Origin of the sequence: Nostoc sp., from assembly GCF_036916735.1 — a bacterium.
Lineage (GTDB): Bacteria > Cyanobacteriota > Cyanobacteriia > Cyanobacteriales > Nostocaceae > Nostoc.
Genome location: NZ_JBALFV010000008.1, coordinates 1 through 57671 on the forward strand (window position 1 = coordinate 1; position 57671 = coordinate 57671).

Consider the following 57671-nt stretch of genomic DNA (forward strand, 5'->3'; position numbering starts at 1 on the left):
CTGAAGTTACTTTTCCATCGAGCGATCGCTTCTTCATTAAAAAAGTGGAAGTGCTGGGAAATACCGTCTTGCATGACGAAATTGCTGCCTTAACCCAGCCCTACGAGAACCGCTTAGTCACCTTTGAAGAGTTGCTCGACCTGCGCTCGGCAATTATTAAACTCTACATTAGAAACGGCTACATCACCTCTGGAGCCTTCTTGCCCAACAATCAAGACCTCAGCACTGGTATAGTCAAAATTCAAGTTGTAGAGGGCAAACTTGAGCAAATTGAAATCGGTGGTTTAAAGCAATTGCAAGAAGGATACGTGCGATCGCGCCTCGAACGTGCCACGTCTACTCCCTTAAACCAGCAACGCCTAGAAGAAGCCTTACAACTGTTGCAACTCGATCCGCTTATTAAACAGGTGAATGCCGAGTTAGCCGCAGGTAGCACTCCGGGGAGCAATATCTTACGGGTCAGTCTCAAAGAAGCACCCGCTTTTCACACTGCGATCGCCGTAGAAAACAACCAATCTCCTAGCATTGGTTCCATTCAAGGCAGCATAGAAGTTAGTCATGATAACGTCTTAGGATTTGGCGATCGCTTCAGTGCGAAATACGGTCGTACTGAGGGACTTAACCTTTATGACATCAATTATACCATTCCTATAAATGCTCGTAATGGTACTCTTAGCTTTCGCTATAACAATGACGATAGCCGCATTATTGAAGAAGATTTTCGGAATATAGGTATCAGAAGTCAGGTTCAAACCTATTCCCTTGGTTTGCGTCAGCCAATCACAAGAACACCAACTAGTGAATTTGCATTTTTGCTATCCTTAGACTTGCGTCGCAGCCAAACATATATACTCGACAATATTCCCTATTCCTTCACAGAAGGTTCGCAAGATAATGGAGAAAGTAAAGTTACAGTGATTCGGTTTTCTCAAGATTGGGTTAATCGCAGCACTAGAAGAGTCTTAGCCGCCCGCTCTCAATTCAGTCTAGGGATAGATGCGTTTGATGCAACCATCAACAACACTGGTACTGACGGGCAATTCTTTTCCTGGTTGGGACAATTTCAGTTGGTGCAACAATTATCACCCAGAAATCTGCTAGTAGCCCGAATTGATGCCCAGCTAACCCCAGATTCTTTATTATCTTTAGAACGCTTCAGTGTAGGTGGAGTCGATACAGTTCGAGGCTACCGACAAAACCAACTCGTTGCCGACAATGGCATTCTGGGTTCAGTGGAGGTTCGTATTCCCGTTACATCAGACCCCAAAGTACTACAGTTAGTGCCTTTTTTTGATATCGGTACTGTTTGGAATAATCGAGAAATTGACCCTGACCCAGCAACAATTAGCAGTTTAGGATTGGGTTTGCGCTGGCTGATTATCCCCAATTTATCGTTGCACCTAGACTACGGCATTCCCTTAATTTCAGTTGGCGATCGGGGCAACTCGCTGCAAGAAAACGGTCTCTACTTTTCAATACGCTATCAGCCGTTTTAAAATGCTTCAAAATTTTTGAATGCATGAATGCGTGACTTCCCCGAAGGCGAGTGCGTCCCGTAGGGAAGGGGCTGACCAACGCACCCAAGCAAAAACCTCTATATAGCAACCGCCAAGGCGGTTATGACATAAACTGGAAGTAGTCCCAAATCCTCCTTTTGCGCGATCGCAATCATGACGTAAGAGCAACCTAGAAGAGGAAACTGAAAGCGAGATAATGAACTCACTATAAAGGTAACTCAATGTATGATTCCACTAATTAAATCTCCCAAAGACTACCAGGTATATCGTATCAGTCCCGATGCCACGAATCGGTTAGCGATCGTGTTCGATAGGGCAAGTGCTGACGTCTCCCCTATAGTTTGTGTAGAAATTTTTGACGTGGGCGGCAAGCAACCCCCGAATCGGCATCAGTCGGCGGTGGAAATGTTTTTCATCCTTAAAGGGGAAGGACTCGCTCACTGTGATGGGAAGGCAGTACCAATTCAGGCGGGGGACAGCTTTTTAGTACCTCCCACCGACATACATTTTATTGAAAATACCGGGTTGGGTCGCTTATATGCCCTAAGTATTATGGTGCCAAATGACCATTTTGCTGAACTGATTCGCAGTGGAATTAAGGTGGAACTGGATGAGGAGGATTTAGCAGTTTTGCGTCGCACTGCTACACCATCTTTGACAAATTAAGGAAATGGCACAAATGTCTTTTTGCTAATATCATGCCACAGAAGTAATGTGGTAATCCAGGTGAGTTTGGATGGAGAAATTAACTAAATCAGTGCAATTTTGGCTTTGTGCAACTATCCTGATTTTTGGTTTGATAGGCTGCAATCGCTTTATCGGTAATTCTGGAGAACCAGTTGAGCGAGTCAGTGATGGCGATACCTTAGTAGTGAAAGATACTAACGGTAAAAATATTACCGTGCGCTTTGCTTGTCTAGATGCGCCAGAAATAGCTCATACTAACAAAGAAAAGCAGAGCAAACGCACTAGCGATCGCAATCAATTTACTTGGGGTGTGAAAGCCCAACAACGGGTGCAAGAACTGGTGCAACAAGGAGGCGATCGCGTGACTTTGAATATTACTGATAATGATCGCTATGGACGCAAAATTGCCGAAGTCCGGTTAAAAAATGGCACTTTTGTACAACAGGTATTGTTGCAAGAAGGTTTAGCAAAAGTGTATCGTCCCTACTTAAACAAATGTCCTAGTAAAGATTTAATTCAACAAGCAGAAGCTAAGGCCAAGGAAGAACGGCTTGGCATTTGGAGTGATACTAAATTTGTAAATCCTTGGGAATATCGCACCCTATATAAGAAGTAAAAACTCTAGCTGTTTCTAATTGAATACATTATATTTTTTGGTATTGCATATTTGCGCGATGATTTAGCAACTTCCAAAATTCCCCCCCTCCGCCTACTTCCCCTGCTCCCCTGCCTTCCCTACTCCTCTCCCCAAGTTTGCAATTGCAAATACACGAGTACCAGTGTTACTGCTAGTAACACTGTCGCTGCGGCGGCTGCATAACCAAAATCAAATTGCCCAAAAGCCTCTTGGTAAATGTAGTAAACCAGTAAATTAGTCGAATTTAGTGGGCCACCGCCAGTCATCACATAAACTTGCTCAAAACTCCGCAATGTAAAAATCGCAGTAGTGATGATTGCAAATATGACAGTAGGGCGCAATCCAGGGAGAGTAATATACCAAAATTGTTGCCAAGCATTTGCTCCATCCAAATCTGCTGCTTCATAACGACTGGGAGGAATTGCTTGCAACCCTGCTAAAAAAACTACCATATTGAAACCGAGTTGTTTCCAAATACTCATTAAAATAATTACTGGCATTGCCCAAAATGTGTCTGCTAGCCAGGATATTGCTGGAATGCCAAAAAAATCTAAAAATCCGTTAACTGGCCCTGATGTTTGAAACAGCCAGCGAAATCCCAACCCGGCTGCTACAAGTGAGATAATTGAAGGCAGAAAATAGGCACTTCGCAGGATGCCCCGCAAAGGAATGGAGCGATTTAATAAAACTGCCAATCCTAAAGAGATAACTAAACTGGGAATGATGGTGGCAACAGTAAAATAAAAGGTGTTACCCAGAACTTGCCAGAAGTCGGGGTCGAGTAGCAAGCGCCAATAGTTTTTTAAACCTATCCAATAAATACCTTTTAATGTGAAACTACCGGCAGTGAAACTGAGATAAAACAAATACGCGATCGGCCAAATGATAAAAACGCCCAGCAAAATGAGTGCTGGTGTGAGAAAAATCCAGGCGGCGGCTGTATCATTATCTAACCACGACTTAGTATATATTTTTTGCATCTATAATTTTCCCTCTTAGCTATTATGACTTTCCGCCCCGATTCTACCCTTATCTTGGTTTCTCTCAGCATTAGTGATGTATGCCGAGTCGCCTCAGTAATTATGGCTTCTGGGAATGGCAGCAATTTTGATGCAATACTGCGTAGGTTTTGCCTAAAAAATAAAAATGTGTAGTGACTGTTTTAAAAGTCAAGCGTAGGTGTAGCCCGCACTTCTGTACTTGATTGCGGTGCGACAAACTTTGAAGTACTTCAACACGACTTCGGAGTACCTCAACACGATTTTCAAGTACTTCAATACGACTTTGAAGTACCTCAAAACGACTTTGAAGTACCTCAACACGATTTTCAAGTACCTCAACACGACTTTGAAGTACCTCAAAACGACTTGTAGGTATCTGTTGCTTATATAGCAGTCTTAAATCATTTGTGAGAATTTGAGATCGTTTTAACGAACTTTGGGGTTTAAGTCCCCCAAAACATAATCTGCATTCAACTGAATCCCTAAAGCGATCGCTTCTGATTCTCCTTTACCCAATCGTTGATTTAAGCTGTTGAGGAGGGTTATAAGGCTGGATGTACGAACTTCAAGTTTACCAACGTTGATTAGCATTTGAATGGATTGGCTAGCTGGATCTGACTTAGCGCTGATTTCCTCAGCAACAGATTGAGGAATGTAGAAATCATCAGGATATTCGATAAATTGATTCAGGTAGCTCAGTTTAGCGAGAAAAATCAGTGGTGATGAATTGAGAAAAATTTGCGTTCAGCAGGTGCGATCGCTCTCACTGTCTATACCGGAGAATATAACCAGCAACTGGCAATTTCAGCAAGCCAGCAGATCCCTTTGGCTAAGTGGCTGTAACTACAATTTGTCGTTACAATCAGGTAAGCGTAGCTGTGTTTCGGTGATGGAGTTTGAATGGGATGAAGTAAAACGTCTTACTAATCTTCGCAAGCACGGAATCGATTTTATCGATATCCCAGCAGTATTTGATGGAGACACGGTAAGGCAGTCGCAGTCCTGGCGGTTTCCGTCGGTTGCGAACTGCCGAACCTGAAGGGTAACAGTTGAAGATGATCGCTACAGCTACGCAGAGCAGCGTTTCGTCACATTTGGCTTTTTGCAAGGGCGAGTTGTTGCTGTTGTCCATACAGAGCGTGATGATTTAACGCGGATTATTTCTGCAAGAAAGGCAACCAAATATGAGCAACGAATCTATTTCGAGCAAATCTCAGACTGATTGGCAACGGCTTGATGCTATGAGCGATGAAGATATTGATTTATCAGATTGCCCGGAAATTACACCAGAACTGTTTGCTAAGGCTACAGTTAAACGGGGTTTACCTGCGGCAAAAAATAAAGCACAGGTGACGTTACGCATTGACAGCGATGTATTAGAGTGGTTCAAGTCGCAAGGACGGGGTTATCAAACGCAAATCAATACTTTACTGCGAGCATATATGGAAGCTCATCGATAGTCAGTAAATTGATACTGTGGAATAGCTGAACTTCTGAGGCATCGCTTGCATAAGCTTTTGGTTCATAATTATCTCTACTTGGAGTGCTTTGTAAGTCCTATTTTTGAAAAAAATTAGATCGTTCCGCTCCGCTACACTCAAAAAGGGTAAAGGAAAGAAGGGTAGAGGGCAAAAGAACTAAAGTATAAAGGGCTAAAGAGTCCTCCCAACCGCGCAGACAACACGAAAACCAACATCGCCGTGGATGTTCTTGAACGCGCGGGCTCGAGTATCATAGTCGTAGGACACGTAGGACGCACAACCGCAGTCTTTAGGATCGTCGATCCAGGAACCGCCCCGCTTCACACCATATTTATTATCTATTGAGGGACTTCTATCACTAGGCGCTCCTTTATCGCTGTCATCCCTACTATCTTGACACCACTCCAAAACATTCCCGTGCATGTCGTATAATCCAAAGGCGTTGGGTGGAAAACTTCCAACTTCTGTTGTTTCTTGACGAGATTTGCCCTTCGGTGCAGAAGCGTAGGTGTAATTCCCATCATAGTTAGCTAACTCAGTCGTAATCGTCTCCCCGAAGTGAAATGGTGTTGTTGTTCCTCCACGACAGGCGTATTCCCACTCTGCTTTACTAGGTAGCCGATATTTACGCCCAGTCTTTTGACTCAGCTTTCTGCAAAATTCCACTGCATCATCCCAGGACACTTCCTCTACAGGACGTTTTGCTCCCTTGAAGTAGGACGGATTGCTACCCATTATTTGCTGGTACTGTTCCTGAGTCACTTCAAACTTGCCCATAAAAAAAGCAGGCACATTTACAGTGTGCTGTGGTTCTTCAGCTTCGGTTTGACCATTTTCAGCAGGTGGCGAACCCATTTTAAATGAACCAGCAAGAATCTCAACCATATCTAATGTTATGCCATTGCCTAAGTCTTCTTTAAAGAATTTAGCTTGCTTATTAGAATCTCGTTTAATTACCTGTCCCTTTTGATCTACCGTTACCGTTTCAAACTCAACCGTCCACAAGGGTAATCCAAATGCTTTAGACGCTTCTTTAGTAGGGGGAATATATTTAGGTTCAGCTACAGAGATAGTTGTCGATGATTGACCCTTAAAAATTTCACGACCTACTACTGCTGTCACCAAACCTATACTTCCCCAGCCAGCCCACTTCAAAAACTTTTGTCGGGTTATTCGCTCTTGAGTCAGTTGAGTGGGTTGAGCAGAACTTGGCTGCTGAATCGGAGGTTTAATCAATTCTTGGCTTGCTAAAACTCTGGTTTCAATTGCAGTGATATCCGTGTGTATAAGTCTTAAAGTCCATTTAAGTTGCCTTAACCTCTGGCGAACATCATTACTTTCAAGGGAATTTCCTGCTTTAATTGTTTTAATTAATTCCTGCTCATACTGCTGTAATTTTTGGCGATATTCTGATTCCTCTCGCTGGCGTTGTTTCTCTGCCTCCTGCTGCTTTAGTCGTACAGCTTCTTGTTGTTGCTGTTGTTTTTCTGTCTCTTGCTGTTTCCGGTATTCTGCTTCTGAAGATGATTGAATAATGATTGCTTCGATCGCAGATGTTTCTGCATCATTTAGTTTTAAATTTCGTTGAAAGTGCTTAAGTTCTTTACGAGTAACATCACTGAGAGGATATTCAAACTGCATCGACTCTCTAAACACCTGCTCATACTGCTGAAGCTTTTGCTGATATTCCTCGATCGCAGCAATAATTCGATTTTCAATTGCAGTCACATTCCGAGCAGTCAGATTCAACGCTTGATGACGTTGTGTTAGTTGAGAGCGTTTGAAAGCACTGAGCGGATATTCTTGCCCAACAGCTTCTGTAAACTCCTGCTCGTATTGCCGCAAGTTTGCTTGATGCGTTTCAATCTCCGCATTAATCCGCCTCTCGATCGCTCTCACATCCTCTTGACTCAACCCCAAAGTTTGCCACGTTTGCTGCAACTGCTTTTGCGTCACTTCATCTGGATAATGCTGGCGCTGCATCGCCTTCACAAACGCCTGCTCGTACTGCTGGAGTTTTTGATGATAGCTTTCAATCTGTGTTGTGATTTGCGCTTCGATTGGTGCAACATCTACATCCGTCAGTCCCAAGCGCTGCTGCTGTTGGCGTAAATTATTCCGGGTTACCTCACCCAGAGGATATTCCTGCTGCGTCGCAGTCAAAAACAGCTGCTCGTACTGCTGGAGTTTTTGGTGATATGCCTCTACCTCAGCCGTAATCTGAGATTCAATCACGGCAATATCTTTATCCGCAAGTTCTAATTGCTGCTGGGTTTGCCGTAAGCGATCGCGGCTTGCTTCACTTAGGGGAAACTCTTGCCGCAGTGCCGTTGTAAACTCCTGCTGATATATTTGCAGGTTTTGCTGATGTGTCTTAAACTGTGCGGTTACTTGTGCCTCAATCGGCATCGTGTCCTGATTCCACAGCCCCAAAATTTGCTGAAGATTTTGCAGCTCGTGGCGATCGCGATCGGTAATCGTCTCGTCTCGTCGCTCCAGTAGTTCGGTGAACACCTGCTGATACTGCTGGAGTTTTTCGCGGAACTGGTTGCGGTAAGGTTCTAATATCTCATCTTCGATCGCCTTCGCCTCAGTTGTCTCCAATCCCAAGCTAGTCCTCTGATAATCTAATGTGTGACGACCAACAAGGGAAATTTCGCCTCGAGGAATAAATCGTGCTACTTCTTTACGGTATCGCTCGCTGCCTGGGATCGCCTGGAGCCACCTTTGTCAGTCGAATTTTAAAGCCTTCTCGAATTGCATAAATTTCCGGCTTCATCGCCGGTTGAATTTCTCGCACTTTCTGACTGGCGTATTCATGCAGTTCATCGATGGAGATAAATTCATCTTGATTGCGATCAGCTTCTCCTGATTTGATACCTTCAACCAAAAAACGAGTGTAAATCGATAAATCTTGCCCCTCTTGCTCAAAGGAATATTGAGTTGAAGTAGAAGAAGTCAATACAGCTCGTCCTTCACCGCCCAACTGCTCTCGGATGTCAATTGTGCCGTCATCTTTGGCAGACATACCCTCAGCAAATGCGCCACTGAAGCAGCTATCTAGGATTACCACCTGCCGACGGGAGCGGCTGTCGCTCATGCGATCGTGAATGAAATTGGCAGACACCGATGTTGAGCGAATCAATTCGCCCTGCGATGTCTTACTGGTGTTGCGAGTTGCCAGATACAGCCTACCGCGATCGTCTTTAATGCCGTGTCCTGAAAAGTACAGTAACAGCAAATCATCCCTGTGCCGACTGGAAAACAGCATTTCGATCGCCATTTCTACAGCTTGTCGTTCAGGATTTTTTAAGAGGAGAATATCTGACGCAGCAAATCCGCCCATCTCTGGATGCAGCAGTACCTCGCACACTGCTTCTACATCTCTAACTGTACTGGGTAAGGGGTTCAGCCCTGGCTCATACTCACTGACCCCAATCAGCAACGCTACCTTCGCCATTTAACTTACCTATGCTGCGATCTAATTCTCTGCGGCTTTAATGTCTGTGTTGTTTTCTTCATACCAAGTTTTAGAATATCACTTATATCAATTGGACGAGTTATGAGCTAAATCTTTACCTACAACTTAGTATATATTTTTGGCATCTATAATTTTTCCTCTTAGCTGTTATGACCCTTTGCCCTGATTCTACCCTGAGCTTGGTTTCTCCTAGCATTAGCGATATTTGCCAACAAGTCGCCCCTTTAAAACTGGGAATTATGGCTTCTGGGAATGGCAGCAATTTTGATGTAGTTGCTCAAGCTATTCAAGATGGGCGGCTAAATGCCCAAATTCAAGTTTTAATTTATAATAACCCCTCGGCGAAAGCAGCCGTAAGAGCAGCTAATCGAGGTGTAGAAGCAGTTTTATTGAATCACCGCAACTATCAAAATCGAGAAGAATTTGATGAAAAAATTGTGCAGACATTGCAGCACTACGATGTGGAATGGGTGATTTTGGCAGGTTGGATGCGATTGTTAACATCAGTTTTCATTGATGCCTTTCCTGATAAAATTATCAATATCCATCCTAGTTTGTTACCTAGTTTCAAGGGAATTCATGGTGTAGAACAAGCCTTGGCATCTGGGGTAAAAATCACTGGTTGTACAGCGCATATAGCTTGTTTAGAAATGGACAGTGGCCCAATATTAATGCAAGCCGCAGTACCAGTATTGCCAGATGATACAGCAGAAACACTTCACGCTCGGATTCAAATTCAGGAACATCGGATTTTACCATTAGCGATCGCTCTAGCAGCTTCTTCGTCAAAAACTACACTAAGCCCAATACACTTGGGTTAAAAGAGGACAAGGAGCAGTTCTTGCTGGGAGAAAAGGGGAAAAAGAACCTGCATCAAGCCTTTGACTTCCCCCTTGCACCCTGCACCCTGCTCCCTGCTCCCTTGCCTCTTTTCCTCTTTCCCTCATTTATCCGAAGCATATTGTATCCTCTTGTACAAAGCTATTTACTAGAGTTAGCTTCAGTAACTTGATACGCTTGTAAAAGCCTAGCATGATCGAGAGTAAATCCTACTTGCATGGCTATCTGAGTAAATAAATCAATTTCAGGCTGTTGCCAATCACGGGGACCAGAACACTGATGTGCAATTAACAAGCCAAATAGCTGTTCATCTTTCATAATGGGTGCGACTAAATTTGCTTTCACACCAAAGGATTCGAGCAGGTTAATGTGACAATCAGCCAAACCAGACTTATAAATATTGTTTGTTGCGACAACGCGACCAGTCTGGTACTTTTCTACATAGTTTTCAGTGAAACAGGGGTCGTAAATTTTAGACCGTAAAACCTTGGGATAACCTGGAACTACTGATTCAGCAATTATAACTCCGAACCAATTAGCGTAAAAGCTATAAACCAATACTCGGTCAACACTCAGTGCTTTGCGAACCTCTTCCACAGTGGTTTTGATGACATCCTCTTCGTTAAGTGATTGGCGAATGCTGCGGGTAATATCTACTAGTAACTGACTTCGCCTACTTTCAGCTTCGATTCGTTGTAAGAGTCTGGCATGGTCGAGAGCAAATCCCACTTGCATTGCTATTTGGCCAAATAAGTCAATCTCAGATTGTTGCCAATCACGAGGTTTAGAACACTGGTGTGCAATTAATAAACCAAATAGCTGCTCATCCTTAAGAATGGGGGCTACCAAATTTGCTTTGACAGCAAAGGATTCGAGTAGGCTAATTTGATAATCAGCCAAACCAGACTCATAAATGTTATTTATTGCTAAAACGCGACCAGACTGATAATCATTTACATAGCCTTGACCAAAATATAAGTCTTGGATTTCAGATCGTAAAACTTTTGGATAGGTGAGGACAACTGATTCGGCAATCACAGTTCCAGAGTAATTAGCATTAAAGCTATAAACCATCACTCTGTCAGTACTTAGTACTTTACGAACCTCTTCTACAGTGGTTTTCAGCACATCCTCTTCGTTGAGCGATTGGCGAATGCTGCCGATAGTATCCGCCAGCAACTGACTTTGCACACTCTCAGCCTCGATTCGCTGCACGAGTCTTGCATGGTCGAGAGCAAATCCCACTTCCATCGCTATTTGAGCACATAAATCAATCTCAGATTGTTGCCAATCACGGGGTCTGGAGCATTGATGTGCAATTAATAAGCCAAACAGTTGTTCATCTTTGAGAATGGGGGCGACTAAATTTGCTTTCACAGCAAAGGATTCTAGCAGGTTAATATGACAATCACGCAAATCTGTTTCATAAATGTTGTTTATGGCTTGAACGCGACCAGACTGATACTTTTCTACATAGTCCTGAGCGAAACATGGGTCTTGGATTTCAGACCGCAAAACTTTGGGATAACCTGGAACCACTGATTCTGCAATTACAGTTCCAGACCAATCAGCGCTAAAACTATAAACCAGTACGCGGTCAGTACTCAGTGCTTTCCGAACCTCTTCTACGGTGGTTTTGATCACATCCTCTTCGTTAAGCGATTGGCGAATGCTGCGAGTAATTTGGATAAATATCTGAGCTTTATCTGCCTTCGTATCAACCTGTTCTAGAAGCTTGGTGTAGTCAAGAGCGAATCCTACTTGTATAGCTATCTGAGCGAACAAATCAATCTCAGACTGCTGCCAAAAGCGAATTCTAGAACACTGATGTGCAATCAATAAACCGAATAACTGTTTGCCTTTGAGAATGGGTGCTACTAAATTAGATTTGACAGCAAATTGCTCTAGCAGTCCAATATCACTATCACTGAGATCAGCTTGATAGATATTATCAATAGCACGGATGGAACCTTTCTGGTATTTTTCTATATACTCTGCCTCGAACCCAGGCTCAGAGACTGTAACCCCTAATATTCTTGGTAAACCAGGTGCTACTGACTCAGCGATAAAGGTTCCATTAGAGTTGGAGTTGAAGCAAAAAATGCTTACGCGGTCAATGCTTAAAGCTTTACGAATTTGTTCTGAGGTAATTTTGAGAACATCTTCTTCATTGAATGATTCTCGAACCCATCGCGTAATTTTCATCAATAATTGGGAGTAATCAGCTTCGGCTTCTTTTTCCTTTATCAAAACTGAAAGCAACTCTGTAAATAAGTTTATGTTTCTCTCTAACATCACTAATTCATCTTCGTTAGCGATGAAATATTGAGTAAACTCACTATCTGGACGTAGCTGGTTTTTGATATTATTAGAAATTGCCGCAGCTTTGCTGACTCGACTAATAGCTCGATTAGTCACAAAAACAGCGATCGCACCTGTTAAAATTGCTGTTACTCCCATACCAGTTAATAAGAGTGACAATTGTTTCTGTATAACAAGTTCAGTTTCTGTTGAACTTGCCGTACTTTCTTGTCTGACTTGCGGAATTTGTTTGGTAATTAAATTAATGCCGTAGTAGTAAGTAGCTGTTCCAATTGCAACCACAGGAAGGATACTAATGCTTAGTGCCCAAACAATTGCTTTAGTCTTTAAACTCCATTTTTGTTGCCACAGACTTTGTTCACGATTTCGTCTTGCTTGGTTTTGAGAAAAAGACTGACTCATAAATGAAACCTGGATTGCTGCAATTGAGAATCAATTAAATAACCTCTCCACCAAATTCTACACAAAAGTTATTAAATAAGGATTGGCTTTCAGGAGTATGTTGAGGTACTAACCTCCGTAATGCCTCATAACGCTTTTGTGGCTTTTTAAGGCTCTTGACAAAAGAGAAGCTTACTACTTGCTCTGCTTACGTTCGCGTAGGAGCACGAAGTGCGGGAAGGAGTTGGGGTTTATACAATTTCAGTTTAATTTAATAATGATACAAATACTTTGGGTTGGGACGGCAATGCCATGCCTCTATAATAAATTTATATGTATCAGGTTTTTGTGACTTGGAATTAAATGTATGTATTCTAGTCTAATTAAGTAAAAATCTGTGTAGCTGCGATCACACAAACACAGTTTACAAAAAAATCTTTTAGCACAGCGCTCAAATCATGTAATTTATTTTATGGTTGATACTGTACACTCCTTAGACATTTCCAAAAATGAATGTAGAGACGTAGCACTGCTACGTCTCTACAAGGATTCTGGATAATGCATTATTTAATTGTCAAAGATGTCTCTTGGGTTAGGCTACGCTAAAGCACTAATTCCTAGAAGCTCAAAATTTATTTTTTAATTGCCGTAATTGTGACATTTTCCAGAAATAGCTAGAAATCCAATTGGTAATAATGTGAGCGACAATCGGCACTAATAAGTTGCCCGTGAGCAGGGCACTATATGCGAATATCATCCCGACAAATGTTGCCCAAATCACATAAGACCATTGTTGGGAACCGCTAAGATGCAAGATGCCAAAGCAAAGACTAGATATAATGACAGCTAAATGATCCAAACCTAAAGCTGGCAGCATTACACCTCTAAATAATAATTCTTCACTCAACCCCGGTAGTAACCCCAGCCAAATTAAGTCTGGTAAGGCTAAGGGCTTGAGTACCACTTCTAGATAATAATCTGCACTTTTACGATAGGCAGTCCAAAGGCGATAAGTTAAGCCACTTAACGCGGTGATGGTCAATCCTAACCCTACACCCAACATCAACTCTCTTTGGTTCAAGTCCCAAGAAAGTAGGGAAAAGTTGCCAAGGTATAACAAGAGTTTAGCGACTATCAACAAAATGATTGCAGTCGCTCCCATCGCCCCAAGTATTTGGATGCGCGTCAGGTATGGAATTTCTGGCTTTTGCTTTTGTTGTTCTTCAATCACGGGTTTTTAAGGAAGGGAGACGGGGCATTAAAAATGGGCATTGGGCACTTGTACTGAGTTTACGGTGAGCGCAGTCGAACTGCGACTTGTACTGAGCCTGTCCTCTTGGTAGCCATAAAGCCTGCGGCATAGCTACGCTTAAGGCGCAGCCTCTCCAAGAGTTGGGCGTAGTCGAAGTAGCCGAGGTAAGTCGTTGGCGCAGCCTCTGGTAGAGAAGTATTGGGCATGGGGCATAACTCCTAACTCCTAACTACTGGCTGCAAAGGTAATAATTTGGGACGGAGAGCGTCGGGATTAATACCTGCTTTGTGCGCTGCTAATACACCCACTGCTTCTAAATATGAATTTACCTGTATACATTTGATCCCCAACGGTTGAGGAGGAACTTTTATTAGAGTTTTATTTTCTTCTACTGTAATTATTTGGCATCGTCTTTGGCTTAAACTCAATAAAGCACTACTACCACAAGCATTTGCTGGTGCGATCGCAGCATCTACTTCATCTACCCAAATATCCTCTTTCTCTGATGCAATCAGTCTTTTCTCTATTATAAATTGTGGGGCACGACTTAATCCAACAAGGACACACGGCAAAAAAGTATAGCCCAATTCTTCGGCGGCGGAACGGGGAGATAAATTTGGTTGTGGAGGTTCGCTCAAAAGGGCGGGAGAATGGGCGCAAGGAATTTGAAAGGTTCGCACTAGCAAATGGCTAATTACGGCTTCTGCACCCGCTAGGGGATCAACGCCTTCACCCTGGCGGTATTTTTGTACTGCTTCTGAGTCCATATCATCCGGGAAACGGGCAACAACTGCGATCGCTTCTGCCCCCGCTTTCTTAATTAATATCTCAGCTGCTCGTAATAAGCTATCCGGGTTACCAATTGTTCCCCAACTAGCTCCCGATGCTGTAGTCCGTAATTCTACATTTAATCGTGCATCAGTAATTACATAATCTGTTAAGGTCAATCCTAAAGTTGCTCTAACTGCATCGGCTGCTTGTATATGTCGTAGTCGTAACTCTGGCTCAATAGCTTGGTCTAAAAGCAAACCTACTTTGTTGCTGCGGACTGGACGCAAACCCCAACATCCAGAGGCGAATTTGTCAAGCCCGTAACCTTCAACATAGAAAGCATTTGGAAGATTCCAGTATAAACTTGCGCCATTGAGGACATTGGGGTGAGTAATTAGGCGATCGCAAACCTGTGCTATAACCTGGGCAACAGGTAAAGCATCTCCTGCATAACCCCCAATGGTAGCCCCAACGCCAGTTGGTACAATTAAGATAGCGGTGTATGGACGATTCATTGTAAGTTATGAGTGCCCAGTTATGAGTGATGAGTTTATGATTCACTTGCCATCAAATCCTAACTCTTGTACGCGATTAATCGCGTCTCTTGTACAGACACGATTAATTACGTCTCTTCTCCTAACTATTAACTGTCGTAACAACGGCTTCAACTGTAGCTTTTTGTTCCTCAACGTCCACAGAGGTAATTGCCCAACGCAGGGGTTCCCCTTGTTTATTCAACTCTGTTTCAATTACTTCTAGTAATTCTGCGGGAGTTTCTTGTAAATCAATTTCTGCGGTAATAAAATGAGTCGTCATCTTGGTAAATCCTGTTGATTTGTAATTTCTAGAATAGCTGATTTGGTAATGTTAAGTGAGCATTGATCAATAATCTAAACCATATAGGCATTTTCAATCAGGTGAAGTACAAGTATGCAAATATTCAAAGCCTCTCTCCTTTTAGCAGAGAGGAATGGAAGTGAGGTCAAAATTGTACCTCACTGGGTCGATAACCGCTATATATTGATAACTGATTATTGGTCTTTACCAAATTGCAACTGATAAACTATTTCTTCTTTTTCTGTCTCAAGTTTCAAATTAGAAAGGGGTTTGGCAATACAAAGCAATACGTAACCTTGCTTTTGCAAATCTGGACTAACACCCATGCCATCAGTTTGATCCACATTTCCCTCGCTTATTTGACCGGCGCAAGTTGTGCAAACACCTGCATTACAAGAACTCGGCAGTTCCAAACCAGCAGCATCGGCAACTGATAAAATTGTTTCATTTTCAGGAACTTGCAAGGTATGAGTTTTGCCTTGGTGAGCAATTTCTACGGTGTAAATTTTGGGCATATATAAAATAAGCGTGATGCAACTGACAAATTTATTAGCTTATCTGAATTAGTTAAAAATATCCAGATGTTACTATAAAAATTTAGGTTAAAGTAAATATGCGCGATCGCGTTTCTTTAGAGACTGTATCTGTAAGTCTGCCTTTTGGCATTGGTTCGATGGCTTGGAAAGTTGACCCCACAGAACGGAAAGCCGCTTGGTCGCTTTATGTAGAATTGGTAACACGCATTGCTGTACAACCATTGTCAGTTGACCAAGGTTTGGTACGAGAAGCAATGAACTCTCTTTATAGTTTATTTGGTACAACCCGCGAAGTTCTCAAAGCAGCCGGGCCGGATGGGGGTGCTTCTCGTGATTCAGTGGGGGGAATTGCCATTGCAGTGTTGAATAATGGGTTAAGGCCGTTTTTGGCTAAATGGCATCCATTGTTACAAGCGTGGGAAGCTAGACGACCTGTAGGGGTGAGTCCTAGAGAACATGAGCAGGGATGGTCTGAGGAACCCAAATTGCGAAGTGAGTTAGACAAGTTGCGTGTGGATTTAGAACAGTATGCCAAGGCATTGGCGACTATTGCAGGCGTGGGAGAGTGATAAGTGCAACAGTTTGATGTGTTTCTTTGCCACAATACTAAGGATAAGCCTGCGGTTATTCAAGTTGCCAAACAACTACAGCAACACGGAATTGTACCGTGGTTGGATATTTGGCATTTACGTCCTGGTTTTTCTTGGCAAGATTCCTTAGAAGAACAAATAGACCAGATTCGAGCAGCAGCTATTTTTGTAGGTAACTCAGGATTCGGCCCTTGGCAAAATCAAGAAATCAAAGCTTTTTTGCGGGAATTTGTTGATAGAAAATGTCCAGTCATTCCTGTACTTTTACCAGATGCACCACAAGAGCCAAAACTACCTCTATTTCTCAAAGGTTTAATGTGGGTAGATTTCCGTTTACAATATCCTGAACCGATAGGACAGTTGATGTGGGGCATTACTGGGGAAAAGCCGGGGACAACGCCTATAATTCAGCTTACAGCGCCTCAAACAGATGATCTATCTTCTGAAAAAGGCATAAACTACACCAGACTGCGCGATTTACTTGCAGCAAAAAACTGGAACGAAGCCGACCAAGAAACCTATCAGGTGATGATTCAGGCTGTAGGTAAAGAAAATAGCGACTACATTACCTCAGACGATCTCTTAAATTTTCCTTGCACTGACTTACACACAATTGACCGCTTATGGGTAAAATACAGCAATGGACATTTTGGCTTGAGCGTCCAGAAGAAAATTTACTTGAGCGTCGGCGGGAAAGCTGACGCCAAGTATAACGCAGAAGCCTGGGAAAAGTTTGGCGATCGCGTGGGGTGGAGAGTGAATAGTAGTAGGATTCATTACAAAGACGTAATTTATGATACAGCCTCCCCCATTGGACACCTCCCGGTTTTAGGGAGTTGGGGGTTCTTTTTGCGAGGTAGAGTAGAAGGGAATTATCTCTTCTCTCGCATCGAGACTTGTAAACTGTAACATCTAAGGCTTTCCAATATTTATAAATATTTATTACAAGCCCCAAATACACGCTATAATCAACATTTCATAATTCCGATTGGCACTGCGGGGTTATAACAGTTCGCCTGAATAAATTTTTCTGCTACCTCATGCACCTCAGTATCTTCAGTTACTCTTTGATTATCCCACGGTAAACTCATCTGTCCCGGCGACTTCTTCTTACCTTTATTCTTCAAAGAAGGTAAAAAGCGACTACCCCAATGATTCCTTGTTTCAGGCTTCGGCTTTGGTCGATATTTCTTACAAAACTGGCGATATTTAGCGGCACATTCTTCCAACGTCTTGCGATCGCATTTTAATCCTCTGCAATCACTCTAAACCAACAATATACACTATGTAGCGATGATTGCACTCACCAACAAACTTTGGTGATTTAGGTTACAACATTAAGCTTACGGCTTTACTATTATTGCCAAATGTAACCCTAAAGCATCCAACAAAGAATTTAGACTGTAAAACTCAATTTCGCCTTTCTCTAATAGCATCTGGTCAAGTTTATTATAGAGTTCCTTGACTTGTGCAGAAAGCCGATCAATTCCACTATGCGCTTCTATGACATTTTTCAGTGCCTTACTCAACATTTTCGGGTCGCCTTCTTCTAAAACAACTTCGATATAAGCTGCTGCTTCTAGTGGATTTTTTAAGTCTTGAATCAGTTTTTCATGATAGCTTGTACTTTTAGGCATCATCTCTACTCCTGTAGTCTTCCCAATATTCCTTGGCTTTGACAATATCTTTATCTTGAGTGCTTTTATTACCACCACACAAAAGAATAATAACTGTTGAGTCTTGCTGTCCAAAGTATATGCGGTAGCCAGAACCGTAGTCTATTCTCAGTTCAAAAACTCCATTACCAACTGATTTACAATCACCTAAATTACCTGCTTCTACTCGGTCAAGCCTCGCTCTAATTTTAGCTTTTGCTTTAATATCGCGCAAATAGTCAAACCACTCAGAGAAAGGATTGATACCATCAATCCTTAAATAACTCCTGATCTCCTTTGGTGAAGCTTCCATATTGGAATCTTTTTAAGCTCTGCGATCGCCGTAAATCAACTAGACTATGTAGCGATGATTGCACTCACTAACAAACTTTAGTCATCAAGGTTACAACATTAAGGCTTAAGATTACAACATTAAGGCTTAAGATTACAACATTAAGGCTTAAGATTACAACATTAAGGCTTAAGGTTACAACATTAAGGCTTAAGGTTACAACATTAAGCCAAAGAGCTAGAACATGAAGCCTTAAAGTTAAAGCGATCGCTCATAGCGCTTCTCAATTGCATGGAATAGAGGCCATTTGTAGGGGCACAGCATTGCTGTACCCTATTGTGTATTGCTCTGCGAGAACGCTAAGAGCGAACCTGCAAGGTACAAGAACCGCCATAGAAGTAAAAGTGCGTAGTTTACCGCCGTAGGCATCGCTCATACAACAACATTGTAGTTTTTGTACAACTTAAACATAATATTATTTTGCTCAAAATCAACTTTTGATGATTAAATTCCGAGAAATTACGGACATAAATAAAAACTTTTACTAAAAAAAATGCGCTTTTTGCTGAACCAGAATACAGGTTAATTGAGACAAAATAGCTCTGTAAAGCTTTTAAAAGTGTAAATTTATGAGTCGAAAAAAACGTAGTTCCCGGATTTTAGAAAAAGCTGAGTTTAGAGTTGCCGGACTGAAAGCCATCGATCCAAATATCAATTTTAATGATACTTACAACTTGCAAAACCTGACTCAATTAATAGACAATTTTCACAATATGCTTGATGATTATAACGCTGCTATAGCTATGATTGACTCTTCTAGAAAAAAGCTGGATGAGATGGAAAAAAACCTAAGTCAGGTTTCAGACAAAATGCTGATGGGGGTTGGTTTCAAGTACGGCAAAAACAGCAACGAATATGAACTTGCAGGTGGTGTTCGAGACAGCGAACGTATCCGTAAAAGCAGATTGACACGCTTGAAATCTAACACAGATAAAACATCAGATGAAAATGCCATAACCGCTTAGTACCGCAAGGCAAAAGTAGAGACGCGATTAATCGCGTCTGTACAAAAGTCAAAAGGCTTATATAATCTACTTTTAACTTTTTTAGAACGGTATCTGTGAAAATTCAAGGTATCCAGATCCCCGACTTCTCAGAGAAGTTGGGGATTTATTTCATCACAAATGATTCAGGACTGCTATATAATAAGACTTTGTATTAATCCATAACTTCCAAAATATGAAAATTGAATGACCCGGTTTATACATGATAAATTTGCCAAAGACTATCTAGAAGAATTAAAAAATTACGGAAAAATCAAAGCATCAGAAAAAGTTGCAGGAGAGATTAAAGAAATAGATGTTTTATTCACTCCTGCCCGAAACAAAAGCTCTAATATACAAGTACTGGGTTTGCTAGGAAAATTTGCCGAACATCCTGCAATAATAGAACCCTTCCGCAATCCAGCTTCTACCGATGAAATCTGCGACTGTATTCTCAAATTATTAGAAGTAAAAGCTCTCTTGCGACGAGAAGCTAAAACCAATAAAATCAAACTTCAGAACTCAGAAATTCCCAAATTGTGGGTTCTTACTCCAACTATATCTGAAACTAGATTATCTAGCTTTGGAACTATGCAAAAAGTAGGTTGGTTATCAGGAGTGCATTTTCTGCCAGATGCGTTACGAACAGCAATTGTAGCGATACACCAACTACCTCAAACACCAGAAACGTTATGGTTGAGGCTTTTAGGAAGGGGAAGTGTGCAGTCACAAGCGATTATCGAGTTGCAAGCGTTACCATTAGATTATCCATACCAAAAAACAACTCTCGAATTAGTTTACAACTTGCGCGAAAACTTGAGAGTAAATCAAGAATTATCAGCAGATGATAGGGAGTTAATTATGCGATTAGAACCACTTTATCAAAGAGACAGAGAACAAGCTATACAAGAAGGAAATAAACAAGGAGAACAACGTCTAGTTATACGCTTACTCAATCGCCGTATTGGTGAGATTGATGCATCATTAATCGAGCGAGTTCAAAGTTTATCGATTGAACAATTAGAGAATTTAGGAGAAGCATTATTAGACTTTTCTAGCGTCGCTGATTTAGAAACTTGGTTAAACCAATAATAATAAATCATTATAGCTTCTACTAATCAAATAAGTTAATCAGAGCAAGCTCCTTGCTTCCTCTTAGGGGGTTGGGGGTGGAATTCTATACCTACTCAATTAATCACCGCAAATTTGGATTAATTAATTTTTAAACAACTCAGATTCTACAGCAACCCTGTTTAGTATTGCTTGTATTCTATCAAAGTGTAAAAATATTCAATTGACGAAAACTAAACTTTCAGTATAAAAAAACTTGCAAACAACCGATTCCCAGTAAGGCTTTTAGTAATAAAAATAAGCTAAACTTTTATAGCCAAGTATTACCTAAAAATATTTCATAATTAAAGGTAGAACATCCCAATGGAGAACATAGAAATGCTGGAATCATATCGTAAACACGTTGCCGAAAGAGCAGCACTCGGTATTACCCCTTTACCATTGGATGCGAAGCAAACCTCAGAATTATGTGAATTACTGAAAAATCCGCCAAAGGGTCAAGAAGATATATTATTGCATTTATTGAGCGATCGCGTTTCTCCTGGTGTTGATCCAGCAGCTTATGTCAAAGCCGGATTTCTCACCGCGATTGCCAAAAAGGAAATCACCAGTCCCTTGGTTTCGCGCATAGAAGCAGTGCAATTGCTGGGCACGATGGTAGGTGGTTACAATGTGCAAGCTTTAATCGATTTGCTGCAATGGCCCACTGTATCCGTCTCAGACTCATCTGAAACACCTCTGGTAATGGGTGGACAAGGAAAGGAACCCATCGCCGCCTACGCCGCCAACGCTTTAAGCAAAATCCTCTTAGTGTACGATGCCTTCCACGATGTTTTAGAGTTGTCTAAAACCAATCCTTTCGCCAAGCGAGTGATTAACTCTTGGGCGGAAGCTGAATGGTTTACTCTTCGCCCCACAGTACCAGAAACAATTACTGTCACCGTTTTTAAAGTTCCTGGCGAAACCAATACCGACGATTTATCGCCCGCCCAAAGCGCCACAACGCGCCCAGATATTCCCTTACACGCTTTAGTGATGTTAGAGTCACGGCAACCGGGAAGTTTGAAAACCATTGCTGAATTGAAGAAAAAAGGGCATCCTGTAGCTTACGTAGGAGATGTAGTTGGTACTGGTTCCTCGCGTAAATCTGCCATTAACTCAGTATTGTGGCATTTGGGAAATGATATACCTTTTGTGCCAAACAAACGCGCTGGGGGTTATGTTTTAGGTGGTGCGATCGCGCCAATCTTCTTTAACACAGCTGAAGATGCCGGTGCTTTGCCTATCCAGTGCGATGTCACCCAACTGGAAACCGGCATGGTGATTACCATCTATCCCTACAAAGGTGAAATCACTAATGAAGCAGGCGAAGTCATTTCCACCTTTGCCCTCAAACCTGACACCATCCTCGATGAAGTTCGCGCAGGTGGACGCATCCCCCTACTTATCGGACGTACCCTCACCGATAAAACTCGTCTTGCACTTGGTTTAAAACCCAGCACCGTTTTCACCCGTCCTCAGCAAGCCATTGATACAGGAAAAGGCTACAGCCTAGCCCAGAAAATGGTAGGTAAAGCTTGCGGATTACCTGGGGTGCGTCCCGGCACATCCTGCGAACCCATCATCACTACCGTTGGTTCCCAAGATACCACAGGCCCCATGACCCGCGACGAATTGAAAGAACTCGCTTGTCTTGGTTTCAGTGCAGACTTAGTAATGCAGAGTTTCTGCCACACAGCAGCTTATCCCAAACCAGTAGACATCCAAACCCATCACGAACTGCCTGATTTCTTTGCTTCTCGTGGCGGTGTCGCCCTCCGTCCCGGTGATGGTATCATCCACTCTTGGTTAAACCGGATGCTGCTACCCGACACCGTGGGAACTGGCGGCGACTCTCACACCCGCTTTCCCTTGGGTATTTCCTTCCCCGCCGGTTCTGGGTTGGTAGCCTTTGCAGCCGCCTTGGGTGTCATGCCTTTAGATATGCCAGAGTCAGTATTGGTAAAATTCAAAGGTGAATTGCAACCAGGTATCACCCTGCGGGATGTCGTGAATGCCATACCCTACGTAGCAATTCAAAAAGGTTTGCTGACAGCAGAGAAGCAGAACAAGAAAAATGTCTTCTCTGGGCGAATTATGGAAATAGAAGGTTTGCCAGATTTAAAAGTTGAACAAGCCTTTGAACTCACCGATGCTAGTGCGGAACGTTCTTGTGCCGGATGCACAATTAAGCTGAGTGTAGAGACAATTTCGGAATATCTGCGTTCCAATGTAGCGTTGCTGAAAAATATGATTGCACGGGGCTATCACGATCCGCGTACCATGTTGCGGCGTGTGGCCAAGATGGAAGAATGGTTAGCAAATCCCGTGTTATTAGAAGGCGATGCCGATGCCGAGTATGCCGAAATAATTGAAATTGATTTGAACGAAATCAAAGAGCCAATTGTAGCTGCTCCCAATGACCCCGATAATGTGAAATTATTATCGGAAGTTGCTAATGATCCAGTGCAAGAAGTATTCGTCGGTTCTTGTATGACAAATATTGGTCATTATCGGGCAACAGCGAAAGTTTTGGAAGGTGCAGGTGAAGTGAAAACTCGCCTGTGGATTTCACCACCAACGCGCATGGATGAACACCAATTAAAAGAAGAAGGTGTATACAGCATTTTTGGGGCTGCGGGTGCGCGGACAGAAATACCCGGATGTAGCTTGTGCATGGGTAATCAGGCGCGAGTTGCTGATGGCACAACAGTATTTTCTACCTCTACCCGCAATTTCAATAATCGCATGGGTAAAGATGCACGAGTGTATCTTGGTTCAGCAGAATTAGCCGCAGTTTGTGCGCTGCTGGGACAACTTCCCACAGTGCAAGAATATTTAGATATTGTGGCGAGGAGAATTCATCCTTTTGCTGATGATTTGTATCAGTATTTGAACTTTGATCAAATCATCGGTTTTGAGGATGAAGGGCGCATGATTTCTAAAGAGGAGCAGGCTTTGTTGGTATAGTTTAATTAGGTGGGTGTTATGCCCACCTAATATTTAGTGTTTCCAAGAGGAATATTAATGACCAGTCCATCTTTTATAAATGAACAAAATCTCTATGAACAAGACTTTTACTTATGGACACAAACAATTGCCCAGCAGTTAAAGGAAAATAATTTTAATGAAATAGATATACCTAATCTAATTGAAGAAATTGAAAGCATGGGGAGAAGTGAAAAACGTGAATTAAAAAATCGATTAATTGTGCTATTAATGCACTTACTGAAATGGCAATATCAACCAGAAAAACGTAGTGAAAGTTGGCGCAGTACCATTTCTGAACAACGCATCTGTATTGAAACATTATTAGAAGATAGTCCCAGTTTGCAACCTCTACTTGCAGAAGTATTTGAAAATTGTTATCAAAAAGCTCGTCTCAAAGCATCTGATGAAACAGGGATTAAATTAAATTTCTATCCTAAAGAATCTCCTTTTACATTAGAAGAAACCTTAAAAAATAATTAATTTTTTATCGCAGACTTCCTTAGTTCATTTTTTTACTTGTTAACCTCAAAAATTGTGTTATAGTTTACAGAAGTATTTTAAGTATTAAAGTAAATTTTCAAAAACTTTTTCTGGATTGTTCAATAACTCCAGACAAGAAAAGATAGGAGAATTAGCCTTATATTAAAGATTAAGTAATATTGAGTTGAAGTTGTGCTAATGAAAGGTGATTTCTATACATTTCACTATCCACCAGAATTTTTGAAGCTTCTTATTGAGACAATCCCATTATTATGTCCCTCAAAGAAAGATGTATTACTATTTTTTATAGGTGCTGGTGTTGACTCTAGTTTAATTGACGATCTTACTATAGTTGTCAACACCAAGCGTGATAGTATCTCCAAATATGAAATAGTCCGAACTGTATTGACTCGATTGAATGAAAAAGCAGATGCAGCTTTACGAGAAAGACGAGAAATCGTAAAACGAGTTGTTGAGTTTGAGACTTTCTCTACGTGTTGGGAACAAGATCAATGGAAAGCGAGAGGTCTCGTATCAGAAGTCAGGCGAGTTGTTAACGTTAAAGATTCTTTTACAAAAATACAGCAAGAACGAGACGAGGAAAAGAAAAAGCGTATAGTAAAATATCAAGCTAAACTAGATGTAATTAAGCAAAAACAGAAAGAGTTAGCTACCATCAAAGCAGACTTATTTGCTTTATTCCGCGAATCAGATCCTTACAAGCGAGGGAAAGCATTAGAAGGTGTTCTTAATCGTTTATTCCAAGCTAGTGGAATCCTGCTTAGAGAGGCATTTACATTAACAGGAACTGAAGCTGAAGGCATTATTGAACAGATTGATGGTGTAGCCGAAATTGACGGTGAATTGTACCTTGTTGAAATGAAGTGGTGGAAAACACCTTTAGGGCCTGGTGAAGTTTCACCTCACCTAGTACGAGTTTTTGGTAGAGGTAATGCGCGTGGTATTTTTATCTCAAATTCCGAGTATACTGACGCTGCTATTATTACCTGTAAAGAGGCACTTAGCAAAGCTGTTGTAATTCTATGTCAACTAGAAGAAATTGTCTTGCTTTTAGAGCAAGAATCTGATTTCAAAAAATTTCTCAAAGATAAAATTAGTGCTGCAATCATTGAGAAAAAGCCATTATACAAGCCGTTGAGCTTTTAATATGATATCCGGCAAGTTATCCATAATATAGGAGTTATTAAAATGCTTGAAGTTAACAAAAACTATGTTATTGATGAAAATCAACAACCTATTGCCGTACAAATTCCTATTGCTGAATTTGAAAAAATTGAAGAAATTCTTGAGAATTACGGTTTAGCAAAACTCATGGAGGAAGTAGAGGAAGAAAAACCACTATCAAAAGATGAAGCCCTAAAATATTATCAATCACTAAAATAAGAAAATGTGGCAAGTTGAATATACCAAAAGATTCCTGAAATAACTTGCTGCTTTACCAGTTGAAATTCAAAGCCGCATAGAACCTATTGTGTTTCAAGAACTTGAGTCAGAGAATCCGTTTGAATTAGGATATCTTGAAAAACTGAAAGGCTATAGTGATAAATATAAGATTCGAGTTGGTGATTATCGAATTGGCATTACTCTTGAACAAGAAACAAAAACATTAATCTGCCAAAGAGTTGCTCATCGCAAAGACATCTACAGAATTTTTCCTTGAAACACTGTAAAACTTGTTAGCATTAATGTATACACACACTAATACCAGGAAAGCGGCAAATGCTGTGTGATATTTGTGGAAGCGAAGGTGTAAAAGTCCGCCAAATTACTATAACCTATGGTAAGGGTAAAGACCTACTAGTAATATAAAATATTCCATTGATAACCTGTACTCATTGCGGCGAAACTTATTTAACTGCTGAAACTCTTTACAAAATTGAACAAATCAAAACTAACCGTAAAAAATTAGCTGTTGAATGTCCTGTATAAGTGGCTAGTTTTGCATCATGAATAATTGCCAAAATTAAATATTGCTTCAGCTATTCACTAATACACATTTGGTACTCGCCTTTGAGAAAACACCGAATGCTAATAAATAAAAGTAATAAATAATACATAGTATGACTTGGTAATTAAAGATAAATGTATTCTTTACAAGTTCCTCAAATTGTTTTGCTATAAACATAGATAAGGGACAAAAATCTTTAAAAAATTGAAAATTCACAAGTTGCTAAACATAGTTGAGAGATTAGTCATTTTTGACAATCCAGCATTTGGAAACCCAAAACCGTAAAGACCAATTACCAATGAAATCGGAGGTCTATAATGATGTTTAAAAAAATTCTAGTTGCATTAGATCGCTCGGAAATAGGACAACAGGTTTTTGAAGAAGCGTTAGGTTTAGCAAAGTTAACGCAAGCTAGCTTAATGCTAGTACATGTCCTATCTGCCGAAGAAGAGGGTAATCCTTACGTACCTATGCAGTCTAATTTTGACTACTATCCAGGATTGAGCAGTCAAAGCTTCGAGTTATACCAAAAGCAGTGGGATACCTTTAAAAATTTAGGAATCCAGATGTTGCAATCTTTCTGCGCCAAAGCTAACGCAGCAGGTGTAACTACGGAATTTACACAAAATATTGGTAATCCTGGTCGCATCATTTGTGATTTTGCTCATAGTTATGGTGCTGACCTGATTGTGATGGGGCGTCGGGGTCGTTCTGGGCTGATGGAGCTATTTCTCGGTAGTGTAAGTAACTATGTTCTTCACCATGCTCCTTGTACGGTGCATGTTGTGCATCTTTCAGTTGCTCCTAAAACACATGAAGTTGTTCAAGAAACTACAAGCAATTTAAACTTAACTAATTAAGTTCCACATTTAAATTGCATATACTAGGCGGGCAGGATGCCTACCCCACAAGAGTTATATTTAACTCTATTATGCAAGTTAGATGTTTTTTAGCTTACTAACATTGCATAAATCTGAGCAAACCAAACTCTAAATTTGGTTTATCATCGTTTACTACTTCCCTGAATTTCCACAAACGCTTTTTAACCGCACGGTATTGGGCTAAAATTTAGCGTAGGCGTAGCCCGCACTTTGGTAAGCTCAGTGACCATCGTAGACATCGCTTTTTCAGTGAGAAAGAAAAAGTCCACTACCCAAAATTAGAGTTGAGAGCGAAAAGTGGATCTATGAAAGAAGATACTATTGAGATCACTGGTTTTCATGCTCATGTTTATTTCGATCCCACTAGTCGGGATATAGCTGCGCGTGTACGTGAAGGATTGGGCGCTAGGTTTGACGTGCAACTTGGACGTTGGTTTGACAAGCCCATTGGACCCCACCCAAAAGGAATGTATCAAGTTGCTTTCTTACCGAATCAGTTTGATAAAGTCGTTCCCTGGTTAATGCTCAATCGTGAGGGATTGGATATTCTCGTTCACCCTGAGACAGGCGATGCTGTAGCAGACCACGCAGTTCATTCTTTATGGTTAGGAGAAAAACTAGATTTGAATATTGAGTTTCTTCAACAGCTTAGTTCAACAGGGTAAGCGCATCTCAAATAGGGTTGACAAAATATAGATTTAATGTATTAACGATAGAATAAGGATTTATAGTTTGGTTAATTTTTACTGGCTAATAGCGATGTCTATGATGGTCACTGAGCTTGCCGTACCCCTGTGGGGAAGGAAGCTAGCAAGAGCGTCTCTTAGAGAAGTGCTGCTACGCCTACGCCTAATTTCTTATCAATAAGGGAGACTTAATGCGATTACTTGGGTCTTTATTGAGATTAGAGCTTTCTTACTGACAAGATGCGCTTACCCTGGTACTTGCTTGAGTAAAGCTATCCACATATTGGATGGATCTAAGTAATAATCAACTTCCTCAACTTGATATTGATACGATTCATAACCTTCTCGTAAAATAATGTGATCAGAAGGTTTAATGCCTCTGCCAATTCCAGTCATATAACCGATTGTTCCTTCATTGAGGCGCTCAAATACGTAGTCGCTTCCAGAAACTAGTTGGCTATAATCGTATACTTTATGCTTCTGTTTTAATTTGTTTGCTGGAAAGTTAACTAAGGCTAACTTACTTAAAAAACTAAAACTTAAGTTCATACTTGTCCTGATTAAAGACATAAGTGAGTTTTCCCCAAAAAGAAATATATAACGAAGAGTTCTGAACTATAGGTGAATCTCAATTTTTTTCAATCACCAATTCAGAATTGAACAGATGGAAAATATAGTTAGGAATCAATCGCATTTACAACTAGTAAAGCTAATACATCACCCAATGTCTAATTAAGTGCCTGCATCCACAAGTAGCAAAAAATAAATTACAAGCAGTTCGTTGACAAGGTACTTAGAAAAATAATTGTAAATTATGAGGGATAATCTACAACTAAATTTTCTTAATTCTTAATTATTAGTTATTAATAGTTAATTTTTACCCAATGATATCTTTTGCTCAATAACCCTTTCCAATCATTCATAATTTTGCATATATCAGTTAAAAATTAACTATTGATTACTTTATACCTTGAACTTTGAACATCACTACAATCATATTATCCATTACTGTATGAGAGGTTTATAGAAATTATTTATTCATTAACCACTCAAATTTACATTACTATAAACCACAGCTTCAACTGTAAAACCACCGAAATTTTGATGAATTTGGGTCAGATAGGAGTAGTTTTTACTTAAAAAATAATATTTATTTGATAAACATTTTCTATTTTGAGAATGTATTTTATTTATGTATATTTTTTAAGATAAATAGTATTTAGTCCCTACTTGTGGTTTTTAGAGCTACATCGACTTGCTTCAGTAGTACTTCTAGGGTGGAAGAATTATCTAAAATTACATCTGCATGAGCCGCTTTTTCTTCGATAGATAATTGGCTGTTGATCCTGGCTTGTGCCTGTTCTCTATTTAAATGGTTTCGTTGTATCAATCTTTGTAGCTGTTGCTCTTGTGAACAACGCACTACCCAAATTTCTGTAACTAAATCAGTCATCCCAGCTTCAAATAATAGAGGCACTACTAACACCAGGGTTTGTGAGGAAGATAGGGTGATCGCTTCCTCAAGGCGATCGCGCACATCAGGATGAATCAAATTGTCTATCCAGTTGCGTTCATCTTGACGATTAAAGATAACTTCGCCTAGCTTTTGGCGGTTGAGGCTGCCATCTGGTAGTAAAATTTGTTCGCCGTAACGTTGAGCGATCGCACCAAGAATAGGCGAACCTAAAGATACTGCCTCTCTAGCATAAATATCTGCATCCAGAATTGGCAGGTTATAAGCGCTAGCCAAATAATTGGTGACAGTGGTTTTGCCTGTGGCAATACCTCCGGTTAAGCCGATGATACGTTTTGTCATTTGTCATTTGTCATTAGTTATTCTGCCCCTGCTTCCTCTGCTCCCCCTGCTCCTCATCTAAAAATTTGTCGCCCATGTTATCAATGCTTGGGTTAAACCATCTAAAGTATATTCTTGGGCTTCTACATCCACACGCCTAAATAAAAAATGACACGTTTTGGAGGTTTGAGGCCCGATAGAGGCAATACAAACGCCCTCTAATAATTGACTAGGATCGGAGTTGTTGGAAAATATTTTGTCAGTAAGTTGACAGAAAAATTGCACAGTTTTAGAACTAGCAAAAGTAATCACATCTATCTTGCGGTTTTGGAGAGCTAACTGTGCCTCTGGTGCAATACCAGTTGGACAACAAGATTGATATGCGGCAACTTCTATCACCGTTGCTCCTTTTAGAGTTAATTCCTTAACCAAAATTTCTCTGCCACCGCTTTCAACTCTGGGAAATAAAACCTTTTTACCATGCAGATGCTCTGGGAAATTTTCTACTAAAGAATCGGCAATAAAATTGGGGGGAATAAAATCTGGTTGGAGAGAGTGTTGTTTGAGACAATGGGCTGTTTTCTCACCAACAACGGCAATTTTGACGCCTGCCAAGGCACGGCTATCTTTACCTTGAGCGTTTAGCCTTTCAAAAAAGTAGTCTATGGCATTGGTAGAAGTGAGAATTAACCAGTCAAAGTCAGATAAATGAGCGATCGCATTGTCCAAAGCTTCCCAACTGGAGGGCGGGCCGATTTCTAAGGTAGGCATTTCGATGACTGTTGCACCTAATGCGATGAGGCGACCGCTAAATTGGCTGGACTGTCCAACTGAACGTGTCACTAAGATTGTTTTGCCACTGAGAGGAAGAGGAGATGAGGGGAAGTTACTTAACATAGGTTGGGGTATAAAAATACTCTCGTTCACAGCCGGAAGCTGGGAATGTTGTTCTCCAGACTCCTGCCTGATAATTTAGTCTAAATATATATTCTCAGGTTGTAAGTACTTCCGTAGCCCAACAACTTCGCCAATAATAATTACTGCTGGAGAAAGGGATAATTCGGTGGTTTGTTCTACAATATTGCCCAGTTGCGCTGTCCAAATTTGTTGACGAGGAGTTCCTGCCCAGCGAATGATGGCAATGGGTGTTAAGTGCGATCGCCCGTGTCGCACCAGTTGATGTACAATTTCTGGCAGATGTTGTCCTCCCATCAAAATTACCAGTGTCTCTAGCCGTGAGAGTGTCTCCCAGTCTAAAACTTCTGGTTCATGAGCTGTAAGCACTGCAAAAGTTCGACTCAACACCGGATCTGTGAGGGGAATTCCTGCTAACAATGGTGCTGCAAGGGCTGAGGAAATTCCTGGTACGAGTTCAAAATCACAACTAGATGCTTTGAGCGCTTCAATTTCGGAAGTACAACGCCCAAAAATTAACGGATCGCCTGATTTTAGCCGTACAACTTGTTTCCCTTGCTGGCAATGCTTTACTAGTAATTTGTTAATCTCAGCTTGGGTTGTACTGGGTTTTCCACCCCGTTTCCCAACATCTAACTTCAAACAATCAGGTGGTACGCACTGCAACAATTGAGCATCTACTAGGGCATCGTAGACTAAAACCTGAGCAGCAGCTAAGAGCTTGTAAGCTTTTACCGTCAGGTATGCCACATCTCCAGGCCCAGCACCTACGAGGTAGACTTTACCTTTTTTTTGAGTCATTAGTCATTAGTCATTTGTTAATAGTTCTTCTTGCTGTGCTTCTTTCCTAGTCCGCAATCGCCAATCCCCAATCCCCTTTATTCAATTCGTTCGGATATTCATTTTTTCGATTAGCTGATCAACTTGCTCAACCATCTCTTTGTTTTCCTCAGCTTGGAATAACTCTCTGGCTTTTTTGAGATTAACGATCGCTTCTTCTAGTTGTTGTTCTCTTGCCAAAGCGATCCCCAAATTATAGTAAGTGAATGCATCGTTGGGTACAAGGCTAATGGCTTTTTTGTAATGGGCGATCGCTTCTTGTGGTTTACCTTGATCGTCCATTGCATTTCCCAAACCTGTGTAAGCTTGTGCATGTTTGGGATCGAGGCGAATCGCTTCGGTATAATCTGCGATTGCTTCTGTTAGCTTGCCTTGAGCGTAAAAAGCGCTGGCTAAATTATAGTGAGCGTCTGCATAGTTGGGATCGAAGCTTATGGCTTTTTTGTAATGTGCGATCGCTTCTTCTAGTTTGCCTTGAGCGTACAGAGTATTTCCCAAGGCGTTATGACCTGCGGGATTTTTGGGAGCGAGGCGAATGGCTGCGGTATATTCGGCGATTGCTTCTGTTGGCTTTCCCTGAGCATACAAGGCGTTCCCTAAGTAATAGTGAGCCTCTGCATAGTTGGGATCAAAGCTAATGGATTTTTTGTACTGAGTAACTGCTTCTTTTAGCTCACCTTGATCGTACAGAGCATTTCCCAGACGCGTGTAAGTTGGGGCATAATTGGGTTTGAGGCGAATAGCTGCTGTATATTTGGTGGCTGCTTCTGTTAGCTTGCCTTGAGCGTAGAGAGCATTTCCCAAGTTATAGTGAGCGTCTGCATAGTTGGGTTCAAGGCTGATAGCTTTTTTATATTGTGCGATCGCAGCTTCTAACTGATTCAATCTTGCTAAAGTCAAACCTAAATTAAAGTAAGCTCCAGAGTTTTTCGGATCGAGGTTAATGGCTTTTTTGTAATGTGCGATCGCTTCTTGTGATTTACCTTGATCGTCGAGAGTATTTGCCAAAGCAATATAAGCTTGGGCAAAATTGGGTTCTAGTTCAATTGCTTTCCGAAAAGCCGCCTCTGCTCCTTTGAAATCTCCTTGTTTGTAGAGATTGGTTCCTTGCTCGAAGTTAGCGAGTGCGTTTTTGTTTTTAGCAACTGCTGCTTGATTTAAGTCTGGAATTTTTGATAAAACAACGCCAACATCTTTACCAAAGGTAGTATTTCCATTACTCAAACACAAGCAGATAATAGTTGCTACCAGTAGATTCTTGTTTTCCAGCATTTTTATAAAGCTCTCGGTAAGCGTAAAACTCAGCGTCTTCAGACCTCAGATATAAGCGACTGTGTAATTTTAGTCATCTACGTTTTTCTTGATTAATTTACCACTTTGTGAGATGCCTGATAGCATCATAAAAAAAATAATTTATGGCTAAAAATAAACCCTTAAGGGGAATTCAACTAGTCCTTTTGTATCCTAACAAATAGACTAAAGCAATATTAGAATACCTAGGCCATTCGTGTTCCAAACTCGGAGTTTTATCTTCCGAACTCGGAGTTTCGTGTTCCGAACTCGAAGTTTTATGTTCCCAGCTTGGAACTTGGTATTTTAGACGAACTACGCTTGCAACACAAAATCAGATGCCGTAAGAATTGGCGCACCAGTTAGAGTCGCAAATAAACCACCGCTACCAAAACCCGCCGCAGTGCCATTTTCGTTATAAAATAACTGCCCACTCATAGGGTCGTAGACAATTTTCGCCGTGCTAGTCCCTGCTGAATTGGTAACTTGAAAATCACTCTTGTTACTAAAACCTTTTCCCGGAGCAGAGGTAATTGCACTAAAGGTAGTCAATTCCAGTACGATTTTGTCACCTTCACAACTGTGAAAGTCACTAATGGTATCGACACCAACAGCAGCACTGTTAAAGGGAACATTGGTATTGTAAAGGAATCTGTCAGGACCAGCACCACCGACAAGAGTATCATTACCAATACCGCCTATAAGGGCATCATTGCCAGTACCGCCCCGTAGCAAGTCGTTGCCACTCAAGCCATTGAGAATGTCATTACCCCCTTCACCATTAATCACATCATCGGAGTTATCAAAACCGGCAATGTTATTGTTTAAGTCATTGAGGAAAGTAACAGTGTTTTTGTTGAAAATGCTAGTTTGAGTGGAATTGGCATCAATCACATCAAAGCTGTCGGTGATGCTGGTTTGCCCATCAAATAGGATATTGCCAATCGCTGATTGTAAAAAAGTTGCTGGCAGGTTATCCAGGTTTTCTAAAAGGAAGTTTTGCAGAGTGACTTTGGTGGATGCCACATTTTCAAAGGAAACTTCTAAGTTGTTGCCCTGTTGAGTAAGTTGCAAATTTCGGGCAGTCAATCCCTTACCTGTAAATTGCAGTGTATCAACATTGTTAATTACTGCTGCTTTGAGACTCAGAGGCGATAATGGATCTGAGCCTTTACCTACACCAGCAAAATCAATGATAATGTCATTGCCATCGCCTGGACGAATAATAAACTTATCTTGACCACCGTTGCCTGTCAGGTTATCGTTACCAGCTTTGCCGTCGATTATGTTGTTTCCACTTGTACCTACAAGAGTATCTGTACCAGCAGTTCCCGTCAGGTTAATGGTGCTGCCCCTACCAATATTCTTCCCACCAAATACCACGTAGCTCTGCCCCGACGGGGACGAGTCGCCGTTGAGGTAGACATTAGGTGCCCCGATAGTCAGGTCAGCAATGCCGTCACCGTTGACATCTCCGGCACTGCTGACAGAAAAACCTGAACCGGAACCCACGATGCCGTTGATGGCGAAGCCGTTAGCGCCGTTGAGGCTAGAAAGGTTGAAGGTGGAGCTAAAGCCTGTACTCTTGCCAAATACCACGTAGCTCTGCCCTGAGCCATAACCGTTGGGGGAGGCATTTGGTGTCCCGATAATCAAGTCAGCGATGCCATCGTCGTTAATATCTCCGGCACTGCTGATAGAAACGCCTAAGTTGTCATCTGATTTGATGCCGTTGATGGCGAAGCCGTTAGCGCCGTTGAGGCTAGAAAGGTTGAAAGTGGGGCTAAAGCCTGTACTCTTGCCAAATACCACGTAGCTCTGCCCTGAACTATCGCCGTTGGGGTCGGCACCAGATGCCCCGATAATCAGGTCAGCGATGCCATCATCGTTGACATCTCCGGCACTGCTGACAGAATTGCCTGAGTAGTCCAATTGATTGATGCCGTTGATGGCGAAGCCATTAGCGCCGTTGAGGCTAGAAAGGTTGAAAGTGGGGCTAAAGCCTGTGCTCTTGCCAAATACCACGTAGCTCTGCCCTGACTGGAAGCCGTTGGGGGAGGCACTAGATGCCCCGATAATCAGGTCAGCGATGCCATCATCGTTGACATCTCCGGCACTGCTGACAGAATTGCCTAATTCGTCACCTGACTTGATGCCGTTGATGACGAAGCCGTTAGCGCCGTTGAGGTCTGAGAGATTGAGTGTAGGGCTAAAGCCTGTGCTCTTGCCAAATACCACGTAGCTCTGCCCTGAATAAGTACCGTTGGGGGAGGCATTTGGTGCCCCGATAATCAGGTCAGCGATGCCATCATCGTTGACATCTCCGGCACTGCTGACAAGAAAGCTTGAACTGTCACCCTGCTTAATGCTGTTGATAGCGAAGCCGTTAGTGCCGTTGAGGTCTGAGAGATTGAGTGTAGGGCTAAAGCCTGTGCTCTTGCCAAATACCACGTAGCTCTGCCCTGAATAAGTGCCGTTGGGGGAGGCCCCGATAATCAGGTCAGCGATACCGTCTGAGTTGACATCTCCGGCACTGCTGACAGAATTGCCTGAGTTGTCACCTGACTTGATGCCGTTGATGGCGAAGCCGTTAGCACCGTTGATGCTTGAAAGGTTGAAAGTGGGGCTAAAGCCTGTGCTCTTGCCAAATATCACGTAGCTCCGCCCAGAAGAAGTGCCGTTGGGGGAAGCAAAGGCTGCTCCAATAATTAGGTCAGCGATGCCATCATCGTTGACATCTCCGGCACTGCTGACAGGCAAGCCTGAACTGTAACCCTCGATGCCGTTGATAGTGAAACCGTTACTGCCGTTGAGGTCAGAGAGATTTAATGATGAATAAACCATGATTTTCTCCTGTGTTTGTATTCATTGAATATTCCTCAGCCTTGGTAAATGGAATTCGCGGCTAGACAACCTGCAATTGCCTATGCAAACGTACAAAAAATTCCCGTTTGTAATTCGTAATTAGGAAGTTTAATCACGAGTTACAAGGCTTATAATTACGAGTTGTATTGATTGCGGTCAATTGAAGTTAGCTATTCAAAGGATTTCAATACTGCTCGGTTAAGAGTCGATCCCCCCAACCAACCTTAAAAACGGGGGCTAAAAATGCCTTATTTTCCCTCTTTTTAAGGAGAACTAAAGGGGATTTACAATGATTATGCACCTTAAGCAAGCAGTGTTGCAACAGATTTAACTTTCTAAATAAAAATTACTTTTATAACCGTTAAACCACTTAAATACTCTGATGAATATCTAGAGTTGTCAATAGACTGGCTGCCATGAAGGGGAAAGTTATATTATGTCCGGCAAATTACTTGTGATATGTCATTGCAAATGAAGTGAAGCCGCAATGCTTTTTGGATTTAGACGTTTCAAACAAGTGGCTTATTTACGCCTTTTGTTCCCATAAGTTGAACAATGGCTGCAATTAATTCTTCTAGATTATAAGGCTTGGGTAAATGCATCTGAAATCCAGCTTTTAATGCTTCTTGCTGGTCATCGTTTCTAGCAAAAGCCGTCAAAGCAATAGCTGGAATTTGTCCACCTTGTTCTGGTGTCCAAGTTCTCAATTGACGTATTAACATATAGCCATCCATATCGGGCATACTAATATCGCTGACTAACACATCTGGCTTTACCTCTGCTAGGGTTTGTAATGCTTCATAAGCGGAAGATAAAGCAATAACAAAAGCCCCATCTTGCTCTAATATAAAAGCAGCAAAATCTAGCGAATCAGGATCATCATCGACAACTAAAACCCGAACACCATTGAGGGGTAAAGACTTAGGAGTTAATGATACAGGGTAGTTTTGTTCATTCGTCAGACTTGGGCTTTCATCTTGTAGAAGCGGCAAACTAACAGTAAATGTTGCCCCTTTGTCCTCGCCGTGGCTATGTGCTTTGACAATGCCGCCATGTATCTCGATGATATTACGCACAATTGCCAATCCCAGTCCTAATCCACCAAAATTTCTCGTAGAGGTGCTATCTGCTTGGCGGAAGTAATCAAACACGAATGGCAAAAATTCAGCGCTAACTCCCTTACCTGTATCGCTAACTATGATTTGAGCATAGCCATCATCTTGCTTTAGTCGTACTTCTATCTTTCCTCCCTTGGGTGTAAATTTGACAGCGTTAGAAAGGAGATTCCAGACGACTTGCTGCAAACGAGTGGAGTCACCCATAACTTCCCCCATTACGGGTTCAAATACTGTACTCACCTCAATCAACTTTGCTTCTGCTGCTAAACGCATTGTCTGTAGTGCGGATAAAATCGTAGACTCTAGATTAATCTCCCTAATATCTAGCGTCAGTTTGCCTTGTAAAATTTTAGAGATATCTAGCAAGTCTTCAATGAGTTGAACCTGTAAGGTGGCATTCCGCTCGATTATGGCTAGTGCTTCAGATGTCTTTGCTTGGTTTAACCTGCCGGTTTGCAACAACTTTGACCAGCCGAGAATTGCGTTTAGTGGAGTACGTAGTTCGTGAGACAGGACGGCTAGAAATTCATCTTTAATTCGATTAGCTGTTTCTGCTTTAGCTCGTGCTACTTGTTCTAATTCCAGCAGGTGTGCCCGTTCTTCAAGTATTTGTTTTTGTTCGTGGATATCTGTACATGTTCCAAACCACTTTACTACAATACCTTGCTCATCTTTGAGTGGTAAACCTCGCGCTAGCTGCCAACGATAGCAGCCATCAGAAGCCCGTTTAAAGCGATATTCATTGTTATATATAGTGCTATTTTTTACAGCATTAGACCAAACTTCATCAGCATTTTGGATATCATCTGGATGCAATGCAGCCAACCAACCAGAACCCAAGGATTGCTCTAATGTTAGCCCAGTGTATTCGCACCAATTTTGATTAAAAAAATTGCATTCACCGTTAGGATTGGTTGTCCATACAAGTTGAGGAATTGCCTCAGCCAAGTAACGGTAGCGTTCTTCGCTTTGTCGAAGAATTTCTAAAATACGTTGGCGTTCAAGGATTTCTTGTTGTAATTGCTCATTAGCCTTAGTAATTTCATTGGTGCGAACAGCAACCATTTCTTCGAGATGATTCTGATATTTTCGCAGTTCCTCTTCTACCCGTAACCGTTCGGCTATTTGTGTTTGAAGTTCTTGATTCGCTTGTTCTGACTGAACTGGGCTAGGAAGTGCTAATGCTAGCGGAACTAGAGGTATAAGTTGTACTGCTGTAATTAGAGAAATTATTGCAGTTACTGCTTTGACAAACCCCGACACCCAATAGGTTGGATGCCAAAGCGTCCAAATCTCTATTAAATGAGTGGTGCCACAAGCTACGATAAATGTACTAAACAGGAGAAAAATCTAATCAAAGGGCAAATCCTGCCGCTTGCGGACAAAGTAGAAGAGGGTAGCTGGAATCGAGTAATAAGCTAGTGCTATAAATGCATCAGATAATATGTGTAACCAAACTAAATTAGTTTGCCATAGATAGCAGTGTCCATGTGGAATAAATGAGTCTGATGTAAAAAAATTAGTCCATAATTCTGATATAATTTTTAACATAAACACTTGATTTTTTTAATTTATACAATTTACTAATAATTTTTTTAATTAGTCCAAGTTGTTCGCACATTTTAAATTTACTATTATCCTGTCTTAAGATAGGAATAAAATAATGAGTTACTTAAAAAAATTACTTTGATAAAGAGTTAAGCTGTACCTAATACGCTTAGGTTAAGCAAAGCGCAACCCAACAAAGCCCCAGAAAAGTTGGGTTTTGTTTCTCAAACTCCACTTGCTACCCTTCTCCTAACAAAGACGCTGTTTGCGAACGGGAACGCTAAGAGCGAACAAGTCAGGAAACTGCAAGGGCGCAGTGGCTCCCCAACCTACACAATTTAAGGTTTTTAGCGCTAACTGAACTGTATTGGGACATAATTAGGGCAAACACTAGTAAATTCCAAAACAAAACCCATTCTCCCCATCATGAGGGGAATGGTAAAAAAATTAGGAGACGGAACAAGAAAATTTAGTCTTCGTAATTCTGAGTTAACTTATAGATTTACTTGACTGATCACTCATTTTATCTAAAAGTTCAGTGATTTTTTTAGCTTTTTCAGGTTGGCGTTGTTTTTGCAATAAATCTTTAGCTTGTCGCAAATTAATTTTAGCTTCCTCTTCTTGCTCTTGCTGTATGAGAATATTTGCCAGACGCAAGTAAGCGTCAGGATTTTTTGGACTGCGGCGAATCACTTCCCTGAATAATTCTGTTGCTTCTTCTATTTGACCTTGTTGGTTTAAAACATCTCCCAAAAACAAGCGCACCACATCATTAGTAGAATTGAGGGAAATCACCTTACGAAATGCTGCTTCTGCACCTTGGTAATCTTTGGCTTGAGAAAGATTAATTCCTTTTTGAAATAAGTCTGAGGTAATCAAAGTTTTCCAAGCAAAATAGCCAAGAATTGACAGACTAAGAACAACTACAACGGCAGCGATAATAGAACTAGTAGGAAAGGTTTCTAGCATTGTCTAAGCCAAAAGACAGGCGATAGGAAAAATTAGATATTCAATAAAAAATAGTTTCCAGATAAATTGGTAAAATTGAGCGATCGCACTTTTATCTTGTAAGTCTACTGCCAAACTCCGCAACCACATCCAAACTAGCAGCGCTAAATGAGTAATTACCAGAAATATGGGGTTAATTGAGTCTACACGTAGCACACCAACTGAAATCATCCCAATATAGCAGGCAGTTATCACCCAAAGAGCTAGATTAAACACAGCTTGCGAACCGAGTTTGATAGTGAAAGTAGAGATATTATAGAGGCGATCGCCTTCCATATCGGGTATATCTTTAAAGATTGCGATCGCAAAGGTAAACACCAAGATAAATAACGTCAGCGCCCACACCACGGGCGGAATTACTTGGCTTTGTTTCAGCACCCAAGTATAGTGCAAATACAACCCTAAATTAACAATCGTGCCACGCACCGAAAAAATGCACAGCGCTGCCCAAAATGGGAACTGTTTCAAGCGAATTGGCGGTAAAGAATAAGCAGTACCAATGGCCAAACTAATTGCTACCATGCCAAATAAGAATGGCCCAGTTAGCCACGCTACAACTAGCGCCAAAATCCCAGTTAAAGCAACAATTAATTGCCCCGTCTGTTGGGAAAACTCACCTGATGCCAACGGTAAATGAGGCTTATTAATTTTGTCAATATCAACATCTTCTAATTGATTTAGCCCCACAATGTAGACATTGCCACACAGACAAGCAATCCATGCACCTAAGACAGGGAGGAGCCACTGCGGTCTTGGGGTCTCCCCAAGTCGAGCAAGTGGCGTTAGGGAATGGGGAATAGGCTTGCCGTGAGCGTAGTCGAACGGGAATAGGGAATCAGTACTATTACTAATTGCAATGGCAATAAAATACAAACCTAACACACTCAGACTTGTACCAATAATCGTGTGAGGGCGAGAGAATTTCCAGAAAGCGTATAACCAATGGAAATATGATTGAACGGGTTTGCGTGGCAAAGGGCTGTTTTGAAAACTCTGGCTCATGAGTACCTTAGATTAAGTATCCGGCTTATTGTTAACCCTGACTTTTCATAGGATTTAGAAAACCTCACCACGGAGGCAGAGGGGAAGGGGACTGGGGGTTAGCTTTCGCGTTAACAAAGTTTGGGGGTTTAAGTCCCCTGCCTTTACAGGCAGAACGTTTTGATGCCTAAATCTAAATCCTCGTCACAAAACGTAATTGCGTAAAGCCTGCGGCATAGCTGCGCTTAGAGCACAGTGTTAGCGAGGTACGAGCGTCATTGCGAACTTGTACTGAGCTTGTCCTGAGCGTAGTCGTTGGCGCAGCCTCTCGTAGAGAAGGGCGTAGCCGTAAAGCCTGCGGCATAGCTACGCTTAGGGCGTAGTCTAAGAAGAGAAGTATTGCGTTAGCCAAGCGGGGCGAAGCAAGAGTGCGAATTGCGAATTGGTTTAATTTTTCCACATGACCTAAAATTGTCAGATTGTTAACCATTGTTACAGAATTTGGTCATTAACAAGAGCCAAAGCTTTGGGCGCACTTTATTTTTTCAGGGAAGTAGTGGCGGCTTAAACCCTTGCCACAGACCGTCTTCATGCTAATCAAGAGAATCAATTTACCTGATGAAATCAGGCTCTATCGCGAAAAAATCGACAACTAAACATGAAAATATCTTTTCCTGATTCTTTTCTGCTATTCTCCATAACGGTACAATCTATCAGAAAAGCAAATAAATAGTTAAATTATGACAGCTAATTTGACATCTAAAGCGACATTTGACTTTGTAAGTGTGCTATCCCAAGCTGCGGCTGCGTATAGAGGAGAGAGAGACACACTCCCTAGTGCTGAAATATTAGTAAATGCGTTGCTACAAGCAGAAAAATCTGCCAAGCAAGAAGGGTTAACTTATCCGTTTGAGTCTCTTCTGGGCAAATGGCAACTTTGCTTTGCCACTGGCACTAAGAAAGTCAGAGAGCGAGGCACAAATGTATTAGGTAAGGGTTTGTATGTACCCAAGTTTATGAGAGTCAATGTTTCCTTTAATGCCACTTTGGCACAGGATTCAGACAGGGACGAAATTAGTAATCAAGTTGAGTTTGGCCCAGTTTTATTGAACCTCACGGGGCCAGTGCAATATTTAAGTAAAAAAAATTTATTGGCGTTTGACTTTAACCAGATGCTTATTAGTCTGTTTGGTCGTGTTGTTTATAACAGACCAATGCGTTCTGGTAAAGTTAAAACAGAAGATTTCTATAACCAGCCCGTAGCTAAACTACCTTTCTTTGGCTTCTTTTTGGTAACGGAAGATTTTATTGCAGCTCGTGGTCGTGGCGGCGGATTGGCATTTTGGATTCGAGAAACTTAAAGACAGTGGATTTCAAATTTGCATTAACCATCAAACTGGACGACAACTAAACAAAATACTGTGCATCTTCACTACTTGTCCAATAACTGCGATCGCAGGCGCACCAAATCCAGTTTGCTCTACTTGCTCTACAATTGTCTCTAAAGTACCAATCAATTCTTCTTGTTCTGGGCGTGTACCCCAGCGCACCAAAGCAATGGGCGTTTCTAAATTCAACCCACCCGCACTTAACTGTTCCACAATATAAGCCAGATTGTGAATTCCCATATAAATTACAATGGTTTCGGAACCGTGCGCGATCGCATTCCAATTAACTTGCGGTCTATACTTACCCGTCGCTTCATGACCAGTTACAAATGTCACTGACGAACTATACAGCCGATGCGTCAAAGGAATACCTGAGTATGCGGCGGCTGCAATTCCCGAAGTGATACCTGGCACAACTTCTGTTTGTATTCCAGCGTTAACTAATTCTTCCATCTCTTCGCCACCGCGACCAAAAATAAAAGGATCGCCACCCTTTAAGCGCACTACAATTGCATTATCCTGCGCTTTCTCAATCAGCAATTGAGTCGTTTCTTCTTGGAATAGCGAATGTTTCCCCCTTCGTTTACCAGCATTAATTTGTTCGGCTTGGGGATTAATCATTGCCAAAATTGCCGGACTCACCAAGGCATCATAGATGACTACATCTGCACATTCCAACAAACCTTTCGCCTTCAAGGTAATTAGTCCTGGATCTCCTGGCCCTGCACCGATTAAATAAACCTTTCCCAAATACTTTTCATCCTGTTTTTCTGTGCGGTTCATTTATCTGTTAAATCCCAAATTATCTCGGCTAATTCTGCACTTGCTCCTAGTGGCTCTGCCAACTGGAAATTCACCGCAGAAAATTGTAATTTTAGCTCGTCTATTGAGGCTGCGATCGCATCGGTTATTCCACCAGCAAATAAAAAGTATGGCAGAATTGCAATTTCTTTATAACCAGCAATTACCAACTCTTTCACCCGTGATTCTAAACTACCAGGGACAGCCCAATAAGCAGCCACAGCTGACAAACTCGCCGCCATTGCTTCGACAGTTTCTTGAGAACCTGGGCGACGGCTACCATGAGCTAAGAGAATCCATGCTTCTGCTTTTATAGCAGCTATTTGCTTTACCAACAATTTCTCTAAATTGGGGTGAGAGCCTAAATATGGTTGCAATTCAATCATGATATCCTGACCAATAGCCTGTTGTGCTAGTGATACTTCGGCGGGAATATCTGTCATCACATGGACTCCCGGCAGCAGAAATAGCGGTACAATTTTGAGGCGATTCTCGTTTTGAGATAGTTTGCCATCGCCAAAAGCACTCTTGGCAAATTCTTGAATCTGCTCATGTAAAGACTGAGGATTCATTTCCAAAGCAGCTATACCAACCTGATGTGCACTATTTAATGTGTTGTGGTTTTCTGACAATTTGTTGCATACCAGCTTTGCTAGTTGCTGCATAGCAATTTCTGGGCGGCGATCGCGGCTTCCGTGAGATACTAGCAGATAGGCAGATGACATCGGCAAAGCTTGAACTCTCAGTGACTAATTATCATATTTTACTTAATATTAAGCTGGTGGTAATAGTTACTCTGGTGATTATTGAAATTATTATCAATTACTAAATAGAAGTATTCTCAATTACTTTTATAGGTAACTCTAAAAATTAAATTGACTATCAACTTCTGCTTCCCCTGCTTTCCTTGTCCTTACTCTTTTTCGGCAGTGTAAGTATAAAATTGATCAAAAGCTCCTACAGTTTCAAATTTGTAAGAAGGTAGCCAAGAGTTTATTTTTAAATCTGTACGGTAAATGCTAAAAATAATATAATTTTGTCTTTCTGTAGTCCTGGCAATAATTTCTTGGATTTGCGGGCTAGCTGAGTCAACCAACTTATCACAATTAAAACGGATTAAATTTTCTATAATATTGGTAGTTTTTTTGCATACATCGGTTTTTAAGTATTCTGTCAGCCGTTGCACTGCATATTCTTCATACTCAACCTGACTGGGATTGGTGTTCGCCATTGTTACACCCAAGGCGGCGAGTCCTGCTGCTGCACCAGTATATGCAATGATCGTTAAGGGTTTCATATTTGCCAAAAGTTCATTATAATTGCTTAGATTCCAGAGACTCTAAATCAACTGAGTCCGTTCCTTAAAGAAAAACTCTTGATCGCTTGCCAAATTATTGCTATAATTCAAATTGTAGAATGGCGAGCGTAGCCAAGTGGTTAAGGCAGTGGTTTGTGGTACCACCATTCGTGGGTTCGAGTCCCATCGTTCGCCCTATGTAATTTAATAGCGATCCATAAGTTCCTATATAAGATGGGTTGTAGTTCTGAAGATTCATAACCATTACTTTAGCAACGATCTGCCATCTACAAGTTTGTGGATTTGGAAGGGTCGCAAACCCACTATTACTCATCAGAGTAGCTTATAGATTAGCTTTATGGACAAAAAGTGCAATTGACGACTTAAATCGTTATTACGATTTTATTAGACTTAATAATGCTGATGCAGCAGTACACGCAGTGCAAGCAATTGTCTCTTCAAGAGAGAGTCTACAGCAAAATACTCGTCAAGGCGTGATTGCAGATAAAATAGCAGCATTGAGACAACTTGTCGTTTCTTTTAGCAAATACGGTTTTATAATTAACTACATTATTCTTAAGGATAAAGTTGTTATTTTATGCGTCTATCACGGGCAAGAGAATAAACTTCGTTAGTATTAATTTTCTCAAAGGATAAACTATTAACTTTTGTGTCAAAATTTGAAAAATAAATAATAGCAATACAATTACTTGTTAACCAAATTACGAAAAGTTCAGCTACAATCAAAGTCGTAAAATAGCTCATCTATATTTACTATAAAAATCAATATAGGAATCGTATTTGATTTTTGAAATTATCTACGTGGTGCGCGTTCGCGTTGGCGAACGCGAGTAGCGTGTCGCAGACAAGCCTCTGTGTAAAGAGAAGCGTCTCGCATAGAAGCGCAGTGCAACCGCCATAGGCGGGAAGTGGGGAATAGGGAATTAGGCTTTTCGAGTTGTATCGAGCTTTTTCAAAAATCAAATATTAGTCCTATATTAATACCCTAGAAGAATTTAAAAAAGTATTGATTTACAAGTATTGCAGAGCTTGAAATGCTAAATATTGGCATTATCAGTGTGCTGATAATCAGATGCACGTAAATAAAGTGATACAGTAAAGATTAGCTCAAGCAGTTGAGGGTGTGAAATGTTGTGCCCTACGATAATTATGCAGTTCTTTACTAACCTTTATCAAAAGAAACAAAAATTGTATTCCTTTAGTTAGAGCCAAAAATACTGAGTCATAGATACTTTAGGTAAAGAAGAACACGATTTAAGTATCTGCTGAAAAGTTGATATTTGTAGATACACAGATAAATACAATTTATCTGTGTTATTTCGTATTTATATTTTGTTTAACAAAAGGTTGAGGCTTATTTGTCTGGCCTAGAAAGTCAACAATGCAAACATCATCATCTAGTGGAGTTGCCATGTCTGAATTGCTTCAAGCAGTCTTAGATAGTGAAGAAAAAAGTGATTTGCGTTCCTTTATTAGTGAATTACGCCAACAAGAAAAGAAGTACTTGCTGCGGAATGACATCCTTAATGTATATAGTGAGTATTGCTCAAAGTCCCAGAAACCGGAGGCTTATTACACTTCTTCAGAGTTAGGCAAACTGATTTACTATACTCAAGAAATTATTCAGGAGGACTCAAAGTTTTGCTTCATCATCCGTTCTAAGATTGCCAGCCAAGAAGTTTATTGGTTAACATCAGACTTAAGCATTGAGCCGATGACGGTGCAGGATTTGCTCGATTTGCGCGATCGCTTGGTGAACAAATATCATCCTAACGAGGGCGACCTGCTAGAATTGGACTTCGGCCCGTTTTATGATTACACCCCAGTCATCCGCGACCCCAAAAATATTGGTAAAGGGGTACAATTTCTCAACCGCTATCTTTCCAGCAAAATATTTCAAGATTCTAAACAATTGTTGGACAGCTTATTGAATTTCTTGCGGCTGCATCACTACAACGGTATTCAACTGCTGCTCAACGATCGCATTCAATCACAGCACCAACTTTCCGAGCAAGTTAAGAAAGCTATTGGTTTTGTTAATAATCGCCCCGAAGATGAACCCTACGAACAACTCCGGTTCCAATTGCAGTCAATGGGTTTTGAGCCGGGTTGGGGTAACACCGCAGGGCGAGTGCGTGAAACTCTAAATATTCTCGATGAATTGATTGATTCTGCCGATCCTCAGACCTTAGAAGCATTCATTTCTCGTGTGCCGATGATTTTTAGAATTGTCTTGGTGTCGGCTCACGGTTGGTTTGGGCAAGAGGGAGTTTTAGGGCGTCCCGATACTGGCGGTCAGGTAGTTTACGTGCTTGACCAGGCAAAGAGCCTAGAGAAGCAGCTACAAGAAGATGTCCTGCTTGCAGGTTTAGAGAAATTGAATGTCGAGCCAAAGGTAATTATTCTTACCCGCTTGATTCCCAATAGTGATGGCACTCTATGTAATCAACGGCTAGAAAAAGTCCACGATACTGAAAATGCCTGGATTTTGCGAGTCCCTTTACGGGAATTTAATCCTAACATGACTCAAAACTGGATTTCCCGGTTTGAGTTTTGGCCTTATCTAGAAACTTTCGCCATTGATTCCGAAAGAGAACTACGGGCAGAATTTCACGGCACACCTGACTTAATAGTTGGAAACTATACTGATGGGAATTTAGTAGCATTCTTGCTGGCGCGACGGCTGAAAGTTACTCAATGCAATGTTGCCCATGCTTTAGAAAAATCTAAATACTTGTTCAGTAACCTCTACTGGCAAGAATTAGAAGATAAATATCATTTTTCCTTGCAATTCACAGCTGATTTGATTGCGATGAATGCTGCCAATTTTGTGATTAGCAGCACCTACCAAGAAATTGTCGGAACACCGGATAGTGTCGGACAGTACGAGTCTTATAAGTGCTTCACCATGCCGGAGTTGTATCATGTTACCAATGGCATTGAATTATTTAGTCCCAAATTTAATGTCGTACCGCCTGGAGTAAACGAAAATAATTACTTCCCCTACACTCGGAATAAAGACCGCGTAGAGAGCGATCGCCAACGCCTTGCAGAAATGCTCTTTACTCTGGAAGATTCCACGCAAATCTTTGGCAAACTCGACGATCCGAACAAACGCCCTCTCTTCTCAATGGCGCGTCTTGACCACATCAAAAACCTCACAGGTTTAGCTGAATGTTATGGTCAAAGTAAAGAGTTACAAGAGCATTGCAACTTAATTTTAGTAGCAGGTAAATTACGCGTCGAAGAATCAGATGACAACGAAGAACGCAACGAAATTATTAAACTCTACCAAATAATTGACAAGTACAATCTCCACGGTAAAATTCGTTGGTTGGGTGTGCGTCTCTCCAAAACCGATTCCGGTGAAATTTACCGAGTTATTGGCGATCATCAGGGAATTTTTGTACAACCAGCTTTATTTGAAGCTTTTGGGTTGACAATTTTAGAGGCGATGGTTTCAGGATTACCAACTTTTGCCACACAGTTTGGTGGGCCATTAGAGATTATTCAAAATAAGGTTAATGGTTTTTTAATTAACCCAACAAATTTAGAGGAAACAGCCACAAAAATTGTGGATTTTATCACAAAATGCGAGCAAAATCCTAACTATTGGAATGAAATTTCGCAGCGAGGAATTGACCGAGTTTACAGCACCTATACTTGGAAAATTCACACTAGCAAGTTGTTATCATTAGCACGGATTTATGGCTTTTGGAACTTTAACTCCAAGGAGAATCGGGAAGATTTGTTACGTTATCTTGAGGCTTTGTTCTATTTAATTTACAAACCGAGAGCGCAACAGCTATTAGAGCAGCACAAGTACCGATAATAAATTAGAAAGGGTATGTTGTATATTTAACTCAATACACTTTGATTAAGGATTTTTGGTATGTAGAGACGTTGCATTGCAACGTCTCTACATGCGCCTACCCATAATATATTGTCAACAAGCAAGATTTAATGCTAATATATCAGAAATAAATCATTGATAAAATTTGATCACCTTAGCTAGATAAGCTAAATCAGAATTACTATTAAGGTCTATTTGTGAAATAAGCAGCCCAAAAGCTTAAAAATCAGGAAACCATTTCATCAGCGATCTGACCAGTGACAGCATTTCAATCAATGGTTAACGCGTCTTGAAAATATCAGCGACAGTAACGTTTGAACACAATATATCGCCATTAACAGACAGTAAACAATGTTACTTATTTACTCCATATTCTAGAAAAATTTTAGCATTATTACTAATTTACAAAAGTTATTTTTTCTTAAATTTCACAAATGAATCAGGAATTATGAATAATACCAAATTTCATAACTCTTAACTCCTAACTCCTAACTCCTAACTAAATTGTCAACGCCTGCCAAGTTCGTTGACCAACTACTCCATCTGTTGCTAAATTCTGCTGATTTTGAAAGGCTTTGACAGCAGTCTCTGTCAGTGCGCCATAAATCCCATCTACTCTAACAGCATAACCGTTAGATACTAACAACCGTTGTAAGGCTCTGACACCAACACCAGAGCTACCGAAAGAAAGAGTCGGCATAGGTTGGCTACTAAACTTTTGGAACCGTCCTGTAGCCTTTGCACGGATTTGATTTCCAGGCTGAGAATACTTATTAGACTCACCTAAGTTAGAAGAAGCTAGTCCCGGATTCTTTTTGCTGATTTTCTTAAGTATATGTTTTTTTTCTGGTGCGATAGCAGAGGTAGAAGCCTGAGAAATCCCATCTGTCTGCATGAATTCAGGTGGTGTGACTTGAGTAGTTATCTCTAACTGACTTTCTTGTGACTGGTTTACGTCATTCTCCATCTGAACTAATTGCTGCTGTGGCAAATTGGCCCCAAATACTTGTTTTATTGTTAACACGTCCGTCATCATCAGGCCAATTTCAGTCATTTTACTTCAACCAACTTCAACCAATATTTATTTCTTTTAACTAACAACATTGCTGCTGTCTAGCATAGTGCATACTGACCAAATCAAAAACTCATGTAATAATTTTTTCAGATAGTATTGTCACGATCATATTTGCTCACCTCTTATTCCATTTAATCAAACTAATATCATTAGTTTTGTGCTTTTTTATTTTTTGTCATCTTGCCACAAAGCAATACCGCCTAACAAACCAGTGATATTGGGGATGAGTTTGACATTTAACGGTAGCTGTAAATTCACTCTCACAGCTTCACCGCCACCAATGTAAAGGTAATCATAATTGAACAGATGTTGCAAGGATGCGATCGCTTTTTCTAAACGCCTGTTCCATCTTTTCTCACCAATTTTTTCTAACTCTGCACGCCCCAACTGCTCCTCAAAAGTCTCTCCTTTGCGAAACGGGTGATGTCCCATTTCCATATTCGGCACTAGCTTACCATCTATAAATAAAGCCGAACCAAACCCCGTACCCAGAGTAATCACTAGTTCAACACCTTTACCTGCGATCGCACCAAACCCTTGCATGTCTGCATCATTAATCACCCGTACAGGCTTGTTCAAGTGTTTTAATAATGCTGTTTCCAAATCAAATCCGATCCAATCTTGATGTAAGTTTACCGCAGTTTCCGTGACTCCAGACCGCACCACACCGGGAAAACCGACCGAAACACGATGAAATTCACCTTGAGCGGCTGCTAACCCAACAATTGCATTAATTACAACCTCCGGTGTAGCAGGTTGGGGTGTATCTAAACGCGCCCTTTCCGTTACAGGATTCCCCGTAATATCCAAAACTATAGCCTTAACACCACTACCACCAATATCTACCGATAGAGTACGAATCGATCCATTTTCTTCAACCATTAGCTTAAGTCCTTGTTATTAGTCCCTATTTGGTTATTATCCTCTGCTGCATCTTGATTAGACTGGATATAGCTAAAGTTTTTCACATGGGAATGTTACAAGCGATCGCTCCCAATTTACACATAGGAAAAAATCTGGCTTGCTTTGAGCGGGGTTATACACCAGTTTTCTTTTGCATAAAGTACAAAGCTACGGGTTTTGAGGCAGTCCGGCTTGAGGTGAGGCAGCCTCCGTCTTCTCTACGAGACGCTTTGCGAAGGCGGTTCCCGTCGATAGCGCCACAAAGAGCGAGTCTTCTCCCTACAGCCCTTTGGGCATCCTACGGCAGGCGCTAGCGTCTCACGAATGGGAGAAGGGGAGATGCTAAGAGCGATAGCGCAGCGTAAAGCCTTCGGCATAGCTTCGCTTAGAGCGAGTCATCGAGCGTCACGAGTGTCTGGGGGACTGCCATTAGCGCAGCGTTAGCGAGCCTGCGAGCGTCACCCGTTCGCGTAGTGTCTGGAGAAGGGCAGAAAGTAAAAACTCTTTATATCTGATGCGTAAGTCCTGCGTTTTGTACCTCACTTAAAAAGCAAACTGCTGTAACTAAATCACCAAGCGTCCCTAATCCTCAATCTTATAAATCGGAATGCTAATTGTAAACTGTGAGCCATGTCCTAAAACTGACTCTACTTCTAGTATTCCTCTATGCTTTTCTACAATAATTTGATGAGCGATCGCTAATCCTAAACCAGTTCCTTTACCCACGTCTTTAGTAGTAAAAAATTGTTCAAATATACGCTGTTGTACTTCTCTAGACATTCCTATCCCATTATCAATAATTTGAATTAATATAAATTTTTGGTCTTGAGTTAGTTCTGTACGAATTTTGATTTGAGGTGTGAATTCGATTTCAGAGTTAGCTAATATAGAATTGGGAGTTAGGAATTGAGTAGATGAGGAAGTTAATTTATCTACCTCTGCTTTCTCTGTTTTCGGGAGTTGCACATTATTAATCTTCTCATCAATTGCATCAATAGCATTGGATAAAAGATTCATAAACACTTGATTCATTTGTCCGGCATAGCACTCTATAGGTATTATTTCACCGTACTCTTTAATCACTTCCATAGCTGGACGCTTTTGTGTAGCTCTCAAACGACTATGCAAAATCATTAAAGTACTATCAATACCTATATGCAAATCAACTTCTTTAATTTCCGCTTCATCCAATCGTGAGAAAATTCGGAGCGATCGCACAATTTCTTGAATGCGGTTAGAGCCTACCATCATTGATGATAAAAGTTTAGGAAGGTCTTCTTTGAGAAAATCTAATTCAATAAAGTTTGAAAATTCTTGAATTTCTTGAATAGTATCTGGTGTATAATTTTCGTAAAATTGTAATAGTTTTAATAAATTTTCAATATATTTTTGAGCATAAATTAAGTTGCCAGAAATAAAACTAACTGGATTATTAATTTCATGAGCAATTCCGGCTACCAATTGTCCCAAAGAAGACATTTTTTCTTCTTGTACTAACTTTAACCGCATTCTCCGCAGCTCTAAGTGGACATTGATCCTGGCTAAAACCTCTTCATGTTCAATAGGTTTAGTAATATAGTCTACCGCACCCAGATGCAATCCCTTCACTTTTTCCACAGTTTCAGAAAGCGCCGTCATAAAAATTACTGGAATATCTTTAGTTTTTGGGTTATTTTTTAGACGACGGCAGGTTTCAAACCCATCAATTCCTGGCATCATTACATCTAATAAAATCAAGTTTGGTAATGTCTCTTGTGCTTTTTGTAATGCACTTTCACCGTTCTTGGCAATAGAGACTTTAAAGCCAGAATTGTTTAAAATATCAAATAGAACCTTGAGGTTATTTGGAATATCATCAACAATTAAAATCAATTCTTTTTGATAATTATTCATTTTGAATTTTAGTCAAATTTATTTTTAATTAAATTAACAATTTCTTCATCCTCAAATTCTTCTGCTAATTTTAATATTTTATTAGCAAAAACTGTATATTTATGGTCTAGTTTTTTAATATGATCTGCTTCTTCTTGAATGTCTTGAATATAACCAGTTCTCGCTGCTTTATATAAATTAACAAGCTGTTCAGAAGGTGGAAATATCATTTCTTCCAGAGGAATAGTAATTTCTAAAATTTGATTTTCTACTTCATAAATCCATGTCAAATTTAAATAATGTTGTAATTTCTCAAATAACTCGAAATTTTGCACTGGTTTAGGCAGAAAGTCATTACAACCTGCCTCTTGGCTCTGTTGGCGATTCAAGCTGAATACACTTGCAGAAGAGGCGATAATTACTGTATCTTGAAATTCAGATTGAGCGCGTAAATGTTGCGTCATTTCTAAGCCATTCATTATCGGCATTGCTAAGTCGGTAATAATCAAATCTGGTTGAAATTCTTGAGCTTTCTTTAAACCATCTTTGCCATTTTCTGCTTCAACGACTTTAAAACCAACAGGTTCCAGCAGATTGATAATTACAGAGCGATTTTCCCAACGGTCATCAACAATTAGAATTATCTGTTCTGTACCTTGGTAAGAAACTACATTTTTGTTTAACTCAGGTGTCTGTGATGATATCCAGTTATTAGCTTCTGGTAGAGCTAAGTCAAACCAAAATTTGCTACCTTTATTCGGTGTACTTTCGACTTTTATTTGACCTCCCATGATTTCCACAATTTGACAACTGATTGCTAATCCTAAACCTGTACCTTCAGATTTCTGTTTGCTATCCCCTACTTGCTCAAAAGGTAAGAAAATTTTCTCTAATTGTTCAGGAGTCATCCCAACGCCTGAATCTTCAACTTGGAAGCGGATATTCCAAGTATTAATATTATTTTTATTTTTTATTGCATATTTCTCATCTTCTACAACTCCTACTGAAAACTTTACTTTCCCTCGTTCTGTAAACTTGATAGCATTACCCAGAAGATTAATCAATACTTGCTTTAGACGTTTTTCATCACTATTAATAGCAGTAGGTAACTGGTTAATTACTTCATATTGAAAATCTATTTCTTTTTGTTCAGCTTTAATACTACAGATGTTTCGTACTCCCAGAAGAAAGTTTTCTAAATGAAAGTCAGTAGTGTAAATATCGAGTTTTTTTGCTTCAATTTTGGAAAGCTCTAAGATGTCATTAATTAGTGTTAATAGGTGAGAACCACACTCCTGAATAATGTTCAGTCCGTTCTTTTGTTTAGAAGTAGCGATTTGATCGCGTTGCAGAATTTGAGCGTAGCCGAGAATTCCGTTGAGGGGAGTGCGGAGTTCATGACTCATGTTTGCTAAAAATTCGCTTTTTGCTTGATTAGCAACATCGGCTGCTTCTTTTGCTACTTTGAGTTCTACGGTACGTTCTTCAACCCGCTTTTCTAAATCTTGATTGGTATTTTCTAAGTTGGTGAAAGACTCTCGTAATTGCCCTGCCATTCTGTTAAAGGATTGGGCAAGGATACTAAGTTCTTTGATACCAGAGACTTTTACAGCTAGGTCTAGGTTACCAGATGCGATCGCACTACTTGCTTGGCTTAACTCCCAAATAGGTTTGATAATCCAACGAGAAGTGTAGATTCCCAAAATTGTTGCTATACCTAATGCACCAAGACACAGTAAAATTGTTGTCTGGTTATGGGCGTTGATTTGTGCCATAAAATCGCTTTCTGGTACAACAACTACTACTAACCAGTCCAGACCAAACTCGTCTTGCCAATTCATGACGTGGACAAATTCGCGATCGCCTTTAAACTCAAAATCTAGTATTTGGGTGTCTTTAATTGCCTTAAAGTTGCCAAATTTGTGCTGTAAATACTTTGCTGTCGCTTGAATTAAGTAATCACTACTATTTAATGCGCTTAAACGTTGTGCTTTACCATTTATCAACGTAAATGGCCTGTGGCTACTAGAATTAGCTATTAATAGCCCGTCGCGTTCAATAATAAAAGTTTTTGCTCTTGGGCTAACTTTTAAGTTGCTCAAAAAATCACTGATACTCGACAGCAGCAAATCAGCGCCGATCACACCAATCATTTTGTGGGTCTTGTCGTAAATAGGACGATCTGCCGAAGCTACGATATATCCTTCATATCCCTCTACTACGCAAATTTGACTCCAAATGGGTCGGCCTGCTTTTACCGTCTGGGCGTACCAGTCCTCAGTTACCGGGTCGTAGTCTGTAAATTTTAGTAATTTAGTGCGATTTCCCTGGCTATCTACTGCGTAAGTGTAGTCTTTCTTAGCAAAACCTTTATTAATTACAATTCCTTGACCTGCCAGCCAACGACCCGCCCCAGCTTCTTGATAAGTTTCTAGATTATAGCCAATCCAGCTAACATTTTTGAATACCTGCGCTTGTTTCCAAAAGTAACGCCCTGTACTTTCCAAGTCTTTTAAGTTGAGTAGCCCTTGATCTATTGCATCAATGTTGATTTGATTAATTTGATGCGGGGTTGCTAAGTAAGTATCAAGGTGTTCGTCAACGAGGCTATCGGTTTTGCTCATCAACTGATTAGCTAGGTCATTAACTGCCTTCTGTCCATTTTTAAACGAAAGATACCCAACAAGTCCCACAGCAGCAAAGATTTGGATTACAAAAGGGACTATGAGTACAAGGCGCAGTGGTAACTTTTTGGAATACGGCAAGCCAAGAAGGTTCATTGCTTAAAGTTTTGGGCAGTTTGATAACTCCTATCTTGCACTTAGCGATCAGAGTCACCAGGGCAAAGTCCAAGATGTGAGCAAAGAATAAATTTACTCGCTAGAGTTAGTTTGCCCACAATCTTGTTTGTTGTATCAATCCCGTTAAGATAAAAATGGCGCAATCCAAGTAATATGCACAGTTTCATTCCACCAGAACGTTTTTTTCCCTACCTCACCGGAACTGACATCGAGGCAATACCAGATACCAGCCTATGGGGGTAACTTGAATAACATGGCCTTTATCTGCGGTTAATTGTAGATACTGCGATCATTGTGGAGGTGCTGGGAAAAGTAATGGAAAGCTGGATGCCAATATGCTGTTGCAGAGTATGCACCAGAACACTCAGAAAGTAGTTTACCGACTTGGCAGGGTAAGTTACCTGTGGCTTAGGTGACGCGAGATATCAGTAAAAGTGGAGTGATTGGCGACGCCACAACTGCAACTAAAGAAAAAGGCGATCGCATTCTCGAATCTGTTGCTAACGGTTGGGCCCAAGTTATTCAAGATATTTACGCTTATCGACAACCATAAGTGGAGAAGGGATTGACAAGTTTTACTCAAAGTTAAAAATCCCATACATTAGATGCAAGACAGCATTTAGATTTGCTAATGTAGGAATAATGGAAATAGTACTGGCGTAGCTGCTTAAAATCTATCAAGCAGCAAATTTCTATTAAAAGTAATATAAGAGAAAAAATTATGACGGCGTTTGAACCTCAAAGCATCCGCTCGTATAGCCAAGAAGATGTCCAACAAATTTTGCACTTAGCGATCGCTCGTCAAGCTGATGATAAAGACACAGAATTTTCTTACGAGCATATATTAGAGATTGCTGCTGAGTTAGAAATATCACCTGAATCTTTAAAATTAGCAGAACGCGATTGGGTATTACAACAGGGTCAAGTCCAACAACGAAAAGCTTTTGACGGCTACCGCATCAGAAGATTTCAGAAGCGTTTAAGCAAATATGCAATTTTCAATGGTTTTTTTATACTGCTTAATTTAATCACTAGTGGCGGAATTTCTTGGTCGCTGTACATTTTGCTATTCTGCGGATTGCCTGTAGCCTTTGATGCCTGGAATACCTTTCAAATGAAAGGCGAAGAGTATGAAATGGCCTTCCAGAAGTGGAATCGTAAACATGAAATTAAGAAAACCATCAGCACAGTTTTGAATAAGTGGTTTAAGGTATTACAGGCTTAATAGATTTGCTTGGCTTTAGCGTACCCCTACCCAGAAGTGAGCTACGCGCAGCATCTAGTAAACATTGCTAATTCAAAAAAATACCCCCCATACCCAACGTACTCATGCGGGCACTGAAGCACCTCTATATTGAGTTCAATAAGATATCATGATCGCATAGCACTTTCATCAAGGCGGCTATTTCGCCAACGCCTGCACAAACATATAGTGGGGAGCGCATTGGAGCTTAATCGCTGGGCTTTTGAATCATGGCTAGATTGTGTTTTGTTGATTTGTGCAAGGTTCTATCTCCCCTGCTCCCTTGCCTCTTTTTCAATAAGTCTTTGTGGTCTAGTGTAGTTGCTCAGATTTACAGGTACTTCAATATGTGGATCTAATTGAGGATCATTTATGGGTACAGTTGCCGTCAATTTTAAGGGAATTTCTCCTGCCCATACAGGTATTTGATAATCAGCTTGATCATCAATGGGCCCACCAGTGCGAATTTTTGCTGATGCTTCTGTAAGCGGTAAAGATAGGACTATAGTTCTGGCTAATTCGTTATGGCTTGGCGATCGCACTTGCGACCACCGTCCAAGAATAACGTGTTCTGTAAATGCTTTCAAAGCAGCTAATTTCTGCTCTGCATCTTCAACCAGTATTGCTTTACCAAACACAACTACTGAGTGATAATTCATTGAGTGGTGAAACGCCGAGCGTGCCAATACTAACCCATCAATTAAAGTTACTGTTACGCAGACATCAATACCTTGTTGTAATGTTCGCAGCATTCGACTAGCAGGTGAACCGTGGATGTACAAGGTATCCTCAACTCGTCCATAGGCTGTAGGAATCACAACAGGCTGTCCATCTGCGACAAAACCTATATGACAGACTAATCCTTCATCCAATATCTGATAAATAATATCGCTTTCATAGTTTGCTCGTTGGGGTGTGCGTTTAACTGTTGTTCTTTGGCTGGGAGCTTTTTGTTGAGGCATAGCTGAAAATTTCTACTTTATATCATTAGAGTAACCAGGTAAGTGGAATGACACAAGTGCCACTTTTTGAATAAATTACCAGTCCACTCATCTCATTTTTAATTCATAACCCGAATGGATTTTGTTATTAGTATTGACCTAAAAGCAGCTTTACCTTTGTATCGCCAAGTTTACGCCCAACTACGTCAGGCTATTCTTTCAGGAAGATTAACCTCAGGAAAAAAACTACCTTCAACACGATCGCTGGCTCAATTGCTTAGTGTTTCCCGCGCCACTGTTACCCAAAGTTATGAGATGCTCCTGAGTGAAGGTTATCTAGAAACAATTGTCGGATCGGGAACATTTGTCTGTCGTCAACTCCCTGATGAATTGCTAAATACCACACCGATTCCGGCAAAATCACAACTAGCTGATTCTTTAATACCCTTATCAACTTATGGCGATAGTTTGAGCGATCAAGCTTTTTTACGCATACCAGAAGCAGAAGTTGAAATTAGCTTTAGTTATGGGCGACCAGCTTTTGATCGGTTCCCAATAGACTTGTGGCGTAAGCTCTTGTTTCGCCATTGCCGCTTTAGTCGATATGTACTTGACTATACTTATGACTCTATGGGATATCAACCTCTGCGAGAGGCGATCGCTGACTATCTGTCACGCTCTAGAGCAGTTAAGTGTGAGCCAGAGCAAATCATTATTGTTGGTGGTTCACAGCAGGGACTTGACTTGATTACACGTATATTAATTGACCGTGGTGATTGGATAGCGGTGGAAGAACCAGGTTATTTAGGTGCTAGACGAGCTTTTTTGGCACAGGGAGCTAGTTTATTCCCTATATCTGTAGATCAATCTGGGTTAATAGTCAGTAGCTTAACAACAGATATCATCCCTAACATTAAACTGGTTTATGTCACTCCATCTCACCAATTTCCTACAGGTGCTACGTTATCTCTTTCTCGCAGGTTAGAGTTATTAGCTTGGGCGCACAAATCAGGGACGATGATTATTGAAGATGACTATGACAGCGAGTATCGTTATGGTGAGCGTCCCATACCAGCATTGCAAGGATTAGACCAAGCTAACTCAACGATCTATGTGGGTACATTCTCTAAAGTACTATTTCCGGCTTTGCGTCTGGGTTATTTAGTTTTACCACAGAATTTAGTGCATATATTTGCTCGTGCAAAATGGCTAGCAGATCGGCAATGTAGTTTGTTAGAACAGTACGCACTGACTGATTTTATTACCGAAGGACATTTAGAACGCCATATCAGACGGATGCGATCGCTCTACGACCAACGTAGGCAGACTTTGGTGCAGTCTTTGTTTTCTTATTTCGGTGACAAAATTGAAATCTTGGGGGAAAATGCCGGAATGCACCTGATGGTCAAAATCAATACTAAACTCAGTGATGATAATATAGTCCAGCTTGCTGCTCTTGCTGGCGTAAGTATTGGGGCGGCGTATCCCCAATATCTAAAACATAGCCCTGGTGGTGAATTTATCTTAGGATATGCTGAACTCGATGAGCAGAAAATTCAAGAGGGAGTACGCCGACTAGCTCAGGTAATACTAATTTAAATGGAACTATGTTGCTGCTCTTGATGCTGGCTGTTGATAGATGTTTTTTCAGTTTACCTGTAAACAACACCAATTAG

The 57671-nt window shown here is 40.9% G+C and carries 52 protein-coding genes, 1 tRNA gene and 4 pseudogenes; 27 read left to right on the forward strand and 30 right to left on the reverse strand.

Annotation, left to right across the window (positions count from 1 at the left end):
• On the forward strand, positions 1-1496 hold a 1496-nt coding region (locus V7L20_RS02340), incomplete at its 5' end, for a ShlB/FhaC/HecB family hemolysin secretion/activation protein (RefSeq protein WP_334742521.1).
• A gap of 98 nt (positions 1497-1594) precedes the next feature.
• On the opposite strand, the gene V7L20_RS02345 is transcribed toward V7L20_RS02340, so the two are convergent.
• Complete coding sequence (locus V7L20_RS02345) at positions 1595-1723, reverse strand: hypothetical protein (RefSeq protein ID WP_334742522.1); 129 nt, start codon at positions 1721-1723, stop codon at positions 1595-1597.
• 19 nt (positions 1724-1742) lie between these two features.
• Here V7L20_RS02345 and V7L20_RS02350 point away from each other — a divergent pair, with 19 nt between their 5' ends.
• Both V7L20_RS02350 and V7L20_RS02355 read left to right on the forward strand, forming a co-directional pair.
• Entirely contained in the window at positions 1743-2183 is a 441-nt protein-coding gene (locus V7L20_RS02350; RefSeq protein ID WP_334742523.1) for a cupin domain-containing protein, read from the forward strand.
• Positions 2184-2253: 70 nt separating this feature from the next.
• Positions 2254-2820, forward strand: coding sequence for a thermonuclease family protein (locus tag V7L20_RS02355; protein WP_334742524.1), 567 nt, complete (start codon positions 2254-2256; stop codon positions 2818-2820).
• 119 nt (positions 2821-2939) lie between these two features.
• Here the strand turns inward: V7L20_RS02355 and V7L20_RS02360 are convergent, their stop codons facing one another.
• On the reverse strand, positions 2940-3821 hold the full coding sequence (locus V7L20_RS02360) for a carbohydrate ABC transporter permease (RefSeq protein ID WP_334742525.1): 882 nt from the start codon (positions 3819-3821) through the stop codon (positions 2940-2942).
• A gap of 447 nt (positions 3822-4268) precedes the next feature.
• On the reverse strand, positions 4269-4433 hold the full coding sequence (locus tag V7L20_RS02365) for a hypothetical protein (protein ID WP_334742526.1): 165 nt from the start codon (positions 4431-4433) through the stop codon (positions 4269-4271).
• A 136-nt stretch (positions 4434-4569) separates the two neighbouring features.
• On the opposite strand from V7L20_RS02365, the gene V7L20_RS02370 reads away from it, so the two are divergent.
• The 3 genes from V7L20_RS02370 (at position 4570) to V7L20_RS02380 (ending at position 5302) form a co-directional block, all read left to right on the forward strand.
• Positions 4570-4881, forward strand: coding sequence for a hypothetical protein (locus tag V7L20_RS02370; protein ID WP_334742527.1), 312 nt, complete (start codon positions 4570-4572; stop codon positions 4879-4881).
• Positions 4882-4944: 63 nt separating this feature from the next.
• Entirely contained in the window at positions 4945-5064 is a 120-nt protein-coding gene (locus V7L20_RS02375) for a BrnT family toxin (protein WP_334742528.1), read from the forward strand.
• On the forward strand, positions 5027-5302 hold the full coding sequence (locus V7L20_RS02380; RefSeq protein WP_334742529.1) for a BrnA antitoxin family protein: 276 nt from the start codon (positions 5027-5029) through the stop codon (positions 5300-5302). The genes V7L20_RS02375 and V7L20_RS02380 overlap by 38 nt, the downstream gene beginning before the upstream one ends.
• Positions 5303-5494: 192 nt before the next feature.
• Here the strand turns inward: V7L20_RS02380 and V7L20_RS02385 are convergent, their stop codons facing one another.
• Both V7L20_RS02385 and V7L20_RS02390 read right to left on the reverse strand, forming a co-directional pair.
• Positions 5495-7933 carry an SUMF1/EgtB/PvdO family nonheme iron enzyme gene (locus tag V7L20_RS02385; protein ID WP_334742530.1) on the reverse strand — a complete coding sequence of 813 codons (2439 nt, stop codon included), beginning with the start codon at positions 7931-7933 and terminating at the stop codon, positions 5495-5497.
• A gap of 76 nt (positions 7934-8009) precedes the next feature.
• Positions 8010-8783 (reverse strand): caspase family protein, encoded by a 774-nt coding sequence (locus tag V7L20_RS02390; RefSeq protein ID WP_334742531.1) that lies wholly within the window; start codon positions 8781-8783, stop codon positions 8010-8012.
• A 170-nt stretch (positions 8784-8953) separates the two neighbouring features.
• Between V7L20_RS02390 and purN the strand changes: the two genes are divergently transcribed.
• Positions 8954-9625: a phosphoribosylglycinamide formyltransferase gene (purN, locus tag V7L20_RS02395; RefSeq protein ID WP_334742532.1), complete on the forward strand. Its 672-nt coding sequence runs from the start codon at positions 8954-8956 to the stop codon at positions 9623-9625.
• A gap of 160 nt (positions 9626-9785) precedes the next feature.
• Here the strand turns inward: purN and V7L20_RS02400 are convergent, their stop codons facing one another.
• From V7L20_RS02400 to V7L20_RS02425, 6 genes are all read right to left on the reverse strand, one after another.
• A complete protein-coding gene (locus tag V7L20_RS02400) occupies positions 9786-12368 on the reverse strand; it encodes a GAF domain-containing protein (RefSeq protein WP_334742533.1) in 2583 nt (860 codons plus the stop codon).
• 604 nt (positions 12369-12972) lie between these two features.
• On the reverse strand, positions 12973-13575 hold the full coding sequence (locus tag V7L20_RS02405; protein ID WP_334742578.1) for a CPBP family intramembrane glutamic endopeptidase: 603 nt from the start codon (positions 13573-13575) through the stop codon (positions 12973-12975).
• A 62-nt stretch (positions 13576-13637) separates the two neighbouring features.
• Positions 13638-13805 (reverse strand): hypothetical protein, encoded by a 168-nt coding sequence (locus tag V7L20_RS02410; RefSeq protein ID WP_334742534.1) that lies wholly within the window; start codon positions 13803-13805, stop codon positions 13638-13640.
• Between the two features lie 12 nt (positions 13806-13817).
• Positions 13818-14885, reverse strand: coding sequence for a DUF3326 domain-containing protein (locus V7L20_RS02415; RefSeq protein WP_334742535.1), 1068 nt, complete (start codon positions 14883-14885; stop codon positions 13818-13820).
• A 121-nt stretch (positions 14886-15006) separates the two neighbouring features.
• Positions 15007-15186 carry a hypothetical protein gene (locus V7L20_RS02420; protein ID WP_334742536.1) on the reverse strand — a complete coding sequence of 60 codons (180 nt, stop codon included), beginning with the start codon at positions 15184-15186 and terminating at the stop codon, positions 15007-15009.
• Between the two features lie 215 nt (positions 15187-15401).
• A complete protein-coding gene (locus V7L20_RS02425) occupies positions 15402-15722 on the reverse strand; it encodes a 2Fe-2S iron-sulfur cluster-binding protein (RefSeq protein ID WP_334742537.1) in 321 nt (106 codons plus the stop codon).
• Positions 15723-15820: 98 nt separating this feature from the next.
• On the opposite strand from V7L20_RS02425, the gene V7L20_RS02430 reads away from it, so the two are divergent.
• A complete protein-coding gene (locus V7L20_RS02430) occupies positions 15821-16312 on the forward strand; it encodes a hypothetical protein (RefSeq protein ID WP_334742538.1) in 492 nt (163 codons plus the stop codon).
• Positions 16313-16315: 3 nt separating this feature from the next.
• Complete coding sequence (locus tag V7L20_RS02435) at positions 16316-17242, forward strand: GUN4 domain-containing protein (protein WP_334742539.1); 927 nt, start codon at positions 16316-16318, stop codon at positions 17240-17242.
• A gap of 59 nt (positions 17243-17301) precedes the next feature.
• Here the strand turns inward: V7L20_RS02435 and V7L20_RS02440 are convergent, their stop codons facing one another.
• The 3 genes from V7L20_RS02440 to V7L20_RS02450 form a co-directional block, all read right to left on the reverse strand.
• Complete coding sequence (locus V7L20_RS02440; RefSeq protein WP_334742540.1) at positions 17302-17562, reverse strand: hypothetical protein; 261 nt, start codon at positions 17560-17562, stop codon at positions 17302-17304.
• Positions 17563-17676: 114 nt separating this feature from the next.
• Complete coding sequence (locus V7L20_RS02445) at positions 17677-17970, reverse strand: helix-turn-helix domain-containing transcriptional regulator (RefSeq protein ID WP_334742579.1); 294 nt, start codon at positions 17968-17970, stop codon at positions 17677-17679.
• Positions 17963-18301 carry a type II toxin-antitoxin system RelE/ParE family toxin gene (locus tag V7L20_RS02450; protein WP_334742541.1) on the reverse strand — a complete coding sequence of 113 codons (339 nt, stop codon included), beginning with the start codon at positions 18299-18301 and terminating at the stop codon, positions 17963-17965. The genes V7L20_RS02445 and V7L20_RS02450 overlap by 8 nt, the downstream gene beginning before the upstream one ends.
• A gap of 608 nt (positions 18302-18909) precedes the next feature.
• On the opposite strand from V7L20_RS02450, the gene V7L20_RS02455 reads away from it, so the two are divergent.
• The 10 genes and pseudogenes from V7L20_RS02455 to V7L20_RS02500 all read left to right on the forward strand — a co-directional run bounded on the left by V7L20_RS02455 (position 18910) and on the right by V7L20_RS02500 (position 27419).
• Positions 18910-19305, forward strand: a complete 396-nt coding sequence (locus tag V7L20_RS02455) for a hypothetical protein (protein ID WP_334742542.1) — start codon at positions 18910-18912, stop codon at positions 19303-19305.
• Positions 19306-19530: 225 nt separating this feature from the next.
• On the forward strand, positions 19531-20415 hold the full coding sequence (locus tag V7L20_RS02460; RefSeq protein ID WP_334742543.1) for a DUF4351 domain-containing protein: 885 nt from the start codon (positions 19531-19533) through the stop codon (positions 20413-20415).
• 357 nt (positions 20416-20772) lie between these two features.
• Positions 20773-23403, forward strand: a complete 2631-nt coding sequence (acnB, locus tag V7L20_RS02465; RefSeq protein WP_334742544.1) for a bifunctional aconitate hydratase 2/2-methylisocitrate dehydratase — start codon at positions 20773-20775, stop codon at positions 23401-23403.
• Positions 23404-23460: 57 nt separating this feature from the next.
• Positions 23461-23904, forward strand: coding sequence for a DUF29 domain-containing protein (locus V7L20_RS02470; RefSeq protein WP_334742545.1), 444 nt, complete (start codon positions 23461-23463; stop codon positions 23902-23904).
• A gap of 198 nt (positions 23905-24102) precedes the next feature.
• Entirely contained in the window at positions 24103-25071 is a 969-nt protein-coding gene (locus tag V7L20_RS02475; RefSeq protein WP_334742546.1) for a restriction endonuclease, read from the forward strand.
• Positions 25072-25113: 42 nt separating this feature from the next.
• On the forward strand, positions 25114-25308 hold the full coding sequence (locus V7L20_RS02480; RefSeq protein ID WP_334742547.1) for a hypothetical protein: 195 nt from the start codon (positions 25114-25116) through the stop codon (positions 25306-25308).
• Between the two features lie 88 nt (positions 25309-25396).
• Positions 25397-25585, forward strand: coding sequence for a type II toxin-antitoxin system RelE family toxin (locus V7L20_RS02485; protein WP_334742548.1), 189 nt, complete (start codon positions 25397-25399; stop codon positions 25583-25585).
• Between the two features lie 149 nt (positions 25586-25734).
• Positions 25735-25854 (forward strand): annotated as a pseudogene (locus V7L20_RS02490) (YgiT-type zinc finger protein); the annotation flags it as partial.
• A gap of 339 nt (positions 25855-26193) precedes the next feature.
• A complete protein-coding gene (locus V7L20_RS02495) occupies positions 26194-26733 on the forward strand; it encodes a universal stress protein (protein ID WP_334742580.1) in 540 nt (179 codons plus the stop codon).
• A 326-nt stretch (positions 26734-27059) separates the two neighbouring features.
• The gene (locus V7L20_RS02500) at positions 27060-27419 is read left to right on the forward strand and encodes a DOPA 4,5-dioxygenase family protein (protein ID WP_334742549.1); all 360 of its coding nucleotides are present in this window, start codon (positions 27060-27062) and stop codon (positions 27417-27419) included.
• A gap of 267 nt (positions 27420-27686) precedes the next feature.
• On the opposite strand, the gene V7L20_RS02505 is transcribed toward V7L20_RS02500, so the two are convergent.
• From V7L20_RS02505 to V7L20_RS02540, 8 genes and pseudogenes are all read right to left on the reverse strand, one after another.
• A complete protein-coding gene (locus V7L20_RS02505) occupies positions 27687-27989 on the reverse strand; it encodes a hypothetical protein (protein ID WP_334742550.1) in 303 nt (100 codons plus the stop codon).
• Between the two features lie 670 nt (positions 27990-28659).
• Positions 28660-29256 (reverse strand): dephospho-CoA kinase, encoded by a 597-nt coding sequence (coaE, locus tag V7L20_RS02510; protein WP_334742551.1) that lies wholly within the window; start codon positions 29254-29256, stop codon positions 28660-28662.
• Positions 29257-29313: 57 nt separating this feature from the next.
• Positions 29314-30951 (reverse strand): annotated as a pseudogene (gene cobA, locus V7L20_RS02515) (uroporphyrinogen-III C-methyltransferase).
• 81 nt (positions 30952-31032) lie between these two features.
• Positions 31033-32262, reverse strand: a complete 1230-nt coding sequence (locus V7L20_RS02520) for a tetratricopeptide repeat protein (RefSeq protein ID WP_334742552.1) — start codon at positions 32260-32262, stop codon at positions 31033-31035.
• A gap of 333 nt (positions 32263-32595) precedes the next feature.
• A complete protein-coding gene (locus V7L20_RS02525; RefSeq protein ID WP_334742553.1) occupies positions 32596-35124 on the reverse strand; it encodes a beta strand repeat-containing protein in 2529 nt (842 codons plus the stop codon).
• Positions 35125-35654: 530 nt separating this feature from the next.
• Positions 35655-37802: pseudogene (locus V7L20_RS02530) on the reverse strand (ATP-binding protein).
• Between the two features lie 498 nt (positions 37803-38300).
• A complete protein-coding gene (locus tag V7L20_RS02535) occupies positions 38301-38780 on the reverse strand; it encodes a tetratricopeptide repeat protein (protein ID WP_334742554.1) in 480 nt (159 codons plus the stop codon).
• 3 nt (positions 38781-38783) lie between these two features.
• The gene (locus V7L20_RS02540; protein WP_334742555.1) at positions 38784-39821 is read right to left on the reverse strand and encodes a homogentisate phytyltransferase; all 1038 of its coding nucleotides are present in this window, start codon (positions 39819-39821) and stop codon (positions 38784-38786) included.
• Positions 39822-40540: 719 nt separating this feature from the next.
• On the opposite strand from V7L20_RS02540, the gene V7L20_RS02545 reads away from it, so the two are divergent.
• On the forward strand, positions 40541-41161 hold the full coding sequence (locus V7L20_RS02545) for a hypothetical protein (RefSeq protein WP_334742556.1): 621 nt from the start codon (positions 40541-40543) through the stop codon (positions 41159-41161).
• A gap of 30 nt (positions 41162-41191) precedes the next feature.
• Here V7L20_RS02545 and cobA (V7L20_RS02550) read toward each other — a convergent pair whose 3' ends face one another.
• The 3 genes from cobA (V7L20_RS02550) to V7L20_RS02560 form a co-directional block, all read right to left on the reverse strand.
• Positions 41192-41971 carry a uroporphyrinogen-III C-methyltransferase gene (gene cobA / locus V7L20_RS02550; RefSeq protein WP_334742557.1) on the reverse strand — a complete coding sequence of 260 codons (780 nt, stop codon included), beginning with the start codon at positions 41969-41971 and terminating at the stop codon, positions 41192-41194.
• Positions 41968-42714 (reverse strand): sirohydrochlorin chelatase, encoded by a 747-nt coding sequence (locus tag V7L20_RS02555; RefSeq protein ID WP_334742558.1) that lies wholly within the window; start codon positions 42712-42714, stop codon positions 41968-41970. Before V7L20_RS02555 ends, cobA (V7L20_RS02550) begins: the two co-directional genes overlap by 4 nt.
• A 188-nt stretch (positions 42715-42902) precedes the next feature.
• A complete protein-coding gene (locus V7L20_RS02560) occupies positions 42903-43286 on the reverse strand; it encodes a DUF4359 domain-containing protein (protein WP_334742559.1) in 384 nt (127 codons plus the stop codon).
• 122 nt (positions 43287-43408) lie between these two features.
• Between V7L20_RS02560 and V7L20_RS02565 the strand changes: the two genes are divergently transcribed.
• The 3 genes from V7L20_RS02565 (at position 43409) to V7L20_RS02575 (ending at position 47139) form a co-directional block, all read left to right on the forward strand.
• A tRNA-His gene (locus V7L20_RS02565) sits at positions 43409-43481 on the forward strand.
• A gap of 137 nt (positions 43482-43618) precedes the next feature.
• A complete protein-coding gene (locus tag V7L20_RS02570) occupies positions 43619-43921 on the forward strand; it encodes a type II toxin-antitoxin system RelE/ParE family toxin (RefSeq protein WP_334742581.1) in 303 nt (100 codons plus the stop codon).
• Positions 43922-44718: 797 nt separating this feature from the next.
• The gene (locus V7L20_RS02575; RefSeq protein WP_334742582.1) at positions 44719-47139 is read left to right on the forward strand and encodes a sucrose synthase; all 2421 of its coding nucleotides are present in this window, start codon (positions 44719-44721) and stop codon (positions 47137-47139) included.
• 520 nt (positions 47140-47659) lie between these two features.
• Here the strand turns inward: V7L20_RS02575 and V7L20_RS02580 are convergent.
• The gene (locus V7L20_RS02580; protein ID WP_334742560.1) at positions 47660-48214 is read right to left on the reverse strand and encodes a peptidoglycan-binding domain-containing protein; all 555 of its coding nucleotides are present in this window, start codon (positions 48212-48214) and stop codon (positions 47660-47662) included.
• Positions 48215-48400: 186 nt separating this feature from the next.
• Positions 48401-49117: an ROK family protein gene (locus V7L20_RS02585; RefSeq protein ID WP_334742561.1), complete on the reverse strand. Its 717-nt coding sequence runs from the start codon at positions 49115-49117 to the stop codon at positions 48401-48403.
• Between the two features lie 86 nt (positions 49118-49203).
• On the opposite strand from V7L20_RS02585, the gene V7L20_RS02590 reads away from it, so the two are divergent.
• Positions 49204-49452, forward strand: a complete 249-nt coding sequence (locus tag V7L20_RS02590; protein WP_334742562.1) for a hypothetical protein — start codon at positions 49204-49206, stop codon at positions 49450-49452.
• A 268-nt stretch (positions 49453-49720) separates the two neighbouring features.
• Here the strand turns inward: V7L20_RS02590 and V7L20_RS02595 are convergent, their stop codons facing one another.
• Entirely contained in the window at positions 49721-51031 is a 1311-nt protein-coding gene (locus V7L20_RS02595) for a sensor histidine kinase (protein WP_334742563.1), read from the reverse strand.
• Between the two features lie 8 nt (positions 51032-51039).
• A complete protein-coding gene (locus tag V7L20_RS02600; RefSeq protein WP_334742564.1) occupies positions 51040-53790 on the reverse strand; it encodes an ATP-binding protein in 2751 nt (916 codons plus the stop codon).
• Between the two features lie 358 nt (positions 53791-54148).
• Here V7L20_RS02600 and V7L20_RS32470 point away from each other — a divergent pair.
• Positions 54149-54364, forward strand: a pseudogene (locus V7L20_RS32470) (creatininase family protein); the annotation flags it as partial.
• Positions 54365-54532: 168 nt separating this feature from the next.
• Positions 54533-55036, forward strand: coding sequence for a 2TM domain-containing protein (locus V7L20_RS02610; protein ID WP_334742565.1), 504 nt, complete (start codon positions 54533-54535; stop codon positions 55034-55036).
• Between the two features lie 284 nt (positions 55037-55320).
• Here the strand turns inward: V7L20_RS02610 and V7L20_RS02615 are convergent, their stop codons facing one another.
• Complete coding sequence (locus V7L20_RS02615; RefSeq protein WP_334742566.1) at positions 55321-56016, reverse strand: pyridoxamine 5'-phosphate oxidase family protein; 696 nt, start codon at positions 56014-56016, stop codon at positions 55321-55323.
• 114 nt (positions 56017-56130) lie between these two features.
• Between V7L20_RS02615 and pdxR the strand changes: the two genes are divergently transcribed.
• Positions 56131-57594, forward strand: a complete 1464-nt coding sequence (gene pdxR, locus V7L20_RS02620) for a MocR-like pyridoxine biosynthesis transcription factor PdxR (protein WP_334742567.1) — start codon at positions 56131-56133, stop codon at positions 57592-57594.
• The last annotated feature ends 77 nt before the right edge of the window (positions 57595-57671 follow it).

Excerpts from the sequence above, each read along its gene's own strand:
- V7L20_RS02585 (WP_334742561.1), bottom strand. The coding sequence starts at position 49,117 with ATGGTTGAAGAAAATGGATCGATTCGTACTCTATCGGTAGATATTGGT.
- V7L20_RS02545 (WP_334742556.1), top strand. The coding sequence starts at position 40,541 with ATGACAGCTAATTTGACATCTAAAGCGACATTTGACTTTGTAAGTGTG.
- V7L20_RS02460 (WP_334742543.1), top strand. The coding sequence starts at position 19,531 with ATGACCCGGTTTATACATGATAAATTTGCCAAAGACTATCTAGAAGAA.
- V7L20_RS02390 (WP_334742531.1), bottom strand. The coding sequence starts at position 8,783 with ATGGCGAAGGTAGCGTTGCTGATTGGGGTCAGTGAGTATGAGCCAGGG.
- V7L20_RS02380 (WP_334742529.1), top strand. The coding sequence starts at position 5,027 with ATGAGCAACGAATCTATTTCGAGCAAATCTCAGACTGATTGGCAACGG.
- V7L20_RS02350 (WP_334742523.1), top strand. The coding sequence starts at position 1,743 with ATGATTCCACTAATTAAATCTCCCAAAGACTACCAGGTATATCGTATC.
- V7L20_RS02480 (WP_334742547.1), top strand. The coding sequence starts at position 25,114 with ATGCTTGAAGTTAACAAAAACTATGTTATTGATGAAAATCAACAACCT.
- V7L20_RS02615 (WP_334742566.1), bottom strand. The coding sequence starts at position 56,016 with ATGCCTCAACAAAAAGCTCCCAGCCAAAGAACAACAGTTAAACGCACA.
- V7L20_RS02470 (WP_334742545.1), top strand. The coding sequence starts at position 23,461 with ATGACCAGTCCATCTTTTATAAATGAACAAAATCTCTATGAACAAGAC.
- V7L20_RS02355 (WP_334742524.1), top strand. The coding sequence starts at position 2,254 with ATGGAGAAATTAACTAAATCAGTGCAATTTTGGCTTTGTGCAACTATC.
- V7L20_RS02430 (WP_334742538.1), top strand. The coding sequence starts at position 15,821 with ATGCGCGATCGCGTTTCTTTAGAGACTGTATCTGTAAGTCTGCCTTTT.
- V7L20_RS02575 (WP_334742582.1), top strand. The coding sequence starts at position 44,719 with ATGTCTGAATTGCTTCAAGCAGTCTTAGATAGTGAAGAAAAAAGTGAT.
- V7L20_RS02520 (WP_334742552.1), bottom strand. The coding sequence starts at position 32,262 with ATGCTGGAAAACAAGAATCTACTGGTAGCAACTATTATCTGCTTGTGT.
- V7L20_RS02555 (WP_334742558.1), bottom strand. The coding sequence starts at position 42,714 with ATGTCATCTGCCTATCTGCTAGTATCTCACGGAAGCCGCGATCGCCGC.
- V7L20_RS02500 (WP_334742549.1), top strand. The coding sequence starts at position 27,060 with ATGAAAGAAGATACTATTGAGATCACTGGTTTTCATGCTCATGTTTAT.
- V7L20_RS02505 (WP_334742550.1), bottom strand. The coding sequence starts at position 27,989 with ATGAACTTAAGTTTTAGTTTTTTAAGTAAGTTAGCCTTAGTTAACTTT.
- V7L20_RS02580 (WP_334742560.1), bottom strand. The coding sequence starts at position 48,214 with ATGACTGAAATTGGCCTGATGATGACGGACGTGTTAACAATAAAACAA.
- V7L20_RS02400 (WP_334742533.1), bottom strand. The coding sequence starts at position 12,368 with ATGAGTCAGTCTTTTTCTCAAAACCAAGCAAGACGAAATCGTGAACAA.
- coaE (WP_334742551.1), bottom strand. The coding sequence starts at position 29,256 with ATGACAAAACGTATCATCGGCTTAACCGGAGGTATTGCCACAGGCAAA.
- V7L20_RS02410 (WP_334742534.1), bottom strand. The coding sequence starts at position 13,805 with ATGCCCAATACTTCTCTACCAGAGGCTGCGCCAACGACTTACCTCGGC.
- V7L20_RS02560 (WP_334742559.1), bottom strand. The coding sequence starts at position 43,286 with ATGAAACCCTTAACGATCATTGCATATACTGGTGCAGCAGCAGGACTC.
- cobA (WP_334742557.1), bottom strand. The coding sequence starts at position 41,971 with ATGAACCGCACAGAAAAACAGGATGAAAAGTATTTGGGAAAGGTTTAT.
- V7L20_RS02415 (WP_334742535.1), bottom strand. The coding sequence starts at position 14,885 with ATGAATCGTCCATACACCGCTATCTTAATTGTACCAACTGGCGTTGGG.
- acnB (WP_334742544.1), top strand. The coding sequence starts at position 20,773 with ATGCTGGAATCATATCGTAAACACGTTGCCGAAAGAGCAGCACTCGGT.
- V7L20_RS02445 (WP_334742579.1), bottom strand. The coding sequence starts at position 17,970 with ATGCCTAAAAGTACAAGCTATCATGAAAAACTGATTCAAGACTTAAAA.
- pdxR (WP_334742567.1), top strand. The coding sequence starts at position 56,131 with ATGGATTTTGTTATTAGTATTGACCTAAAAGCAGCTTTACCTTTGTAT.
- V7L20_RS02365 (WP_334742526.1), bottom strand. The coding sequence starts at position 4,433 with ATGCTAATCAACGTTGGTAAACTTGAAGTTCGTACATCCAGCCTTATA.
- V7L20_RS02610 (WP_334742565.1), top strand. The coding sequence starts at position 54,533 with ATGACGGCGTTTGAACCTCAAAGCATCCGCTCGTATAGCCAAGAAGAT.
- V7L20_RS02540 (WP_334742555.1), bottom strand. The coding sequence starts at position 39,821 with ATGAGCCAGAGTTTTCAAAACAGCCCTTTGCCACGCAAACCCGTTCAA.
- V7L20_RS02455 (WP_334742542.1), top strand. The coding sequence starts at position 18,910 with ATGAGTCGAAAAAAACGTAGTTCCCGGATTTTAGAAAAAGCTGAGTTT.
- V7L20_RS02425 (WP_334742537.1), bottom strand. The coding sequence starts at position 15,722 with ATGCCCAAAATTTACACCGTAGAAATTGCTCACCAAGGCAAAACTCAT.
- V7L20_RS02535 (WP_334742554.1), bottom strand. The coding sequence starts at position 38,780 with ATGCTAGAAACCTTTCCTACTAGTTCTATTATCGCTGCCGTTGTAGTT.
- V7L20_RS02495 (WP_334742580.1), top strand. The coding sequence starts at position 26,194 with ATGTTTAAAAAAATTCTAGTTGCATTAGATCGCTCGGAAATAGGACAA.
- purN (WP_334742532.1), top strand. The coding sequence starts at position 8,954 with ATGACCCTTTGCCCTGATTCTACCCTGAGCTTGGTTTCTCCTAGCATT.
- V7L20_RS02475 (WP_334742546.1), top strand. The coding sequence starts at position 24,103 with ATGAAAGGTGATTTCTATACATTTCACTATCCACCAGAATTTTTGAAG.
- V7L20_RS02525 (WP_334742553.1), bottom strand. The coding sequence starts at position 35,124 with ATGGTTTATTCATCATTAAATCTCTCTGACCTCAACGGCAGTAACGGT.
- V7L20_RS02360 (WP_334742525.1), bottom strand. The coding sequence starts at position 3,821 with ATGCAAAAAATATATACTAAGTCGTGGTTAGATAATGATACAGCCGCC.
- V7L20_RS02420 (WP_334742536.1), bottom strand. The coding sequence starts at position 15,186 with ATGACGACTCATTTTATTACCGCAGAAATTGATTTACAAGAAACTCCC.
- V7L20_RS02600 (WP_334742564.1), bottom strand. The coding sequence starts at position 53,790 with ATGAACCTTCTTGGCTTGCCGTATTCCAAAAAGTTACCACTGCGCCTT.
- V7L20_RS02590 (WP_334742562.1), top strand. The coding sequence starts at position 49,204 with ATGGGAATGTTACAAGCGATCGCTCCCAATTTACACATAGGAAAAAAT.
- V7L20_RS02450 (WP_334742541.1), bottom strand. The coding sequence starts at position 18,301 with ATGGAAGCTTCACCAAAGGAGATCAGGAGTTATTTAAGGATTGATGGT.
- V7L20_RS02595 (WP_334742563.1), bottom strand. The coding sequence starts at position 51,031 with ATGAATAATTATCAAAAAGAATTGATTTTAATTGTTGATGATATTCCA.